38 protein-coding genes are annotated in these 41,885 nt (G+C 64.3%); 22 read left to right on the forward strand and 16 right to left on the reverse strand.

From position 1 onward, the window contains the following. The first annotated feature begins 182 nt into the window (after window positions 1-182). The 4 genes from QJT82_RS39070 to QJT82_RS39085 all read left to right on the forward strand — a co-directional run bounded on the left by QJT82_RS39070 (window position 183) and on the right by QJT82_RS39085 (window position 5,552). Complete coding sequence (locus tag QJT82_RS39070; RefSeq protein ID WP_281446691.1) at window positions 183-635, forward strand: hypothetical protein; 453 nt, start codon at window positions 183-185, stop codon at window positions 633-635. Window positions 636-643: 8 nt separating this feature from the next. Then, window positions 644-3,214: a PglZ domain-containing protein gene (locus QJT82_RS39075; protein ID WP_028340348.1), complete on the forward strand. Its 2,571-nt coding sequence runs from the start codon at window positions 644-646 to the stop codon at window positions 3,212-3,214. 3 nt (window positions 3,215-3,217) lie between these two features. Then, window positions 3,218-5,254, forward strand: coding sequence for a protease Lon-related BREX system protein BrxL (gene brxL / locus QJT82_RS39080; RefSeq protein WP_028340349.1), 2,037 nt, complete (start codon window positions 3,218-3,220; stop codon window positions 5,252-5,254). 154 nt (window positions 5,255-5,408) lie between these two features. Continuing rightward, the gene (locus QJT82_RS39085; RefSeq protein WP_155258460.1) at window positions 5,409-5,552 is read left to right on the forward strand and encodes a hypothetical protein; all 144 of its coding nucleotides are present in this window, start codon (window positions 5,409-5,411) and stop codon (window positions 5,550-5,552) included. Window positions 5,553-5,568: 16 nt separating this feature from the next. On the opposite strand, the gene QJT82_RS39090 is transcribed toward QJT82_RS39085, so the two are convergent. Continuing rightward, the gene (locus QJT82_RS39090) at window positions 5,569-5,862 is read right to left on the reverse strand and encodes a hypothetical protein (RefSeq protein ID WP_155258461.1); all 294 of its coding nucleotides are present in this window, start codon (window positions 5,860-5,862) and stop codon (window positions 5,569-5,571) included. A 361-nt stretch (window positions 5,863-6,223) separates the two neighbouring features. Here QJT82_RS39090 and QJT82_RS39095 point away from each other — a divergent pair, with 361 nt between their 5' ends. From QJT82_RS39095 to QJT82_RS39110, 4 genes are all read left to right on the forward strand, one after another. Further along, entirely contained in the window at window positions 6,224-7,357 is a 1,134-nt protein-coding gene (locus tag QJT82_RS39095; protein ID WP_028340351.1) for a hypothetical protein, read from the forward strand. Further along, window positions 7,357-9,666: a ThiF family adenylyltransferase gene (locus QJT82_RS39100; RefSeq protein WP_028340352.1), complete on the forward strand. Its 2,310-nt coding sequence runs from the start codon at window positions 7,357-7,359 to the stop codon at window positions 9,664-9,666. The genes QJT82_RS39095 and QJT82_RS39100 overlap by 1 nt, the downstream gene beginning before the upstream one ends. Next, window positions 9,653-10,840 carry a patatin-like phospholipase family protein gene (locus tag QJT82_RS39105; protein ID WP_051447839.1) on the forward strand — a complete coding sequence of 396 codons (1,188 nt, stop codon included), beginning with the start codon at window positions 9,653-9,655 and terminating at the stop codon, window positions 10,838-10,840. Before QJT82_RS39100 ends, QJT82_RS39105 begins: the two co-directional genes overlap by 14 nt. Window positions 10,841-10,938: 98 nt before the next feature. Continuing rightward, window positions 10,939-11,787 (forward strand): hypothetical protein, encoded by an 849-nt coding sequence (locus tag QJT82_RS39110; RefSeq protein ID WP_210199783.1) that lies wholly within the window; start codon window positions 10,939-10,941, stop codon window positions 11,785-11,787. A 25-nt stretch (window positions 11,788-11,812) separates the two neighbouring features. Here QJT82_RS39110 and QJT82_RS39115 read toward each other — a convergent pair whose 3' ends face one another. Together QJT82_RS39115 and QJT82_RS39120 are read right to left on the reverse strand one after the other, a co-directional pair. Further along, window positions 11,813-12,481 (reverse strand): phosphoribosylanthranilate isomerase, encoded by a 669-nt coding sequence (locus QJT82_RS39115; RefSeq protein ID WP_051447840.1) that lies wholly within the window; start codon window positions 12,479-12,481, stop codon window positions 11,813-11,815. Window positions 12,482-12,650: 169 nt separating this feature from the next. Further along, a complete protein-coding gene (locus QJT82_RS39120) occupies window positions 12,651-13,208 on the reverse strand; it encodes an HNH endonuclease (RefSeq protein WP_016845270.1) in 558 nt (185 codons plus the stop codon). Between the two features lie 191 nt (window positions 13,209-13,399). Here QJT82_RS39120 and QJT82_RS39125 point away from each other — a divergent pair, with 191 nt between their 5' ends. After that, the gene (locus QJT82_RS39125) at window positions 13,400-15,160 is read left to right on the forward strand and encodes a chloride channel protein (protein ID WP_028340354.1); all 1,761 of its coding nucleotides are present in this window, start codon (window positions 13,400-13,402) and stop codon (window positions 15,158-15,160) included. Between the two features lie 163 nt (window positions 15,161-15,323). Here QJT82_RS39125 and QJT82_RS39130 read toward each other — a convergent pair whose 3' ends face one another. The 6 genes from QJT82_RS39130 to QJT82_RS39155 all read right to left on the reverse strand — a co-directional run bounded on the left by QJT82_RS39130 (window position 15,324) and on the right by QJT82_RS39155 (window position 23,218). Next, on the reverse strand, window positions 15,324-16,301 hold the full coding sequence (locus QJT82_RS39130; protein WP_028340355.1) for a peptidyl-alpha-hydroxyglycine alpha-amidating lyase family protein: 978 nt from the start codon (window positions 16,299-16,301) through the stop codon (window positions 15,324-15,326). Window positions 16,302-16,403: 102 nt separating this feature from the next. Next, window positions 16,404-18,191, reverse strand: coding sequence for an NAD(P)/FAD-dependent oxidoreductase (locus QJT82_RS39135; RefSeq protein WP_028340356.1), 1,788 nt, complete (start codon window positions 18,189-18,191; stop codon window positions 16,404-16,406). Between the two features lie 111 nt (window positions 18,192-18,302). Next, window positions 18,303-19,388, reverse strand: coding sequence for a DUF2855 family protein (locus QJT82_RS39140; RefSeq protein WP_028340357.1), 1,086 nt, complete (start codon window positions 19,386-19,388; stop codon window positions 18,303-18,305). A gap of 105 nt (window positions 19,389-19,493) precedes the next feature. Further along, the gene (locus QJT82_RS39145; RefSeq protein ID WP_028340358.1) at window positions 19,494-21,011 is read right to left on the reverse strand and encodes an acyl-CoA synthetase; all 1,518 of its coding nucleotides are present in this window, start codon (window positions 21,009-21,011) and stop codon (window positions 19,494-19,496) included. A gap of 15 nt (window positions 21,012-21,026) precedes the next feature. After that, window positions 21,027-22,217 (reverse strand): ABC transporter substrate-binding protein, encoded by a 1,191-nt coding sequence (locus tag QJT82_RS39150; protein ID WP_028340359.1) that lies wholly within the window; start codon window positions 22,215-22,217, stop codon window positions 21,027-21,029. 29 nt (window positions 22,218-22,246) lie between these two features. Beyond that, the gene (locus QJT82_RS39155; protein WP_028340360.1) at window positions 22,247-23,218 is read right to left on the reverse strand and encodes a nitronate monooxygenase family protein; all 972 of its coding nucleotides are present in this window, start codon (window positions 23,216-23,218) and stop codon (window positions 22,247-22,249) included. A 177-nt stretch (window positions 23,219-23,395) separates the two neighbouring features. Here QJT82_RS39155 and QJT82_RS39160 point away from each other — a divergent pair, with 177 nt between their 5' ends. After that, a complete protein-coding gene (locus QJT82_RS39160) occupies window positions 23,396-24,283 on the forward strand; it encodes a LysR family transcriptional regulator (RefSeq protein WP_028340361.1) in 888 nt (295 codons plus the stop codon). Between the two features lie 9 nt (window positions 24,284-24,292). On the opposite strand, the gene QJT82_RS39165 is transcribed toward QJT82_RS39160, so the two are convergent. Both QJT82_RS39165 and QJT82_RS39170 read right to left on the reverse strand, forming a co-directional pair. Beyond that, entirely contained in the window at window positions 24,293-25,855 is a 1,563-nt protein-coding gene (locus QJT82_RS39165) for a glycosyl hydrolase family 17 protein (RefSeq protein ID WP_035631443.1), read from the reverse strand. A 166-nt stretch (window positions 25,856-26,021) separates the two neighbouring features. Then, window positions 26,022-26,675 carry a DNA-3-methyladenine glycosylase gene (locus QJT82_RS39170; RefSeq protein ID WP_028333626.1) on the reverse strand — a complete coding sequence of 218 codons (654 nt, stop codon included), beginning with the start codon at window positions 26,673-26,675 and terminating at the stop codon, window positions 26,022-26,024. A 133-nt stretch (window positions 26,676-26,808) separates the two neighbouring features. Here QJT82_RS39170 and gluQRS point away from each other — a divergent pair, with 133 nt between their 5' ends. Beyond that, window positions 26,809-27,696 (forward strand): tRNA glutamyl-Q(34) synthetase GluQRS, encoded by an 888-nt coding sequence (gluQRS, locus tag QJT82_RS39175; protein WP_028340363.1) that lies wholly within the window; start codon window positions 26,809-26,811, stop codon window positions 27,694-27,696. Window positions 27,697-27,812: 116 nt separating this feature from the next. Continuing rightward, window positions 27,813-29,126 carry an ATP-binding protein gene (locus QJT82_RS39180; RefSeq protein WP_028340364.1) on the forward strand — a complete coding sequence of 438 codons (1,314 nt, stop codon included), beginning with the start codon at window positions 27,813-27,815 and terminating at the stop codon, window positions 29,124-29,126. Here the strand turns inward: QJT82_RS39180 and QJT82_RS39185 are convergent. Next, a complete protein-coding gene (locus QJT82_RS39185; RefSeq protein ID WP_028340365.1) occupies window positions 29,053-29,946 on the reverse strand; it encodes a YihY/virulence factor BrkB family protein in 894 nt (297 codons plus the stop codon). The two genes, QJT82_RS39180 and QJT82_RS39185, sit on opposite strands and share 74 nt — an antisense overlap. Before the next feature lie 133 nt (window positions 29,947-30,079). On the opposite strand from QJT82_RS39185, the gene QJT82_RS39190 reads away from it, so the two are divergent. The 5 genes from QJT82_RS39190 (at window position 30,080) to QJT82_RS39210 (ending at window position 33,872) form a co-directional block, all read left to right on the forward strand. Further along, window positions 30,080-30,274 (forward strand): twin transmembrane helix small protein, encoded by a 195-nt coding sequence (locus tag QJT82_RS39190; RefSeq protein WP_028340366.1) that lies wholly within the window; start codon window positions 30,080-30,082, stop codon window positions 30,272-30,274. Window positions 30,275-30,353: 79 nt separating this feature from the next. Continuing rightward, window positions 30,354-30,926 carry a cob(I)yrinic acid a,c-diamide adenosyltransferase gene (locus QJT82_RS39195; RefSeq protein WP_028340367.1) on the forward strand — a complete coding sequence of 191 codons (573 nt, stop codon included), beginning with the start codon at window positions 30,354-30,356 and terminating at the stop codon, window positions 30,924-30,926. Between the two features lie 117 nt (window positions 30,927-31,043). Further along, complete coding sequence (locus QJT82_RS39200; protein ID WP_016845285.1) at window positions 31,044-31,793, forward strand: electron transfer flavoprotein subunit beta/FixA family protein; 750 nt, start codon at window positions 31,044-31,046, stop codon at window positions 31,791-31,793. After that, on the forward strand, window positions 31,793-32,743 hold the full coding sequence (locus QJT82_RS39205) for an FAD-binding protein (protein ID WP_028340368.1): 951 nt from the start codon (window positions 31,793-31,795) through the stop codon (window positions 32,741-32,743). The genes QJT82_RS39200 and QJT82_RS39205 overlap by 1 nt, the downstream gene beginning before the upstream one ends. A gap of 247 nt (window positions 32,744-32,990) precedes the next feature. Beyond that, complete coding sequence (locus QJT82_RS39210; protein WP_028340369.1) at window positions 32,991-33,872, forward strand: 3-hydroxybutyryl-CoA dehydrogenase; 882 nt, start codon at window positions 32,991-32,993, stop codon at window positions 33,870-33,872. Window positions 33,873-33,884: 12 nt separating this feature from the next. Here the strand turns inward: QJT82_RS39210 and QJT82_RS39215 are convergent, their stop codons facing one another. Together QJT82_RS39215 and QJT82_RS39220 are read right to left on the reverse strand one after the other, a co-directional pair. Continuing rightward, entirely contained in the window at window positions 33,885-34,010 is a 126-nt protein-coding gene (locus QJT82_RS39215) for a hypothetical protein (protein ID WP_259245020.1), read from the reverse strand. Continuing rightward, complete coding sequence (locus QJT82_RS39220; protein WP_051447841.1) at window positions 34,007-35,251, reverse strand: pyridoxal phosphate-dependent aminotransferase; 1,245 nt, start codon at window positions 35,249-35,251, stop codon at window positions 34,007-34,009. Before QJT82_RS39220 ends, QJT82_RS39215 begins: the two co-directional genes overlap by 4 nt. A gap of 95 nt (window positions 35,252-35,346) precedes the next feature. Here QJT82_RS39220 and QJT82_RS39225 point away from each other — a divergent pair, with 95 nt between their 5' ends. Then, the gene (locus tag QJT82_RS39225) at window positions 35,347-36,204 is read left to right on the forward strand and encodes a LysR family transcriptional regulator (protein ID WP_080686726.1); all 858 of its coding nucleotides are present in this window, start codon (window positions 35,347-35,349) and stop codon (window positions 36,202-36,204) included. 121 nt (window positions 36,205-36,325) lie between these two features. Further along, the gene (locus QJT82_RS39230; RefSeq protein WP_028340372.1) at window positions 36,326-36,514 is read left to right on the forward strand and encodes a putative motility protein; all 189 of its coding nucleotides are present in this window, start codon (window positions 36,326-36,328) and stop codon (window positions 36,512-36,514) included. A 133-nt stretch (window positions 36,515-36,647) separates the two neighbouring features. On the opposite strand, the gene QJT82_RS39235 is transcribed toward QJT82_RS39230, so the two are convergent. Beyond that, complete coding sequence (locus QJT82_RS39235) at window positions 36,648-37,340, reverse strand: TlpA disulfide reductase family protein (RefSeq protein WP_051447842.1); 693 nt, start codon at window positions 37,338-37,340, stop codon at window positions 36,648-36,650. 115 nt (window positions 37,341-37,455) lie between these two features. On the opposite strand from QJT82_RS39235, the gene argH reads away from it, so the two are divergent. The 3 genes from argH to lysA all read left to right on the forward strand — a co-directional run bounded on the left by argH (window position 37,456) and on the right by lysA (window position 40,580). Further along, window positions 37,456-38,853, forward strand: coding sequence for an argininosuccinate lyase (gene argH, locus QJT82_RS39240; RefSeq protein ID WP_028340374.1), 1,398 nt, complete (start codon window positions 37,456-37,458; stop codon window positions 38,851-38,853). Between the two features lie 92 nt (window positions 38,854-38,945). After that, window positions 38,946-39,215 carry a lipoprotein gene (locus tag QJT82_RS39245; protein ID WP_028340375.1) on the forward strand — a complete coding sequence of 90 codons (270 nt, stop codon included), beginning with the start codon at window positions 38,946-38,948 and terminating at the stop codon, window positions 39,213-39,215. Between the two features lie 99 nt (window positions 39,216-39,314). Next, window positions 39,315-40,580 (forward strand): diaminopimelate decarboxylase, encoded by a 1,266-nt coding sequence (lysA, locus tag QJT82_RS39250; protein ID WP_028340376.1) that lies wholly within the window; start codon window positions 39,315-39,317, stop codon window positions 40,578-40,580. Window positions 40,581-40,758: 178 nt separating this feature from the next. On the opposite strand, the gene QJT82_RS39255 is transcribed toward lysA, so the two are convergent. Continuing rightward, on the reverse strand, window positions 40,759-41,670 hold the full coding sequence (locus QJT82_RS39255; RefSeq protein WP_028340377.1) for an NAD(P)-dependent oxidoreductase: 912 nt from the start codon (window positions 41,668-41,670) through the stop codon (window positions 40,759-40,761). Window positions 41,671-41,885 lie beyond the last annotated feature (215 nt).

The raw sequence follows: 41,885 nt of genomic DNA on the forward strand, positions 1-41,885 counted from the left end.
TCGCCCGTAATTTTTTGGCCGCTGTTCATCTCGCCGCTCTCGTCGCATATTGGCTCAATTGAGTCTGGACCCTAGGTGAGTTCGTCGAGCCGAAGCTCGAACATGAGCGGAAAAAGCTGCAAGCTCTTCGAAGCGAAGCCGACGGCGCGGTTCAAGGTCAGATTGAGGAACAAGAGCAGTTTGTGCAGGAGCTGCAGGGCTTGCGGGACGAGGTGAAACGGGTCGTCCCGCTCTGGAAACCGATGCTCGACGACGGCATCGCCATCAACTTTGCTCCGCTTTGGAGGCTGGTGCCGCAAAATCGTTCTCTCCAGAGGGAGTTGAAGACCGTTTGGGAAGCTTTGCAGCGAGGCGACCTGGACTGGTCTCACCTCGCGATGCATTTTTGGCCGGAGCGCGTTGTTCCCAAGTGTGCTGCCGATCGTAGTCTTGCCATTGCCCATGGTCTTGAAGACATTTTCTGGCTGAAAGATGGGGAAGGCAAATGGACGGCCCACGACAAGCCGACCAAGTCCATTGCCAAGCTAGTGGTGGACCGCTCATCTGCAGGCGTTAAGGCGGCGCTCAAATCCTTGATCGAGGCGCCCGACATCATCACCGTCACGAAGCGAACTCGCAAGTCAAAGGCGGCCTGAGTAGGACGATGCACCCCCTCCACGACTACATCGCCAATCATATCGGCGACCGCATCAAGGATCGTCGCGTCGTCGTGATGTACGACAAGCGCGAGGAGCTGCGCCCTTTCTTCGCAGAGATCGCAGACGGCAGGAAAGTGGGCGACGCCCCCGTGGCGGTCAGCTTCGGCCGGCGCAAAGCTAATCTCTACGTCTTTGATGGCTCCTTCCTGAAGGCGCGTTTTGCCGTCGAGAACCTGACGAACGGCGACCAGCCCGATGATGTTGTTGTCTACGTTCCGGGTCTCGACCGCGACGCTAAAGGCTCTCTGCTGATGGAATTGGAGAAGGCAGGCACCTTCTATCAGCAGCCGGCACTGAAGCAGTTCGCCAGGCTGGTTCTCCGAAAGCGCTTTACCGATGTCGCCATCGACGAGATGCTGAGGTCGGACCATCTCACCTACGTCGATTTGGCGGGCATGGCGAAAGACGACGGTGGGGGCAGTCAAGGGACGTCGCTCCTGAAGAGCGTGTTCGGCAACTCGGACACGGTCGCGATCGTCACGGATTGGTTGGGCGGCACCTCCTTCGACGCCGACATCCAGGCGAAGGGGGCCCTCGGAGAGCTTCGGGATGCCGCCCTCGCGAGGATTGGTCTCGCGTTGCCACCGGATGCGACATTGGCTCGGGCGCGCCAGATCGCCCTCCGATATGTGCTGGCCAACGACTTTCGGTCTGATTTGGCACCCAAAGCTGAACTCCAAGGCGAGGCAGCGGCAGCCATCAAAAACGTGCCCGAGCCCAAGAACAACGATCATCAGAAGGCGATCCGAGAAGTCGCCAAGCGCCTCCGGGAGCGCCATGCGACGGCCTACGTCGAAGCCGCTGACAAGATCGAGATCGAGCTCGGCTTTTCGGCCACGTCGGTAAGCGGTACGTCGCTCGGCTCGATCGACACCTTCAGGTTCGAGGAGGGCGCCGTGGTCGCGGCCTGCTTCGGCCTCGTCGCTTCGGAGAAATTCGAAGAGGCCAGCGCCCTCATGGATTCGCGTGAGAGCAGCTTCTGGGTCAACCGGGAGGTCACGCGAAAGTCGGTCTGGGCCGTCTGTAAGCTGATGGTCGACCTTGGCCTGGTCGCCGCAGCGGTAGACGCGACGATCGCGAAGGCCAACGGCAACCCTTCCACCTGGATCGACCGCTACGTGTCGGATAAGGACGGCTGGTACGCGCTCGACCAGGCGCAGCGGCGGCTGGAGGCATTTCTCTCAACCGTGGACGATGGGATCGACGAGCGGGCCGTGGTGACAATCCGGACCGTCTACGAAAACGCCGTTCGTCGCATGAGCGAAGGCTTCCTGAAGGCGCTCCAGAAGGCCGACTGGACGGTCCCGGGTGTTCTGCAGCAGACCCGAATCTGGTCGGATGTGGTGGCGAGCCGCCCGGTCCCCGTCGCCTACGTCATGGTCGACGCCATGCGGTTCGAGATGGGGCACGAACTCATCGGCCGTCTCACGCGAGCCTCGGAGGTCCAGATTCGCCCCGCGATGGCGGCCCTTCCGTCCATCACCCCGGTCGGCATGGCGGCGCTGCTTCCGGGGGCCTCGGCGACTTTCTCGGTCGTCGCAACCAAGGACAAGCTCGGAGCGTCGATCGACGGCGTCTTCTTGCCGGACCTTGCGGCTCGCCAAAAATTCCTGAAGTCGCGCGTGCCGGACCTCGTGGACCTGACGCTCGATGAGGTCATTTCGAGCAGCACGAAGGCGTTGCAGAAGAAGGTCGGCAACTCGAAGGTCATCATCATCCGATCCACGGAGATCGATGCCGCCGGCGAAAATGCCACCACCACGACGTATGCCCGCCGGGTCATGGACAACGTCGTCGAAGACCTCGCCCGGTGCCTCGGCCGTCTAGCGGCCATCGGGATCGGGGAGGCGGTCGTGACGGCGGATCACGGCCATCTCTTCTTCGCCGCCGATCGCGATCCCTCCATGCGCCTGGATACGCCTGGCGGCGATCCGATCGATCTGCATCGTCGCTGCTGGGCGGGCCGGGGCGGCTCCACGCCGCCGGGAGCAGTGCGCGTCCCGGGCGCCAAGCTCGGTTACGCCACGGACCTTGACTTCGCGTTCCCCGCCAGCACGTCCGTCTTCAAGAGCGGAGGCGATCTCGCCTACCATCACGGCGGCACTTCGCTGCAGGAAATGGTCATTCCGGTCATCGCCGTGAAGCTGAAGGTCGACGGCAGCGCCAAGGCGGAAAAGGACGCCGTAACCCTCACGCACGACTTCGACACGGTGACGAACCGCATCTTCACGGTCCAGATCGAGCTGGGTGCGGCTTCCAAGGATCTCTTCGCCGGCGCCCGCAAGGTTCGCCCGCTCGTCGTATCCGACGACCGCCCGGTCGCCCGTGCAGCCATTGCGACCGGCGTCACCCTGGCGGACGGTGTCCTGACCTTGCCGCCTGCGGTCAAGGCGAACGTCGGCTTCATGTTGACGGACGACACGGTCAAACACGTCCGCATCCAGGTTTTGGACGCAGAGACCGACGCCGTCCTGTACGTTTCCAAGAAAGACATCCCCGTTCGTTTGGGAGTTTAAGTGATGAGTAACGTTCCCGCACGCGATGCGCTCGATGAAAAGGTCAACCGCACCTTCGCCGGCAAGGTGGTCCGAAAGGACCTTGTCCGGAAGGTGAAGGTCGGCGCCAACGTGCCGGTCTTCGTCCTTGAGTTCCTCCTTGGGAAATACTGTGCATCGTCCGATGAGATGGCCATCCAGATGGGCCTGCAGGTCGTCAACGACACGCTGGCCAACAACTACATCCGCTCCGACGAGTCGATGAAGGCCCAGAGCAAGGTTAAAGAAAAGGGAAGCTGGACGTTCATCGACAAGGTCAAGGTCCGCCTGGTCGACTCCGACTATTGGGCGGAGCTGAGCAATTTCGGGAACAAGTTCGTTCATATCCAGAACCAGTACGTCAGGGACTACGAACGCCTGCTGACCGGCGGCATCTGGGCCCAGGTCGACATGCGCTTCGAATACGACGAGGAGGGCAAGGGAAAGAACCCCTTCTGGATCGAAAAGCTGACGCCGATCCAGATCGCGGCATTCGACCTCGCCGAGTACCAGCGCCTCCGGGCCGAATTCACAACGGACGAGTGGATCGACCTGATCCTCCGCAGCATGGGCTATGAGCCCGGAGAGATGACGAAGCGCCTGAAGCTTCTCTTCCTGACGCGGCTGATCCCGCTCTGCGAGCGCAACTACAACCTGGTCGAGCTGGGCCCGCGCGGCACCGGCAAGAGCTACGTCATCCAGGAGGTTTCGCCGTACGCCGCCCTCATGACCGGTCCGACCACGGTCGCCAACCTGTTCGGACACATGGGCGGCCGGGCGAAGGGTCTCGTCCAGATCTGGGACGTCGTCGGCTTCGACGAGGTGGCCGACCTGGAGAAGATGCCCAAGGAGGTCATCACCACGATGAAGACCTACTGCGAGTCGGGATCGTTCCAGCGTGGTCAGGAAGCCGCGTCCGGAGAGGCCGGCATCGCGTTGTTCGGCAACACTCAGCAGCCGATCGACGTCATGGTCCAGACTGGACACCTGTTCGAGCCGATGCCCGAGGTGATCCGGGACGACATGGCCTTCATCGATCGGCTGCACTTCTATCTCCCCGGTTGGGAGGTCCCGAAGATGCGCAACGATCTCTTCACCGACCACTACGGCTTCGTCGTGGACTACCTTGCCGAAGCGCTCCGCGAGCTGCGTCGCCACAATTTCACGGAGATCTGCGATCGCCATTTCACGATGGGGTCTCATCTGATCACGCGCGACCGCAAGGCGGTCAAGAAGACCGTTTCGGGGCTGATGAAGATCATCCATCCGAGCGGGGAGGCCACCCAAGACGAGATCGCCGAACTCCTGGAGTTCGCGATGGAGGGCCGGCGCCGGGTGAAGGAGCAGCTCAAGAAGATGGGCTCGTTCGAATACTACCACACGTCATTCAGCTACACGCTGAACGACACCGGCGAGGAACGGTTCGTCGGCGTCCCCGAGCAGGGCGGCCGCAACATGATTTCGGCCGATCCCCTCCCGCCTGGCAGTGTCTACACGGCGGCCGTCGCTCCAGACGGCACCGTCGGGATGTACCGCGTCGAAGTCTCGGTCTCGTCGGGATCCGGCAAGCTGAAGACGGCCGGCGGCGTCAACGGTCTCACAAAGGAATCGATCAACCGGGCGTTCAGCTACATGCTCGCCAAGAAAGGCGAGCTTTCCATCGCCCGCGAGCTCGACGTTTCGGACCTCCATGTGGAGGTCATCGACCTCATGAACAACCGGGTCGAGGGCGAGATCGGGTTGGGCTTCTTCATCGCGGCATTTTCCGCGCTCAAGAAGGCTCCGCCGTCCCCGGCGATGCTGGTCGTGGGAGACCTGAGCGTCCAAGGCAACATCAAGGGCCTGCGCTCGTTGGCGGAGCCGCTGCAGCTCGCCATGGACAACGGGGCCAAGCGGGCCCTGATCCCGATCGAGAACAAGCGGAGCTTCCTGGAGGTGACCGGCGACGTGGTGGAACACGTCGACCCGATCTTCTTCGGAGACCCCAAGACGGCGGCCTTCAAGGCTCTCGGGATCAATTGAGTGGTCTGTCGTCGGCGGAAACGGGGCAAGGAAGCGAATGAGTCGAAAGGGACACTTCATGGGAGGCGGCACGGCCGTAGGTCCGCGGGATCCGACGTGGTTCAGCAAGGGCTCTACGCGGAGGCCGCCAAACGACAGCGCGCCCAGACCGCCGTTGTCGACGGCAGAAGAAGCTGCCTTTCAGGCCTTCAAGGAGGAGCGTGAATCCGGCAGCAGGCTGATCCGGAAGGGCGAGGCGGAATCGTCCAAGAAGCGCTTCCGCAAGACCAAGCCCGCCAAGCAGAAATCCGGGCGCTGAACTGGCCGGTGTCGGGTTAGCGCGCGGCGATCTCCGCACACCGCTGGCGGGCGTAGTCCCAAGCCGAGAACTTGATCGGCGCGTCCCCGGCCCCGTCGGGAACGACGAAGGGATCCTCGCCGAACAACGTGTAGCTCTCGAAGAGAGCATCGGCCGTCATGCCCGGCTTGAAGGCGTCGGCTAGGTATCCGTCCACGATCGCTCGACAGGCGGCGACCGCTTCCTCTGAGGTCGCGAAGACGCCGTGCTTCACGCGCTCAGATTGGTCCTGGTAGTGGAAATTATCGTCGATCAGGACCTGATAGGCCATCCTATCCTCGCCCTCCATTCGGGGCCGTCGCCACAACCATTGTATGCGAACGCCAACTTCTACGAAAAACTCTCATCAATTTGCGGGTTTGGACCTTTCTTGTGCCTGAGCAGGATGATCCGGATCTGGTTGCTGCGACGCAACATAAAAGAAGATGGGGAGCAGTATTTCTCCGGTAGCTTGCGGTCTTGAAACCTCACAACCGCGCGTCCATATGGAACTTCGTTAAAATTTTAGCAATCTCGGGCGGGGTTCCCAACCGACAAGATCACCGACCGGCAGGCGCTTGCGTCCGCCGGAAAAGTTTTTGCGCGAACAAAACATGATCGGGTCGGCCGGGCCGGTCCCGCAGGAGGACAACTTGGCAACGCTGACGTTCCACCCTCTCAACAATGCGGATTGCACCCGCATCGATCTCAAGGACGGGCGCAAGATCCTGGTGGATTACGCCGATATGCGAAACGCGGACAACCCGAGCGACCCTTGCATCGATCTTCCGACCGCTCTGCGCCAGGACCTTCGGGTCGTCGAGCGGGACTACTTCGACATCGTGTTGTTCACCCATCTCGACAAGGATCACACGAACCGCGCCGGCGATTTCTTCCATTTCGAGCGATTTTCGACTCGCCAAGGTGCCGGCCGTATCAAAATGCGCGAGCTCTGGGTGCCGGCGGCCGCGCTCACGGAAGAGGGTTTGGACGGCGATGCCCAGATCATTCGCCAGGAGGCTCGCCACCGTTTCATCGAGGGCAAAGGCATCCGCGTGTTCTCGCGGCCTGGTCGCCTCAAGGACTTCTGCGAAAAGAACGGGATCCGCCTTGAGGATCGCCTTCATCTGGTCACCGACGCCGGAAAGTTGGTGCCTGGCTTCGACAACCTGAACGCCCCGGGCGGCATCGAGATCTTCGTCCACAACCCGATGGCCTGGCGGCTCAACGACCGCGAAGTTGAGGAGCGGAACGACGACGCCGTGGTTTTCCAAGCCACGTTCCGGGAAGGGGCAACCGATACCAGAGTGCTCTTCGCATCCGACGTGGACGACATCTCGCTCGGGCACATCGTCCAGACTTCGAAGGCGCACGGCAATCAGGATCGGCTGCGCTGGCACGTATTCAAGATTCCGCATCACTGTAGCTACAAGTCGCTGAATTCGGCCGACAAAGGCGTCGATAAGACCGTGCCGATCGAAGACGTTCGCTGGCTCTGCGAAGAAGGCGCCGAGCCCCATGGCATCATGATTTCCACCAGCGAGATCATTCCCGGCAAGGGGACGCCACGCGATAAGGACGTGCAGCCCCCGCATCGGCAGGCGGCCGCGTACTATCAGGATGTCGTGAACGCGATCGACGGGCAGTTCGAGGTCACCATGGAGAACTCCCCGCTGCGCAATCCGAAGCCGAGCCAGGTCAGCATCACCACCGCCGGCGCCGCCTTCGTCGCGATGGCCTCCATCCCCGGCGACTACGCCGCCGCCAGGACGATGCGAGCTGGCTGATGCCGTTGCGCCCGCTTTCGGAGCAATTCGGCGAGACCGTCGAGTGGGAAGCTTTGCGAAACGCGAAGTCCCACTCGGTCGCTCGCTTGATCTGCGATTTTGGGACGCAAGGATACCGCTTCGTCGAGGCTCGGCGTTCCGGGTCCGGCGACGAGACTATCATCGTCAATGTGCACGTGAACCGGCCACAGCTTTACGTGCATCCGCTAAAGGCCGTCGAGCTCCTTGCTCTTCACTTCCCTGCAGACGACCGTCAGCCCACGATTCTCGCTCTTCGGGACGATTTTCCCGACGTCCCGCACACGAATCCCGGGCACAGGGACGATCCTCGTAGCCTCTGCATCGACGACCGACCCTGGACTGAAGCCAAGCTAAACTGGACCCCCTCAGACTTCCTGGTTCGGATCCACATCTGGCTCGGCAAGACGGCACGTGGCGAGCTTCATGGTGACGTGCGCGCACCAGAGCCGCTTTTCGTCGCGGCAGGTCCAGTCGTCATCGTCGACCGCACTCTTATCGACGCGGCCGGGACGGGACCTACGGAGTTGGCAGTTCACCGCGCCGATGCGGAGATCAACAGAGAGATTCTAATCGCGACTTTGCCATCGACGCCCCTTCCGTTCCCACGGCTTGGCATCGCCCTAATCGCGATAGTCGCAGAGCGGCGGGAGATGGGAGCTCTACGCTTCCCGCCTCGCACTCTTGGCGAATTGGCAGATGAACTCGGCGACATTGGCCTCAAAGCGCTCATTCGGGCCAGGATCCTCGAATGGACCAGCCACGCTTGGAACAAAGGGACGCAGCCGCAGCGAGACCCCGACCAGTTGGGATGGCGGCTCGGGATCCTCGTTGCGTTTCCCGTCGCGACCGAGAGCGGCGACAAGGTCGGGATCCTGGATGTGAAGGCCTTTATGACCTTCGAGACCGTGGCCCAGATCGGCGTGAAGATGGGATGCCTCGAAGAAGCTAATGGACTTCACGCCCGGTCTCTAACGACGCGCGACAGTGCGGCCGCCGACGCAGTCGAGCTCGTTTGCGGCGAGGTTCACTTCGGCCACGACAGAAAACTCGCATCCCAGATTTCGGGAGCCAAAGGCGTGGACTTGCGACGCGCCGTGCTCGTTGGCGCGGGCACGGTCGGCTCCCACGCGGCAGCAAACCTCGCGAGGGAGGGTCGCTACACCTGGGACGTGATCGATGGCGACTACCTTCTTCCTCACAATGTCCCGCGCCATGTACTGCCTAGAGCCGAGGTCGGGCGCTCCAAGGCCGCCGCCCTCGCGCGCTTCCTGGACGGGATGAACAGATATCCGGAGCAGTCCGGCCATCTAACCGCGGATGTTCTCTCCAACGACCCATCGACGGAGGCCGCGGTCAAATCGAAGCTGGAGACGGCGGACATCATCATGGACGCGTCTGCCTCCATCGCCGTATCCCGCCGGCTGGCCGCATGGCCGGACACCATGACGCGGCGCCTGAGCTTCTTCTTCAACTCCGACGGCACCGACGCGGTGCTCCTCGTCGAGCCGAACGACCGCTCGACCTCTCTGCGAGAATTGGAGGCGCAACATTACGCCATGGTCGCTCAAGTTCCCGCTCTGCGGGGACATCTTCACACTTCCGAGGCGACCATCGCCTACTCGGGTGCCTGCAGGCAAGCGACCAATCGGATGCCGGAAACTCGAGCCGCGCTGCTGTCGGCTCTCATCGCCGGGGCCATCCCGGGTGCGCTGTCCACCGAACAGGGCTCGATATCGATCTGGCGCACGAAGGATGGCGCAGTGGAACGCGTCAGCGCCTCCGCCGGAAAATGGCAGCGTCTCGCGATTGACGATTGGTCCATCGTCCTCTCCGACGACGTGGCCAAGGCGATCGCAGGATTCCGAGAGCAGCACCTGCCAGCGGAAACAGGCGGCGTCCTCCTCGGCGTTTTGGACATGGAAGCGCACTCCATCCATGTCAGCGTCGCACTCGAACCTCCTTCCGACAGCAAGGGCAGCGAGAGCGAGTTCGAACGAGGCGTGTCCGGACTCCGCTCGCGGATTGCCGCGATCACCGAGCAGACAGGTGGACAGCTAGTCTACGTCGGCGAATGGCATTCTCATCCGAAAGGCTATGCGGCTATGCCCAGCCCGAAGGACCTCCTTCAACTCGCCGAATTGGCCGAACTTTTGGACATGAACGGCGTGCCCGCGCTGATGGGAATCGCAAACGACGACGGCGTACGGATCCATTCCGCTACCAAACCCGACGTCGATCTTCCCGTTTCGCTGATCATCGTCAAGGAGGCGACCGATGAGCGAGCCTGATTTCGGCGCACAGCAGCCGCTGAAACTAGGCCTCGCCCTCTCCGGTGGAGGCGTGAGGGCCGCCGCCTTTCATCTCGGTGTGTTGAAGCGCCTCGCCGACGAACACCTCATGGAGACGGTTACTGCCCTGTCGACCGTCTCGGGCGGCAGCCTCATCACCGCGGCCATCGTATCCCATGCCGGCATGAGATGGCCGACCTCGGCCGAATTCAAGCAGACCATCTTCCCGGAACTTCGACAGATCCTATCCGCCACCGATCTCTTCAGTCTGAGCGCGATCGGCTGGAGCGGAGTCTTGGAATTCAATCTGCGACTGCTTCGCCATCGTGCCTCCGTGTTGGCGACACTGCTAGAACGGCGGTGGGGTGTCCGTGGCAAACTGACTGAACTTCCCGACGAACCGACTTGGCTGATCAACACCACCTGCTTTGAAACGGGAAAGAACTGGCGCTTTGCCAAGCGAGAGATGGGTGACTGGAAATTCGGAAGGCACTACGACCCCGACGTGCCGTTGTCGTCGGCAGTCGCCGCATCCGCAGCGGTCCCGTACGCCATCGGAGCTCTGCGAATCGCGCTGCCGAAGGACGGATGGTGGGACACCGACCCGGCGACGAGAAAGCCGACCCGCAAGAAAGCCCCACCCTTTGAAGTGGTGCGCCTTTGGGACGGTGGTGCCTACGAAAATCTCGGCCTCGAGTTCTTCCACAAGCCTGGAAAGGGCTTGGCGAGATCCGACTTCCTCATTTGCAGCGATGCTTCGGGCCCCCTTGGCCCGCCGACTCGGTCCAAACTTGCCGCACTGGCAAGCGGCCGCCTGGCTTCACCTCGACTCTTCGACATCGCAAGTGATCAGATTCGTTCGCTTCGAAGCCGAATGCTGGTTGCGGATCTCACGACAGGGGCCGTGCCTGGCGTGCTGGTCCGCATGGGAAATTCTGTTCGAGAGGTGGACATAAAGGCCTCGGCGGACCGGCCCTTAGGCTTTTACGACGCAGTTCAGCCTGATCAAGAAGCGGCTGCTGCCGCGGGCCATCCAACCGACTTGAAGGCTCTTGGCGAACAGGGTTTCGACCGTCTCGCTCGACATGGACACGAAGCCGCCGACATCACCCTCACTACGTACGCCACCAAACACTTTGGCCGTTCGCTTTCTTGGGAGCCGATCGCATGTTGAAAGGTGTAGTAACGCGCTTTCGCGCCTTCCAGCTCGGTTGCCCTGGCTCGTCCTTCTCCTACTTTGCGGGTGGGCACTTCACCGTGATCGAGGGTCGATTGACCGACGTGAATCGGCGGACGCTCATGCACGAAATGGAGATCTGCGGTGTCGAGTACGCAGACTCTCTCGACATAACCAGTTGGGACTCTGACCACTGCAACAAGCACGAACTGCAGGAACTGCTCGATCTCATCCGTCCAGCCGAAATCGAGTGCCCCGGATACAATCCCTACAGCGATCATGGGGAAGGCTGTCTCGAGATCATCGCCGACTATCAGAGCCGTCGAGCGCCGCGCAATCGAATACCAGAGATCGAGCACATCACGCCGAAGTACATAGAGGCTCTCGATAAGGCCTCGGCGGCCGCGTACCGAAACACCTTCTACAATCCCAAGCACATTGATCAGGAGTGCGCGAACAACAATTCCACAGTCAAACACTTCAGGAAGGGTAGCTTCAACGTGCTCAGCCTTGGCGACGTTGAATGCTCCATGATCTCCTCCAGACTGCGCCGCGCTCCGATTCTCAGATCAGAGACGGACGTCATGATTCTCGCTCATCATGGCGCTGATAACGGATTTACGACGAAGCCCTTCCTTTCACATCTTGAGCCTAGCCTCGCAATTTGCTCGTCGAACTACGACAACCAGTACGATCATCCTCGCGACGAGATAAAGGAGCTCCTCTGGAAGCAAGGCATCGCTCTCATGACGACCAAGACCGGCGATGTTGTCGTCAGATCCATTGGAGACCATACGGGGGAGTTCCTCGCCGTAAACCTCAAATCGGATTCTGAAGAGGTTTCGTCCACCAAGCGCTACGTATCGAAGAAGAGGCGGTTGCTTAACATGAACAATGACACGTTGCGGCAACGCTACAACGGCCGGCGCTCATTTCCCCGTTGATCGCTGGGGATGTTCGCACCGCGTCCTACGTCGCCACAATCGCCTCGCGCGCGGCTTCGTAGAACCGCCTCACGCGTTCAAGATCTTTTGCGTGAGAGCCTTCCCTGTCGGTCTTCGTCTTTGAATCCACGCCGGCCGGCCGGACCACGCCGATTGCCTGCGCGACGTTGTCGGGACCCAGTCCTCCGGCGAGGATTACGGAGGTGCCGACCGCTTCGACGATGCGCCTGCTGATGCTCCAATCGTGCGGCACGCCCAGCGCTCCGATCTGCTTATCGGATGGACGGTGGCTGTCTAGGAGCAGGTAGTTCGCAATGCCTTCGTAGGTTCGAGCTATGTCGATGCTCTCCTCGCCATAGACCGGTACGCTCCTCATGATCAAGCTATCCGGCAGCGCCGCTTTGATAGTGGCGATCTGATCCGGAGCGAGCAGCTCGGGCGCTGCGCCAAGGTGGATGATGGCCGGCTTGAGCGCCCGCGCCCATTCGATGATCAAGGCAACACGCGCGGTGAGAAACAGCGCCGAAAATCTCGCCGGCTCCACTATCGCCGCCGCAATTTCCGCCGCCCGGGGGAGCGGCTGTTCGCGCGGAAACTCGCCGTCGCCCACCAGAACCCCAACGTGGTCGATACCGATCTCCGAAACGCCGCGCGCCTCATCCGCGCTTGAGATCTCATAGATCTGGGTCAGCATGGAGCAATCCCTCCCGCCGACCGCGCCGCAAATGCCGGATTCTCGCGGTTTGCAGGCCTCGAAACGTATCTGAGGTTGCAATTTTGAGGCCTCGGCACGCCGAAAAACGTGACACTCTTATGTGTCCTTTGACACTCTTATGAGTCCCACGACAACGGACCAGCGCGCTCTACGGATCGAGCTCTGTATCCCAGTAGAGATAATCGAGCCAGCTCTCGTGCAGATAGTTCGGCGGAAACAGCCGGCCGTTGCGATGCAGCTGATGCACGGTCGGGGCGTAGGGCGTCTGCTTCGGAAACATCTTGGCCTGCTGCGGCGTGAGATTGCCCTTGCGCAAATTGCAGGGCGAGCAGGCGGCGACGACGTTCTCCCAGGTGGTCTGGCCACCCTTGCTGCGCGGAATGATGTGATCGAAGGTGAGATCGTCGCCCGACAGGCAATACTGGCAGCTGAATCGGTCGCGCAGGAAAACGTTGAACCGGGTGAAGGCGGGGTGGGTGGTCGGCTTGACGAAGGACTTGAGGGATACGACGCTCGGCAGCTGGATTTCGAAGGAAGGACTTCGTACCGCCCGGTCGTAATATTCGACGATGTTGACACGATCGAGGAACACCGCCTTGATCGCGTCCTGCCAGGACCAGAGCGACAGCGGGTAATAACTCAGCGGCCGGAAGTCCGCATTCAAGACCAGCACCGGCCAACCGCCTTGCGAGACATGTGCGTTCAAATAACGCTCCTGACTCCCATTAGCTGCGAAGCAGCATGCACTCACATACTACAGGCAGCGTGACGGGATTGTGAAGAGCAATGAGCGGCTTATCCGCCGCGCCCTGCCATGTTCCTGCCCCGATTGCCTCCCGCCCGCGAGGCCCGTAAAGGGAGCCGCAAGGCCCTGTCGGCCAGTGACGGACCCTGCCGATGACCACGACCTCAAGCTATCTCGAGGCGCCGCGCCGGTTGCGCGCGTTCGTGCGCGCGCACGAGACGAGCCTTGTGGTGCTGGCGGTGCTGATCGGCGCCATTGGCGGCCTCGTGGTGGCGGTCATGAGCGGCCTCGTCACGGTGCTGCATTCGGTGCTGTTCAATCTGCCGCTCGGCGACCGGTTGTCGAGCCAGCCCAGCATCGATCCCGTGCGCGCGCTCGTGGTTCCCACGATCGGCGGCCTGCTATTGGGATTTGCGTTCCTTCTGTTGCTCCGGGTCCGGCCGGCCCGCGAAATCGACCCGATCGAGGCCAACGCGCTTTACGGCGGGCGGATGTCGTTCCGCGGCAGCGTGATCGTGGCGCTGCAGACGATCTGGTCGAGCGGCGTCGGCGGTTCGGTCGGGCTCGAGGCCGGCTATACCCAGCTCTCCAGCGGCCTCGCCGCCTCGCTCGGCCGCGGCTTTCACCTTCGCCGCAACGACCAGCGAATCATGGTGGGCTGCGGCGCGGCGGCGGCGATCGCCGGCGCCTTCAGCGCGCCGCTTGCGGGCGCGTTCTACGCCTTCGAACTTGTGATCGGCGGCTATACGCCGGCCAGCCTGACCCCGGTCGGCGTGGCGGCGGTGACCGGCTACTTCGTCGCCCATGCCTTCGAGCCGCTGCCGCTCGGCGTCGGCGTCGGAACCGTCGGCGATGTGCTCGGACGGGATCTTGCGATTGCCGCGCTGCTCGGCATGGTCGCGGCCCTGACCGGGATCGCGATCATGCGCGGGGTGACGCTGTGCGAGGCGCTGCTGACCAAGAGCCGGCTCTGGCCGCCGCTGCGGCCGGCGCTCGGCGGGCTTGCGGTCGGCGCGATGGCGCTCTTGACGCCGCAGGTGATGTCGTCGGGCCACGGCGCGCTGCGCTTCGCGGGCATCGTGGCGATGCCGCTTGCCTTCATCGCCGGCGTGTTCGCGCTGAAGGCGGTGGCCTCGATCATCTCGCTCGGCTCGGGCTTCCGTGGCGGATTGTTCTTCGCCACGCTGTTCATGGGCGCGCTCGGCGGCCGGCTGTTCGCGGCCGGCGTCGACATCGTGTGGCCGGGGCTGAACCTCGACCCCAATGCCTATGCGGTGATCGGCATGAGCGCGCTGTCGGCCTCGGTGATCGGCGGCCCGCTCACGATGTCGTTCATCGCGCTGGAGTCCACCGGCAACCTCTGGCTCACCACCGCGGTGCTGGTCGCGGTCATCATCTCGACCACGATCACGCGCGAGCTGTTCGGCTATTCGTTCGCGACCTGGCGTTTGCATCTGCGCGGCGAGACCATCCGCAGCGCCGCCGATATCGGCTGGATCCGCGATCTCACGGTCGGCAAGATGATGCGGCAGGACATGACGACAGTGAACGCCGCGATGCCGATCGAGGCGTTCCGCGAGGAATTCCCGCCGGGCTCGAAGACCCAGGTCGTCGCGGTCGACGGCGAGGGGCATTACGCCGGGCTCGCGCTGGTCGCCGAAGCGCACGCGCCGGATCTCGAGGCCGACAAGGGGCTTGCCGCCATTCTGCGCTACGCCGACGTGGTGCTGCATCCCGGCATGAACGTCCAGGAGGCGATCGCGGTGTTCGACGCTGCCGAAGCGGAATCGCTCGCCGTGGTCGAAGGCGACGGCGACCGGCGGCCGATCGGCCTGCTCACCGAAGCGCACGCCATGCGGCGCTATGCGGAAGAATCCGAGCTGCGCCGCCGCGAGGTGATCGGCGAGATTTGATTGCGCGGGAGCGCTTTTCGACCCGTCATCCTGAGGAGTCGCGAAGCGGCGTCTCGAAGGATGCGCGGCCCCGCTGGTGGCCGTCGACCCTTCGAGACGCGCGCGATGCGCGCTCCTCAGGGTGACGGTGATATAGTAGGCGCTCTGCTTCAATACAGCGCGGCTACCCCGTCACCAGCTCCAGCTTCTGCAGGCATCGCGTCACGCGCACCGCGGCGGGCATCTCGATGTCCGGAAAGCTGGTTTTCCAGTCGGTGACGCCGACCTCGCCGACATAGATGTCGCCGCGTGAATCCAGCGCGATGCCGTGCGGCGCCAGGAATTTTCCGGTCTCGACGCCGGGGCCTTGCTCGCCGCCGAGCCGCGCGATGCGCTTGCCGGTGTGATCCACGATCGACAGCCGCGGACCGAGATTGGGCACCTTGCGATTGACGGCCATGCCGGGGCCGAGCTCGCCGATCACGAAGTTCGGCTGCTTGCCGCCGCCGCAGCAGCACAATGCACAGGGCCGGTGCAGGTTGTTCCACTGCGTCTCGTATTTGCCGTTGCCGTCGAACACCTGGACGCGGTGGTTCTCGCGGTCGGCGACGTAGACCCAGCCATCGGCGTCGGTCGCGATGTTGTGCACGATGTTGAACTGGCCGGGATCGGTGCCGGGCTCGCCCCAGGTCTTGATCAGCTTTCCATCCGGCGTGTATTTGTGGACGCAGGCATTGCCGTAGCCATCGGAGACATAGATCTCGCCCTTCGGCGACAGCGCGGTGTGGGTGCAGCGATGGAACGGCTCGCCGCTCATGAATGGCGCCGGCTTGTTCGGGATGCCGATCGTCAGCAGCACCTTGCCGTCGGTCGAGCATTTGCGCACGGTGTGGTCGCCGTCATCGGTGCAATAGAGATTGTCGTCGGCATCGATGTGCAGGCCGTGGGCGCGCGAGAACACGCCTTCGCCCCAGCTGTTGATGAAATTCCCCTCGCGGTCGAGCACCACCATCGGATGGTCGCCGCGGTTGAAGACATAGACGCGGTCCTTGCTGTCGACGGCGACGGAGGCGACATCGGTCAGGCTCCAGCCGTCGGGCAGCTTTGCGAAGTTCTCCACCACGCGATAGCGGTGTTCGCCGGTGCCGAGGATGGTTGGCATAAGATGTCTCCCCAAGATCGTCATTCCGGGGCGATGCGCAGCATCGAACCCGGAATCTCGAGGTTCCGGGTTCGCTTCGCGCCCCGGAACGACGGCAGGTTTCTACGAAAGATCCGCCCGTGGCCCGACGTCGCGCGGCAACAGGCCTTCCTCGATCGCCTTGATCTGCAGTGCGAGATAGCGCGAGTTGATGCGGCATTGCGCGAGGCTGCCGGCGATGAACCACAGGCCGGGCTGCGGCGTGCGGGTGTACATGTTGCGCAGCTCCTGGCCGTCGCCAAAGCCCCAGATCGGGCCGACGCGCGCGGCCATGGCCTCGCCGAACAGTTTTTTCACCAGCTCTTCCTGCGGCCGGTAGCCGGTCGCGAGCACGATCAGGTCGGCCTCAATCGTCTCGCCGCTCTTCAGACGCGCGCCCTCGCTCACGAAGGTCTCGATGTCGGCGAACTGCCGCAGGGCGACCGCACCGCTCGCGACCAGATCGGAGCAGCCGACGTTGAAGTAATAGCCGCCGCCGCGGGTCAGGTACTTGAACTGCCAGCCGGTGCCGCCATCGCCGAAATCGAGCTTGAAGCCCGTGCGCGCGAGGCCGTCGAGCAGCGGCTTGTCGAGCTCTTTCGACTGCTCGGTCATCAGCACATGGCTGCGCTTGGCGAGCACGAGCGGCATCGAGGTCGCGATCAGATCATTGTCCTCGAGCGTACCTTCATTGTAGGCGGCATAGGCGAGCTGCGCCGACGGCTCGATATTGGTGATCAGCGTCGAGGAGCGCTGCACCAGCGTGACCTCGGCGCCCGAGGAGTGCAGGTCCTGCGCGATGTCGTGGCCGCTGTTGCCGGTGCCGATCACGAGCGCCCGCTTGCCGGTCCAGCTCTCGCCGTCCTCGTAGCGGCTGGAATGCATGACCTTGCCGGAAAAATTCTTCAGGCCGGGGATATCGGGCAGATTGGGGATGCCGCTGACGCCGGTTGCCATCACGACATGGCGCGGCTGCATCTTGCGGGTCGTGCCGTCGGCGCGGCGCAGCTCGACGGTCCAACGCCCCGTTGCGTCGTCATAGCTGCCGCCGACAAATTCCGTGCCGGTCCAGAAGTTCAGCTCCATGGCATCGACATAGGTTTCGAACCAGTTGGCGAGCTTGTCCTTCGGGATGTAGGTCGGCCAGTTCGGCGGGAACGGCATGTAGGGCAAATGATTGACCTGCACCTGGTTGTGCAGGGTCAGCGCGTGATAACGCTTGCGCCAATTGTCGCCGACGCGTGCTTCGCGGTCGACGATCAGCGCGTCGATCTTGAGCTGTTGCAGCCGCGCGGCGATCGCAAGCCCGGCCTGTCCGCCGCCGACCACCAGCACATCAGGGTCGCGGTCGGCATATTCGGCGGATGCCTTGCGCAGGTCGAGCCAGTTGGGGCCGCGGAAGTCGCGCGAATAGGCCTGTCCGCGCGGCCTGGTGTGGCCCTGCTGTTCCTCAAAACCCTTCAGCTCCTCGAGCGCGGTCAGCAAGGTCCAGGCCTTCAGGCGATCGTCGTCGGCGGCATCAGGGATCAGCCGCACGATGCCGTGGCCGCGGCCAACCGCCGTCTCGAATTTGAAGATCGCCTCGATCGCATGGGTACCGGCGCGTGTCACCCGTCGGGGCGGGGCGCGATCGGCATCGATGCGGAAGTCATGCGGCGCGCTGTGACGCGCATGCGCCGGCAGCTCCTCGATGATCGCGAAGGCCCGGTTGACGGTCTGGATGTTCCAGCTCAGCGCCAGCACGTCGCGCCAGTAGCTGTCGGGATGGAATAGCGGCTTCAGCAGCACATCGTCGGGGCTGGCCAGCGCATCTTCGAACTGCACGAGCCAATTGTCGGCGGCGACCGAAATATCGTCCGTCTTGTCGAGCATTGAGCGTTTCTCGTCATCGGCCGCCTTGCTGACGTTTTCTTGGCGGCGTTCCCTTTCCGCAAAGCCTATACCTATTCGAAGGCACGCAGAAAGGGCGCGACGGGATAGCGCCTATTCGGCCAGCGACAGGATCAGGCCTTGATCCGGCGGAACGCGGCCCTGCAGGGTATCGAGATAGGCCTCGCGCACCGCGGCCGGGCCGCGCCGCTCGACCACATCAAGCCATTTCGGCAGATGCGACACGAGCTCGGCCCATGCGGCGCCAAAACGCTGGTCGATGCCGCCGGGACCCCATTCCTTGGCGCGCTTGCGGATCTGGTCCGGGGCGAAGAACCAGACCGGCTTGGCGCCGGGCAGCGTGGGCTCCTCCGCCTCGCTGGCGCGATGCGTCAGCCCGACCCGGCCGGAATAGACCATCTGCGCGCCGAAGTGCCGGTGCAGGGCCTCGCGGAGCGCACTGTTGCCGGCCATGTCGACATAGGCTGTAGGTTCGGCCGACGGGATCGCGGTGACCTGGTCATAAGTGACGACCTCGTCGTAGCAGCCGAGCGAGCTGACGAAATCGACATTGCCCCTGGAGGTTAACCCGATCACCGGGATACCCCGTTTGTGCACGAGATGGGCGAGCCCGAACGCGGTCTTGCTCGATGCCGACGACAGGATGATACGGCGTGCGCCGTAGAACGCATTCTCGGCCAGGAAGTCGTCAACCAGGAAGGACAGCATGAACAGCGGCAGCAGCAGCGCGCGGAAATCGCCCTGCCGGCCGGCATAGGTCGGATCGCCGGAGACGCGGGCATAGGCATTATAGACCGGCGAGACCTCCTGCCGGTGCGCGGCGCCGTCGCGCAGGCCGCGCTTGCTGACGTCGGCCGCCTCGATCACCAGATGGGTCGCCATCGGGAAATAGCCGAACAGCGTTTCGCCGGCTGCGATCATGGGATGTTTCGATGCCAGCACCTCGCCAAAGCCCCACACCGGGATGATGCCGTAGCCGTCAGGCGCCGGGAACAGGTGCCAATATTTCAGCTGCTCGCCGATTACAGCATAGGTGATGTTGTTGGCGGTGAAGGCGAAGCGGGTCACCTTCACCAGCAGCGCATCGGCCGGCAGCGCCGCGGCGTCGGGCAACTGCGCCTCGATCACCTTGCATTGCTGCAGATCGTTGCGGATGACGATGAAGTCGGTCGAGTTCATGGCGGATGATCCGGGCCCTTGGTGCACCGGCATCGTTGCGTCGATCGCCGGCCTTTTGCAACAGCAACTAAGTTTCAAACGCCGTTCGCTTCGCCGTCACATCGCTCAGCCGAGCTGTCCTTCGCGGTAGAGGTCGCGCAGCTTGCGCTTGAATATCTTGCCGGTAGCCTCGCGCGGCAACGCGTCCATGAAGCGGATATCCTTCGGCACCTTGAAATTGGCGAGCTTGTCGCGCAGGAAATCCTGGATCGCCGCAACCGAAAGCGTGCTGCCTGCTTCCGGCTCGACGCAGGCGAACAGCCGCTCGCCGTACTCGTCGTCGGGGACGCCGAACACCGCGCAGTCGCGGACGCCTGCCATGCCGATCAGGGCGTTCTCGATCTCGGCGGGATAGATGTTGACGCCGCCCGAGATCACCATGTCGCGCTTGCGGTCGCACAGGAAAAGATAGCCGTCCGCGTCGAGATAGCCGACATCGCCGACGCTGATCAGGCCGTCGTGATCGGCCTCGGCGCGCGCCTTGGCGTTGCCGTGATAGTCGAAGTCCGAGATCAATGTCTGACGCATGAAGATCTCGCCGGGCTCGCCGACGTCGCATTGCGTCCCGTCGGGCCGGAAGATCTTGACGATGCCACCTTCGATCGCGCGGCCGACGGTGCCGGGCTTGGCCAGCGCTTCGGCTGACGAATGCCAGACCGGGATGCCGGTCTCGGTCGAGCCGAGATATTCGTTGATGACCGGTCCCCACCACTCGATCATCGCGCGCTTGACGTCAACAGGGCAGGGCGCCGCGCCGTGGACGATGAAGCGCAGCGACGACATGTCGTAGCGGCGCCGCATCTCCTCGGGCAGGCGCAGCAGCCGCACGAACATCGTCGGCACCATATGCATGTGGGTGACACGGTGGCGCTCGATCAGTTGCAGCAGATCCTCCGGATCGAACCGCGGCTCGAGCACGATCATGCAGCCGTTGCGGAACGCGAGCATCCCGTAGGAGTGCGGCGCCGAATGGTACATCGGGCCGTTCATCAGGATCACCTGGTCCTCGTTCGGCTTGACGCCGTAGGTGATGGCACCGACGCGCCCGGCCGCCGCCTGCTGCTCTGATGGCATCGGCTTGCGCTTGACGCCCTTCGGCAGTCCTGTTGTGCCCGAGGTGTAGAACATCGGCGCCGCGCCGATCGGCGCGTCGGTCAGTGGTTGGTGCGTCTCGCGCCAGACGTCCCAGTCGGTCATGCCGTCGGGCACGCGGGTGAGCTCCGGCGCGACGCCATAGGCCGCGGCGATCTCCGGTGGCGTCGTCACCACCAGCAGCTTGATTGCCGGCGGCAGGCCGTCGCGGATCTGCGGCAACAGATCGGCGTGGCAGACCAGCGTGTCGGCGCCGCTGTCGGACAGGATGTAGGCGACCTCGTCGGCCTTCAGATGCCAGTTGATCGGCACCGCCGGGCTGCCGAGCGCGGCCGAAGCCGCGACCACCTCGAACAGCGCGAAATCGTTGCGCAGCATCATGCCGACCGGCTTGCCGCCCTGCACGCCAAGCGCCCGGAAGCCGCTTGCCGCCCGCGCGATGCGGGCGTGAATGTCGCCGTAGCTGATCTGTCTGTCGCCGCTGATGATCATGTCGCGCCTCGTCTCCTAGCGATCGTCCAGGATCTCGCCGAAGCTGATCCAGCTCTTGCCGTTGAACCGGCGCAGCCGCAACTGCTGGAACGGCAGGTAGTCGTCCGGCCCGGTCGATACCGTCATGCCCGGCAACAATAGCGGCAGCGGAACGTCGTGCAATGACGCCGCCTGGCGCATGATGTTCTCGCGGCTGAAATCGTTGTTGCACGCCTTCAGTACGGCCATCAGCAGCGTCGCATAGTGATAGCCCGCCGAGTAGTTCGAGTTGCTGAGATCCGCATTGGGCAGGTATTGCTTCATGAAGGCAAGATAGTCCTTCACGGCGGGATCGTCGGCCCATTGCGCGTCCATCGTGTCCTTCTGGTTGCTGGACGAGATCAGGCCGACCGCGTTCTCGAGCCCGGCGGGCTCCAGGAACGAGATCGACGACGCGGAGGTCGGCACCAAGAACAGATCCGGCTTCCAGCCGATCTCGGCCACGCCCTTGATCATCTGCGGCGTGAACTTGCCGAGCACGACACCGAACAGCACATCGGCGCCGGACGCCTTCAGGGTTGCGAGCTGCGAGCTGATGGTGGGCGCCGAAGTCTCGTAGCTCGCTTCCGCGACGATCATGCTCGCGGCCTTGCCGCCGAGCGCACGCTTGAAGCCGGCGACATAGTCGCGGCCGAAATCGTCGTTCTGCGCGAGGATCGCGATCTTCGCGTCAGGCTTGGCCTGCAGCACATATTTGGCATAGACCACGCCCTCGGATTCGTACGATGCCATGCCCGGCATGGTCCACGGATAGGTCTTCGGGTCGGCCCATTTGGTCGCGCCGCTCAGCACGAACAATTGCGGGATCTTCTTGGTGTTGAGATAGCGGTGCACGGCGTTGTTGGTGGCGGTTCCGAGCGAGCCGAACATCACCAGCACCTCCTCCTGCTCCACCAGCTTGCGGGTCTGCTCGACGGTCTTCGGCGGCGAATAGGCGTCGTCCAGCGTGATGAATTTCACCTGCCGGCCGTTGATGCCGCCCTCTGCGTTGACCTTCGCGAAAAACGCCTCCTGGGCGCGGCCGATGGTGCCGAAGCCGGAGACCGGTCCGCTATAGGGCAGCGTCTGGCCGATCCGGATCGCCTCGTTGCCGTTGTCGGCGGCGGCCGTGCTGGTGATCGCGCAGACCGCAAGCGCGGCTGCCAGCGCATGTTGCGCTCGTTTCATGGTTCACTCCCGGACTTTGTGAAACAGCGTCAGGCGCTGGCGCGCAGGAAATCGCTGCGCGCCGCGGCGAACTCGGACTTGAGCCGCGTTACCAGTTCGCCGACCGGCGGGGCATCGGAGATCTGGCCGATGCCCTGGCCCGAGCCCCAGATGTCGCGCCAGGCCTTGGCCTTCATGTTGCCGCCGGAGCCGAAGTTCATCCTGGATTTGTCGGCGACCGGCAGGTTGCCCGGATCGAGGCCTGCCGCCGCGATCGACGGTCCGAGATAGTTGCCGTGCACGCCGGTGAACAGGTTCGAATAGACGATATCGTGCGCGGCGTATTCGGTCAGCGCCTGCTTATACCGGATATCGGCGTTGGCTTCCTCGGTCGCGATGAAGCGGGTGCCGATATAGGCGAGGTCGGCGCCGAGCGCGAGCGCGGATGCGATGCTCCAGCCGTCGGAGATCGCGCCCGACAGCAGGATCGTGCCGTTGAACCATTGCTTGACCTCGCGCACCAGCGCGAATGGCGACAGCGTGCCGGCGTGGCCGCCGGCACCGGCGCAGACCAGGATCAGGCCGTCGACGCCCTGCTCGGCGGCCTTGCGCGCATGCTTCACGTTGATGACGTCGTGGAACACCACGCCGCCATAGGAGTGCGCGGCCTCGACGATTTCGGACGGCGGGCGCAGCGAGGTGATGATCACGGGCACCTTGTGCTTCACGCAGGTTTCCATGTCGCGCATCAGGCGGTCGTTGGACGCGTGGCAGATCTGGTTGACGGCGTAGGGCGCGACCTTCTTCTCCGGATGCAGCGCCTGGTACTCGCCGAGCTCGTTCTCGATCTGGGTCAACCATTCGTCGAGCTTCTCGACCGGACGGGCGTTCAGCGCCGGGAACGAGCCGACGATGCCGGCCTTGCACTGCGCGATCACGAGCTCGGGCCCCGAGACGATGAACAGCGGGGAGCCGACGACCGGCAGTTCAAGCCTGTTGGCGAGCGAAGCGGGCAGCGTCATTTTCGGATCCTCCATGCGCCGCCCGGCCGGCGGCCGGGACGGATCGCGATTTGTTATGATGGCTGGAGCAGCGGCTCTCTTGGCGCGGCAATATAAGGCTGGACGGCTGCGCCATGGCGTTCAATATTGAACATCGGATCGACCAGAAATGAACGATGTCGCAGGAAGGGGAGCGGCATGGACTGGGAGCTTTGCAAAACATTCGTGGCGGTGGCGGAGACGCGCAGCCTTGCCGGGGCGGCACGGCGGCTGCGCATCAGCCACCCCACCGTCGGTCGCAATGTCGCGGCGCTCGAGCGGCAACTCGGGACCCGCCTGTTCGCGCGTTCCAATGACGGCCTGTCGCTGACGTCGCATGGCCGTAAATTCCGCGAGCACGCCGAAGCGATGGCCGCGGCGGCCCTCCGCGCGGAGGCGGCCGCGTCGGCCACCGGCGAGCAGGCGCGCGGCATCGTGAAGCTGTCGATCGGCGCGACGCTGGCCGCGCACTGGCTGATGCCGCGCCTCGGCCCGTTCCTGCGCGATCACGCCAACATCCAGCTCGAGATCATCACCCATCCGTTCCCGGCCAGCGTGCGCCGCCGCGAGGCCGACGTGGTGCTAAGGCCGGTCGATGCGGGCGAGGAGAACCTGATCGGGCGCAAGATCGGGCGGCTCGGCACCGGCTTCTACGCTTCGCGCGACTATGCGGCAGGGCGCAAGCTGCCGGAGCGGCGGGACGAGTGGCGGGGCCACCATGTGATCGGCTTTGCCGACCAGGCCTCGAACGCGCATCTGGCGCGCTGGAGCGATGTCATCACCCGGCAGGGCACGCTGGTGATGCGCTGTTCCTCGCAGGGCGACATGCTGGCAGCGGCGCGGGCCGGGCTCGGAATTTGCGCGCTCTCCTGCCTGGTCGGGGCCGACTACCCCGATCTGGTGCGGGTCGCGCCGCAAAAGCTCTCGAGCCTCTCCGATCTCTGGCTGCTCGCCCATCCCGATCTGGTCGAGCTTCCCGCGGTGCGCGCCGTCATCGGCTTCGTCACCGATTGCGCGCGCGAGGACCGCGTCAGGCTGCGTGGCTAGAGCATGTTGTCAGGCACGCGCCCGCAACAGCGTCACCGCGAGCAAGACAAAGGCAGCGCAGGTCCACAGCGACTGCCAGTTCTCCGGCCCTTCGTTGAATCCTGTGTAGATCGCCGTTGCAACGAAAATGCCGGCAAAGATCGACTCTGCCAGTGGGCGGATTCCCTTGGTGGGAGGATTGAGCAGCGTCACGGCGGCAAAAGGCACCGCCGCCATGGTCAGAGGCGCAAAGGGAAAGTCAATGAAGCGCGGGTCGAACACGAGGCCGATTGCGGTCGCCGTGCCGATCACGACGGTGATCATCAAGGCCAGTCCGTGCATGGTCACCAGCACCGATTCAGTGTGGTGGCCCTTCGGACCCAACACTTCGAAAAAACTGGGCGGTGCGCGGCCCGACATCAGGGCGTTGGCGCCCAACACCGGCGAAGCCGTGGCCGCCACCAGCAGCGAGCCCCACACAAGCCAGCCTCCCGTTCCGTAGCTTTCATAGACCAATCTTTGCTCGGCGACGCCAAACAGGATGCCAGCCGTGGTCGCCGATAGCGCGACTGCAAGCCATGACACGAATGCGGGCTTTCTCGGCTTGCGGCGCAAGGTCAGCCAAGCCGCGCCGAAGACCAGGATCGCCAGGCCCATTCCGCTGACCATTTGCAGCTTCCAGAGCGGAAAATTGCTGACCGGCTGGCCCGGCGGGTATTTCGGCATGCGCTGCTCGGAATCGAACAGCCCCCAGGAGCCGCCGACCGTGCCCTCGATCTCCCGCTTCCATCCTTCATCATAGGCCTCGAACAGGTTGACGCGAAAATGCTCGCGCCGGGCAAGGTCGAGAACCTCCGAAACCACTCGCGCCTGATTGATGCGGGACGGCAGCGCGGACTCGCGCATGCGCCCCTCGCTGGGCCAACCGATCTCTCCGATAAAGATTTCCTTGCCTGGAAAAGCCGCGGCGATCTGCCGGCGCATCTCGTCAGCATGAGCGGCGGCATCTTCCGCCCGGATCGGAACATTCTCCCAATATGGCAGGATATGAACCGTGACGAAGTCGACGGCGTCGGAAAGTTCGCGATTGCTCAGCCAGAATTCCCAGACGTCGGCGTAGGTGACCGGGACGGAGACCTGCGCCTTGATCGAGCGGATGATGGCGGCAAGGTCGGAAGCCGACATTTCCTTGCGCAGCAAGACCTCGTTGCCGACCACGAGTGCAATGATCGTGTCCGGATATTCCTTGGCGAGGCGGATCGCGGTTGCGACCTGCGTTGCATTCTTCTTCCGATCCCGATCGAGGAAGATGCCCTGAATGACCTTCAGCCCCGCCCTCGCCGCGAGTGCGGGAATCTGATCGAGACCAAGATCGGTCGCGTAGGTGCGGATACAGTCGGAAATCTTCGCAAGTTGGGCAAGGTCCTCTGCGATCTGTTCCGGCGAGACCTGTGTCGCCGGCGAAAGTGATGTCTGATTGTTGCGGAACGGCGCGTACGAGATGCACTGGACCTTGTCGTTCGGATCGATCGGCGCGCGCGGCAGGTTGACCGGGATGCCGAGCCACCACCACACCGCGGCGATCGCGCCCAAGGATACCGAGAGAAGCGTCAGCGGGATACGGAGAGAAATCAGGTCCGTCTCCTTGCAATAAGGACGTGCTGCGCGTGCTAAATGGGCGAGGCCGGCAAATTGAAAAAGTATCTGTCCGCTGATTCTATATCACGCGATCACGCAGTTGGTGTGTTTTTCTCGACGACTACTTTGCGCCGGCGATCACGCCCTCGCGATTTCTGAGCACGCGATAATACGCCCACCACAGATGCGCTGCGGCGCCGCGCAGCGGACGCCACGGCTCCGCAAGCGGCGCCATCTGCTTCGGCGTCGGCCGCTCCTTCAAGCCGAGCCCGACCTTGACCGCTTCCTGCACGGCGAGGTCGCCCGCCGGCCAGGCATCGCCATGGCCGAGGCAGAACAGCAGATAGACATCGGCGGTCCACGGGCCGATCCCGGGCAGCGCGGTCAGCGTGTTGTGCGCCGCATCGGCCTCCTCATTGGCAAGGACGTCGAGGTTCAGCCGCTCCTCGGCGAGCTCGCGTGCGATGTGCTTCAGCGTCTTGATCTTGGCCGCGGACAGCCCGAGCCGGCCGAGCCGGTCGGCCCGCGCCTTGCGGATCGCGTCATGGTGGAACGGGTCGAACGCCGTGCTGACGCGCCCCCAGATCGCCGCCGCACTCGCGGTCGAGAGCTGCTGGCCGCAGATGATCGCGGCAAGCCCGGCAAATCCGGGCTCGCGCTGCCGGATCGCCGGCATGCCGGTCAGTTCCAGGATCGGGCGCAGGCGGCGGTCCTGGTCGACCAGTTTGTGGATCGCGTCGTCGAGGTCGGCCTGGGTTTCGAGATGAATCAGCATTTGCGGGGTCTGCATCGGCTTGTCAGGCGCGGGCTTGACCCGCGCATCGATCTCCTATCGTAACAGAGTCTTGTCCATGCGCATGAACCAGAGTCGCCGGGGCAAGCCCGGCAATGACGCGTGATCGATGACCATGCCACCCGTTTTCCGCTTCGCGCCGAGTCCGAACGGCTACCTGCATCTCGGCCACGCCTATTCGGCGCTGCTCAACCACGACCTCGCGCGGCAGTCGGGCGGACGCCTGCTGCTGCGGATCGAGGACATCGACGCGACGCGCTGCCGGCCGGAATTCGAGCAGGCGATTTACGAGGATCTGGCCTGGCTCGGCATCGCCTGGGAGACCCCGGTGCGGCGGCAGTCCGAACATTTTGCCGCCTACGGCGCGGCGATCGACCGCCTGTCGGCCCAGCGGCTGGTCTACCCGAGCTTCGAAAGCCGGACCGAGATCGCGCGGCTGGTCGCGGAGCGCGAGGCCGGGGGCGCGAGGCCGCGCGATCCGGACGGTGCGCCGCTTTATCCGGGGCTGGCCAAATCGCTGTCGGCCGAGGCGCGCGACCGGCTGATCGGGCAGGGCGTGCCGTTCGCGTTGCGGCTCGACATGGCGTCAGCCCGCGCGCGCGCCGGCGAGCTGCGCTGGCAGGACGCGGGTGAGGGGCCAGCTGGCGGGAGCGGAGACGTCGTGGCCCGGCCTGAGGCCTGGGGCGACGTGATCCTGGCGCGCAAGGAGACTCCGACCAGCTACCATCTCTCGGTCGTGATCGATGACGCCCTGCAGGGCGTTACCGACGTGGTCAGGGGCGTTGACCTGTTCTGGTCGACCAGCGTGCATCGGCTGTTGCAGGAACTGCTCGGGCTGCCCGTGCCGAACTACCGGCACCACCGGCTGATCCGAGATGCGGCCGGCCAAAAGCTGTCGAAATCGACCCGGGCGACCGGACTGCGCGAATTACGGGCGGCTGGGGCGAGCCCGGCCGATATCCGCCGCCTGGTCGGTTTGCCCTGGGATTTTGGCCAGGTTTGATCGCAAAGGAGTGCGGTTACCATCATGGCGCTTTGCGCGGGCGCGCCGTAAACGCCGCCGTGACTCCGGCACGCCTGGATGCCATGTTGTTGACCGGGGCGGGGATCACGGAGACCATGGCGTCAAAATCGCGCGCACGGCGCAGCAAGCGGCCATCCAAAAGGAAGCCGCCGAAGACGCGCGCCACCAAACCGCGTGCTGCCAAAACGCGTGTTGCCAAGACCAGCGCCAAGGTGGCGGCCAGGCCGCGCCGCAAGCGGCCCTTACCAGAGCCGGCCCCGAAGGCCGGTCCCGGCATGGTCGATACCGCGCTTGCCGCCTTTGCCCATGAGGTACGGACGCCGCTGACCGGAATCCTTGCGATCAGCAATCTGCTCGCGACATCCGATCTCGGCGAGCGCGAGCGGCGCTGGGTCGATACCATCAAGGCCGGCGCCGAGCATCTGGCGAGCCTTGCGACCCTGTTCGTCGACGCCGCCCGAAGCGAGGGGCCGGGGCTCGAGATCCGGCAGGATTTCTTCGACCTGCGCACGCTGGCGCGCCACGCCGCGGATTCGCTGGCCGGCCGCGCGGCAGCCAAGGGGCTGCAGGCTTCCGTCGAGGTCTCCGACCAGCTGCCTGCCTTCGCGGTCGGCGATCCCGTCCGTCTGCGCGCGGCGCTGGAAAATCTGATCGACAACGCGGTGAAGTTCACCGAGCAGGGCAGCATCGAGCTGCGTATCGCGCCGGTGGGCGCGGCCAAGGGAAGGTCGAGCGACAAGATCGGCGTCGCGTTCGCGATCTCCGACAGCGGCATCGGCCTGACGCTATCGGAGGTCAAGCGCCTGTTCCGGCCGTTCTCGCAGGCCAACGTCTCGATCGCCGCGCGGTTCGGCGGCGCCGGGCTCGGCCTGTCCTCCGTCAGGCAGCTCGCGCGCGCCATGGGCGGCGACATCGTCGCGGACCGGCGCGCCGGCGGGGGCACCACCTTCACGCTCAAGGTGGAGCTGGCGCCTGCCGAAGGGTCGGACGGCACCGCCTCCGGCGCGAGCGCGGCGGCGCTGATGTCGCAAGGGCTGCGGCTGCTCAGTGTCGAGGACAATCCGTTCGGCCGCGTCGTGCTCAACACGATCCTGACCGAGCTCGGTCACCACGCCGAATTTGTCGGTCAGGGCGAGGCCGCGCCCGACCGGCTCGTGCAGGGCGCCTTCGATGCCGTGCTCATGGACATGGTGCTGCCCGGCATCGGCGGCATCGAGGCGATCAAGCGCATCCGCGCGCTGCCGCCGCCGCACGGCCGTATCGTGATTGTCGGGATTTCCGGCCGGGCCGAGGACGAAGCCGCGGCGCGCGCTGCCGGCGCCGACGGCTTCCTGGTCAAGCCTGTGTCTCCGCGGGCGCTCGCGACTGCGCTGCATGAAGCGACACGCCGTGCGGCAGCCGCGACTTGATGATCGCCGCGTTCAACTCGCCGCCGAACACGAAGATCGCGGCGATGAAATACAGGAACACCAGTGCGATCACCACCGAGGCCAGCCCCGCATACATCGTGACATAGTTGTTGGCGAAGCGTGCCAGGTACATGCCGAAGCCGATGCCCGAGAGCAGCGAAGCCACCATGGTGAAGATGATGCCGGGCAGGATCTGCGTGAAGCTGCGACGGCCCGCCGGCAGCCAGGCATGCAGGATGAAGAGCGCGACGACCAGCGCCAGGATCGTGACGCCGTAACGGGCGGTGTTGAGCAGGCTCTCGTTCGATTCGACGAAGAACGGGATATAGCGCCGCGCCGCCTCGATGATCAGCGGTCCGAGCACGATCAGGAAAGCCATCGCGAGCGAGGTGAACGCCGCGACCAGCGTGTAGCCGATCGATTCCAGCCGCAGCCAGTACCAGCGCCGCGGCTCGATCACGGCATAGGCGCGGTTCAGCGCCACCCGCAGCGCCTCGACGCCGTTGGAGGCGAAGTAGACCGCGAGCACCGCGCCGATGGTCAGGATGTCGCCGCGGGTGTTGGTCAGCACGTCGTGGATCTGGCCGGACAGCGCTTCGGCGACCTGCTGCGGCCAGACCTGCAGCATCAGCCCGACCGCCTGGTCGGCGAGCTGCTTGGAGCCGAAGAAGCCGGCCACCGAGGTCAGTACGATCAGGAACGGAAACAGCGCCATCAGCGTCGACAGCGCGATGTGGCTCGCGATCGCCCAGCCGTCGTCGGCGAGGAACGTGTAAAAGGCATCCATCACGACGTGGGTGACGTAACGAAGCTGCTTCACATTCCACCCGGCATTGTCGAAAACCGCTCGGCCCGAGAACGGACCCAGCATCTGATATTACGCGCTGAAAAGCCAGTTGGTTGCATGGCGGGGCTGTGTGGAAGTCCGCGTCCTGCGGTGTTATGTACCGCAAATGACATCTCTCCTCAGCACGATCATTCTTCCCATCGCCGTCGGCGCCGTCGCGCTGGTGCTCCTGCTCGGCCTCATCAATATGATGAAGGGCGGCTCGCCGAACACGTCGCAGAAGCTGATGCGGCTGCGCGTGCTGCTGCAGTTCGTCGCCATCGTCATCGCAATGCTCGCGGTCTGGGCGATGGGGCGCTAGGTGAGGTAGATTTGTCGGGCTATTCTCCACCCCTCCCGATCGGAGTGGTGGACTCGAACATCGAACACCGGAGCCTGCCATGGTCGTTCTCAATCGGATCTACACGCGCACCGGCGATGACGGCACCACCGCGCTCGGCTCCGGCGAGCGGCGGCCGAAATACGATCTGCGCATTGCCGCCTATGGCACGGTCGACGAGACCAATGCCGCGATCGGCGTGGTGCGGCTGCATCTTGCCAGCAGCCCCGAGGTCGATGCGATGCTCGGCCGGATCCAGAACGATCTGTTCGATCTCGGCGCCGACCTCGCGGTGCCCGAGCGCGAGGGCAAGGCCGAACGTCTGCGGATGCTGGCAAGCCAGGTCGAGCGGCTCGAGCGCGATATCGACAGCCTGAACGACCAGCTCGCGCCGCTGACCTCGTTCGTGCTGCCCGGCGGCACGCCTGCCTCTGCCTATCTGCATCTCGCCCGGACGATATGTCGCCGCGCGGAACGGATGATGGTGGAACTCGCCGCCCAACCCGATGAGCCGGTCAATCAGGCTGGCATCCAGTATATGAACCGCCTGTCGGATTTCCTGTTCGTTGCCAGCCGCTTCCAGAATAATAAGGGAGCGGGGGACGTGTTGTGGGTGCCGGGCCAGAACCGCTAAACTGGTTCAAAACCGGGGGACGGTTTTTTGGCTTTGGCGCGTTGACCGGGAGAAACGGGACCTTTAGGTTCCGCGCCAGCCAACCGAAACCCATAAAATCAAAGCGAAAGAGGATCGATGAAGGTTCTTGTGCCGGTAAAGCGGGTCGTCGACTACAACGTCAAGGTCCGCGTCAAGAGTGACGGGACGGGCGTGGAGCTCGCCAACGTCAAGATGTCGATGAACCCGTTCGACGAAATCGCCGTCGAGGAAGCGCTGCGGCTGAAGGAAGCCGGCAAGGCGACCGAAGTGGTGGTGGTGTCGATCGGACCCGCGCAAGCTTCCGAGACCATTCGCACCGGACTTGCGATGGGTGCCGACCGCGGCATCCTGGTCAAGGCTGAAGGCAATGTCGAACCGCTCGCGGTTGCCAAGATCCTGAAGGCGGTGGTCGAGGCGGAGCAGCCCGGCCTCGTCATTCTCGGCAAGCAGGCGATCGACGACGACTCGAACCAGACCGGCCAGATGCTGGCCGCGTTGCTCGGCTGGTCGCAGGCGACCTTCGCCTCCAAGCTCGAGGTCGAAGGATCCGACTTCAAGGTCACCCGCGAAGTCGACGGCGGCCTGCAGACCATCAAGCTCAAGGGCCCGGCGATCGTCACCACCGACCTGCGCCTCAACGAGCCGCGCTATGCGTCGCTGCCCAACATCATGAAGGCGAAGAAGAAGCCGATCGACGACAAGAGCGTCGCTGACTACGGCGTCGATGTGACGCCGCGTCTGGAAGTGCTGAAGACCGCGGAACCGGCAGGCCGCAAGGCGGGCGTCAAGGTCAAGGACGTCGCCGAACTCGTGAACAAGCTCAAGACCGAAGCCGGGGTTCTCTGATGACGACGCTGTTGATTGCTGAACACGACCACGAGACGCTGAAGGACGCGACCAACAAGGCGCTGACCGCGGCGAGCCAGCTCGGCGGCGATGTCCATGTGCTGGTTGCCGGTGGCGGCCAGGGCACCAAGGCGGCGGCGGAAGCAGCCGCCAAGCTTGCTGGCGTCACCAAGGTGCTGGTGGCCGAAGGCCCCGCCTATGAGCACGACCTTGCCGAGCCGCTGGCTGCGCTGATCGTCGCGCTGGCTCCCGGCTATGACGCGTTCGTCGCGCCCGCGACCTCGCGCTTCAAGAATGTGATGCCGCGCGTTGCAGCCTTGCTCGACGTCATGCAGGTCTCCGAGATCATCAAGGTCGTCGCGCCCGACACCTATGAGCGGCCGATCTATGCCGGCAACGCGATCCAGACCGTGAAGTCGAAGGACGCCAAGAAAGTGATCACCGTGCGCACCTCGACCTTCGCCGCCGCCGGCGAAGGCGGCAGCGCGGCGATCGAGAACGCCGCATCGGCGGCCGATCCCGGCCTGTCGACGTTCGTCGGCGAGGAAGTCGCCAAGAGCGACCGTCCGGAGCTGACCTCGGCCAAGATCATCGTCTCGGGCGGCCGTGCCATGCAGAGCCGCGAGAATTTCGCCAAGTACATCGAGCCGCTCGCCGACAAGCTCGGCGCCGGCGTCGGCGCCTCGCGCGCCGCGGTCGATGCCGGCTATGCGCCGAACGACTGGCAGGTCGGCCAGACCGGCAAGGTGGTGGCTCCGGAACTTTATGTCGCGGTCGGCATCTCCGGCGCGATCCAGCATCTGGCCGGCATGAAGGACTCCAAGGTGATCGTCGCCATCAACAAGGATGAGGACGCGCCGATCTTCCAGGTCGCCGATTACGGCCTGGTCGCCGACCTCTACCAGGCGGTTCCGGAGCTCACCGAGGCGCTCGGCAAGCTCGGAAAGTAAGCGACAAGACACCGGCCGGATGGGTAAGCTCCGGCCGGTGTTATTATTTTCGAGGCAATGATCCGGAAACGTTTTTCCGAAAGGATCATGCTCGACAGGGGAAATGGGATCCGGGTGCGATTACCTGTAATCACATCATGGTCCCGGGAAACGTTTTCCGGCGGATTGGGCAACCCGGAAGGCTTCGCTTCGGGTATCGTTGGAATTGGGCAGGCGCGATGTGCGCGCCGTTCCGGTGGATGACAAGATGACGGTGGCAATCAAAAAGGTCGGCGTGATCGGTTCGGGTCAGATGGGCAATGGCATTGCCCATGTGGCGGCGCTGGCCGGCTTCGATGTGGTGCTCAACGACGTGTCCGGCGACCGGCTGAAGTCGGCGCTGGCGACCATCAACGGCAACCTGACCCGCCAGGTCGCCAAGAAGGCGATCAGCGAGAGCGACCGCAAGCAGGCGCTCGACCGCATCACCTCCGCAGAGTCGCTCGACGCGCTCGCCGATTGCGATCTCGTGATCGAGACCGCGATCGAGAAGGAAGAGACCAAGCGCAAGATCTTCCATGAGGTCTGTGCGGTGCTGAAGCCCGAGGCGATCGTCGCGACCAACTCGTCGTCGATCTCGATCACAAGGCTTGCCGCCTCGACCGATCGCCCGGAGAAGTTCATCGGCATTCATTTCATGAATCCGGTGCCCGCGATGGAACTGGTCGAGCTGATCCGCGGCATCGCCACCGACGATATGACCTTCGACACCGCCAAGGCGTTCGTCGCCAAGCTCGGCAAGCAGGTCGCGGTGTCTGAGGATTTCCCCGCCTTCATCGTCAACCGCATCCTGTTGCCGATGATCAACGAGGCGATCTACACGCTGTATGAGGGCGTCGGCAACGTCGAGGCGATCGATGCCGCGATGAAGCTCGGCGCGCACCATCCGATGGGCCCGCTCGAGCTCGCCGATTTCATCGGCCTCGACACCTGCCTGTCGATCATGCAGGTGCTGCACGAGGGACTGGCCGACTCCAAGTACCGGCCGTGTCCGCTGCTGGTGAAATATGTCGAGGCCGGCTGGCTCGGACGCAAGAGCCAGCGCGGCTTCTACGACTATCGCGGCGACAAGCCGATCCCGACGCGGTAATCCATCGCGCCTTCAGGTCAGTGCCCGCAGCAGCGCAAGCGCCGCGGGCACCAGACCGATAATCATCGTCACACCCGTTCCAAGTCCGAACAGATGCGCCGCCAGCGCGAGGCGCTGGCTCTGTGCGTGAGGCGTCATTGCAGCGCCGCGCAGGCGCGCTTCAGCCGCCTTGCGGCCTCCTCGATGGTCGATGACGGGTTGGCGAAGCTGAGGCGGATATAGGGCGACAGCCCGAGATCCTCGCCGGGAAACACCACCACATCGGCCGCCTCGAGCAGATAGGCCGAGAAATCGCGGTCGGTCCGGATCACCCTGCCGTCGGGCGCGCGCTTGCCGATCACGCCGGCGCAGGCGACCAGCAGATAGAACGTGCCTTCCGGCGGCGTGCAGGCCAGCCCGGCGCATTCGTTCAGCAGATCGGCAAAGCGGTCACGCTTGGCGCGAAGGATGGCGGCGCGCTCAAGCAGCACATCCTGCGCGCCGTCGAGCGCGGCAACCGCCGCCGCCTGGCTGATCGACGACGCGCCGGACGTGGTCTGCGACTGGATGGTGATCATCTCGCGGATCAGCGTCGATGGTCCGGCGGCATAACCGATGCGCCATCCCATCATCGCGTAGCTCTTGGCGAGGCCGCTGACGGTCAGCGTCCGCGGCTTCAGGCGCGGCTCGATTTCCGCAAGCGTCGGCGCGGGCGAGCCGCCGAACACGATGTGCTCGTAGAGCCCGTCGGCCAGCACCCAGATGTCCGGATGCCGCAGCAGGACCGCGGCGATCTCGGACAGATCCTCACGCGAATACAGCGCGCCGGATGGGTTGACCGGATTGTTGACGATGATCCAGCGGGTTCGCGCCGAAATCGCCGCCTGCAAATCCTCTGCGCGCAGCTTGAAGCCGTTGTTCTGCCCGCACGGCACGACCACCGGCGCCGCGCCGGCAAGCCGCACCTGATCGAGATAGGGCGCCCAATAGGGCGCGGGGATGGTCACCTCGTCGTCAGGCGCCAGCGTCGCCAGCAGCGCGTTGAACAGTGCCTGGGTGGAGCCGTTGGTGATGACGATCTCGTCCAGCCCGTAGTCGAGATGATGGTCGCGCAGCAGCGCGGCCCGCACCGCCCGCTTCAGCTCCGGCGTGCCGTCGACATCGGTGTAGCGGGTTTCGCCGCGCAGTGCCGCTTGATGCGCCGCCGCGATCACGTGATCCGGCGTCGGGAAATCCAGATTGCCCGACGACAGCTCGATGATGTCGCGCCCGGCCGCGCGCAGTTCGCGGGCACGGCGCCGCAGCACCGACGCAGGCGATGCCTTGATGCCGTTCATCCGCGGCGAGAGGGATGGCAAGACGGATGGCGAGACGGATGTGATGGCTGAAGCGGGCGCCATGGCGGTTCTCCTGTCGGGTTGGACCCAACCTAGGAGCTTCTTGATCATTGAAAAATCATATGGAATAGTATTTCAATGATTGTGATTTCAAATATATGGCCATGAAAGCACTCGATATCGAGGCAGTGCAGGCCTTTGTGCTGGTCGCCGATCTCAGCAGCTTCACGCGCGCGGCGCAGGCGATGGAGACCACGCAGTCCGCGGTCAGCCTGAAGATCAGGCGTCTGGAAGACGGCCTCGGCCGGCGGCTACTGGAGCGAACGCCGCGGCTGGTTCGGCTGTCAGCTGAAGGTGCCGCCTTCCTCGGCGCCGCGCGCAATCTGGTGGCCGCGCATCAATCGGCGATCGGCTCGTTTGCCGTCGAGCATCGGCGATTGGTCGTCGGCATCAGCCACCACATCGTCGGATTGGAGCTCGCCTCGCTGCTGAAGCGGATGAACACCACCGATCCCGGGCTGGTGATTCAGCTGCACGTCGATACGTCGCGTTCGGTGCTCAGCGCATTCGACGACGGCAAGCTCGATGCTGCGATCGTGCTTCGCCACGACGCCAAGCGCCGCGATGGCGACGTGCTGTTCAAGGAAGCGTTCGGCTGGATGGCCGCGCCTGATTTTCACCATCGGCCGGGCGAGCCGTTGCGCCTCGCCACGCAAGCCGCGCCGTGCAGTGTGCGGGCCATGGCAGTCGAGGTTCTCGACGCCGCCGGCATCGCCTGGACCGAGGCATTCGTCGGCGGCGGGCTGTCGACGATCGGAGCCGCGCTCTCCGCGGGCCTTGCGATCGCGGCGCTGGCGCGGCGCGTGGCGCCGGCCGATACCGTCGACCTCGGGCCACGGCTGGGCCTGCCGCCGCTGCCGTCCCGCGACGTGGTGCTTCACTCAAAACTGTCCGATGCGCGGACACGGCAGGCGCTGCGCATCCTCGGCGCCGCCTTCGCGGCGAACGCGGCCTGACACGCGGATCATCGAGCGAGCGGGACCTTCGAGGCCAATGCGTCAGCCTGACGCGGCCATCGATTACCCAAGCATTAACTTTCGCGCGTTACCTCAAACCCCAGTTTTGGGAGTGCCCCGTATGGACATGATGAGCATGGTCACCAGCATCCTGTCGATGCAGCAGGGCAATTTGCAGGGTGAGATCGCGACCCGCGTGACCAAGCAGAACCTCGACGCCGAGAAGTTCGCGGTTCAGACCCTGCTCGGCACGCCTTCCACCGCGAATTTGTCGTCCGGCATCGGCGACAACCTCAACGCCGTCGCCTGATCCCACACTCCAAGCGCGCTTGTCCTCATCCTGAGGAGCCGCGCAGCGGCGTCTCGAAGGATTGAGGCCACCGACGGGCCGGCATGGTTCGAGACGGCGCTCCGCGCCTCCTCACCATGAGGGTCTGAGATCTCTAGAACCCGGCTGCGGCCGGCTGTAGCGCGGCTTTCACCAGCTTGATCGCGTCGTCGCTCGCCCATTCGGCGGGACCGGCGATATTGGCGATCTCGCAGCCGTTGCCGTCGACCAGCACCGAGGTCGGCATGCCGAGCGCCTTGCCTATGTTCTTAAGGTCCTGAAAAACCTTGGCTTTCTGATCCGAAAAATAGCCGAGATTGGTCAGATTGGCCTCTTTCAGGAAGTTTTTCGGCTTGTCCGGATCGCGGGTGTCGATGTTGATCGCGACCACCTCGAAATCCTTGCCGCCGAGCTTGGTCTGCAGGCTGTCGAGCGCCGGCATTTCCTTGCGGCAGGGCACGCACCAGGTCGCCCACAAATTGACCAGCACGGTCTTGCCGCGCCAGTCCGAGAGCTTCTTCGGCTGGCCGTTGGCGTCCTCGAAGGTCAGGTCGGGCAGCCTCAGGGGGGTGGTTGCCATGGTCAGCGCCGCGACCTCGCCATGGGCGAGCGGGGCGATCTTCTTCGCCAGAGCCACCGCGCTGTTGCAGGCAATATCGCCGCCCGCGGGATGCTTGAGGCTGGAGACCCCGACATAGCCGATCACGGCCCCGGCCAGCACGGCGCCGATCACCAGCGGGATACGCCACTTGGCGGTCGGCCTGGCGGTCGGGTTGGGTGGGGTCGTCTCGGGCATATCGTTTGTCATCCTGGGTCAGATGTGGCTAAGCAGTGCCGGGAATACGACCGGAACTGCGGTGCTGTTTCGCCGCCTCCGGCCATGAAACCGCAAGGCTGAAATACGAATTCGTGAGCGAGATGTCATGAGCAACAAGATGTGGGGCGGCCGATTCTCGGAACGTCCCGACGCGATCATGGAGGAAATCAACGTCTCCATCGACGTCGACCGTCACCTTTATGCCCAGGACATTGCCGCGTCCAAGGCCCACGCCGCGATGCTCGCCGCGCAGGGCATCATCACGTCAGCTGATGCGAAAAATATCGGCAAAGGTCTAGACACGATTTTGTCAGAGATCGGCAAGGGCGATTTCGATTTCAAGCGCGCGCTCGAGGACATTCATATGAATGTCGAGTCGCGGTTGTCCGAATTGATCGGGCCCGCGGCGGGCCGGCTGCATACCGCGCGCTCGCGCAACGACCAGGTCGCGACCGATTTCCGGCTTTATGTCCGCGACACCATCGATGAGACCAATGCGGCGCTGGCCGCGTTCCAGCAGGCGCTGGTCGCCCGCGCGCTGGAGCATGCCGGCACGGTGATGCCGGGCTTCACCCATCTGCAGACCGCTCAGCCCGTGACCTTCGGCCATCATCTCCTGGCCTATGTCGAGATGGCCGGCCGCGACCGCGGCCGCTTCGCCGACGCACGCAAGCGGCTGAACGAATCGCCGCTGGGAGCGGCCGCGCTCGCCGGCACCTCGTTTCCGATCGACCGCGCCGCGACCGCCAAGGCGCTCGGCTTCGACCGTCCGATGGCCAATTCGCTCGACGCGGTGTCCGACCGCGATTTCGTGCTGGAGACGCTGTCCGCGGCCGCGATCTGCGCCGTGCACATGTCGCGCTTTGCCGAGGAAATCGTGATCTGGACCTCGCCCTTGGTCGGCCTCGTCAAGCTCAGCGACAAGTTCACCACCGGCTCGTCGATCATGCCGCAGAAGCGCAATCCGGACGCGGCCGAGCTGGTGCGTGCCAAGACCGGCCGCGTGATCGGTGCGCTCACTGCGCTCCTGATCGTGATGAAGGGCCTGCCGCTCGCCTATCAAAAGGACATGCAGGAGGACAAGCAGGGCGCGATGGAGGCCTTCGAGGCGCTGTCGCTGGCGATCCGCGCCATGACCGGCATGGTCGAGGACCTGGTGCCGGACGAGGCGAAGATGAAGGTCGCCGCCGGCGAGGGCTACGCTACCGCGACCGACCTCGCCGACTGGCTGGTGCGCACCCTGAAAATGCCGTTCCGCGACGCCCACCACGTCACCGGGCGCATCGTCGGCCTGGCCTCGAAGCAGGGCGTGGCGCTGCACGAGCTGCCGCTCAGGGCCATGCAGGAGGTCGAGCCGAAGATCACGGCGGACGCGCTGAAGGTGCTCAGCGTCGAGTCCTCGGTGCAGAGCCGGACCTCGTTCGGCGGCACGGCGCCGAAGAATGTGATGGCGCAGGCCAAGGCCTGGGCCAAGCGGCTGGAAAAAGAGCGAAAATTGGGCTGAACCGGAAAATTTGGCCGTGATTTCATGGCGCTCCGCCTCTCGCCAGAGCACGCCAATGTTTGTATGGTGCCGCCCGAATTGGGGAATTCGTCGTGATTAGCAAGAACCGCCTGACCCCGTCGGGATGGGCCATCATTGTGCTGGGCGTATCAGCGCTGGCGCTCGGCGGCTGCGGCCGCAAGGGACCGCTCGACCTGCCGCCGACCGCGAACGTCGCGCCGGGCGCGGCACCGAGCGACACCGAGAGCGAACGGGCGGCACAGCCCAGCGTGTTCAATCCGACCTACGGCTCGGATGCCGCGCCGGCCGCGCCGCGAGGCAATAAACGGCCCTTCATCCTCGATCCGCTGCTCGGCAATTAGTATCTGGAGCATGATCCGGAAAAGTGGAAACCGGCTTTCCCTCGCGACAAACGCGGAAGGCGTTTGCGCGGAGATCATGCTCAAACAATCTAGCGTGTCATGAACCATTTCGACTATCGCGACGGCGTGCTGCACGCCGAGGCGGTCAATCTCATTGAGCTGGCGGAGGCCGTCGGCACGCCGTTCTATTGCTATTCGACCGCGACGCTGGAGCGCCACTACCGCGTCTTCACCGAAGCCTTCGCCGGCGAGAAGGCGCTGGTCTGCTACGCCATGAAGGCGAACTCCAATCAGTCGGTGCTGCGCACCCTGGCCAAGCTCGGCGCCGGCGCCGACGTGGTGTCCGGCGGCGAGTTGAAGCGGGCGCTGGCGGCCGGGATTCCGCCCTCGAAGATCGTGTTCTCCGGCGTCGGCAAGACCGAGAGCGAGCTGCGCGCCGCGCTCGCCACCGACATCCTCTGCATCAATATCGAGTCCGAGCCGGAGCTCGAGATGCTGTCGCGTCTCGCGGTCGAGATGAAGAAGACGGCCCGCATCTCGGTGCGGGTCAATCCCGATGTCGACGCCGGCACCCATGCCAAGATTTCGACCGGCAAGTCCGAGAACAAGTTCGGCATTCCGATCGCGCGCGCCCGCGAGGTCTATGCCCGCGCGGCAAAGCTGCCGGGCATCAAGGTCACCGGCACCGATGTGCATATCGGCAGCCAGATCACCGATCTCGGGCCGCTGGAGGTCGCTTTCCGGCTGCTCGCCGAATTCGTGCAGGCGCTGCGCGCCGACGGCCACGACATCTCGCATATCGATTTCGGCGGCGGCCTCGGGATTCCATACTACATGGATCGCGCCGCGCCGCCGGCGCCGGACGCCTATGCCGCGATGGTCAAGCGCGTCACGCACAATCTCGGCTGCACGCTGATGTTCGAGCCGGGCCGCATGATCGTCGGCAATGCCGGCATCCTCGTCACCCGCGTGATCCATGTGAAGCCGGGCGATGCCAAGAACTTCGTCATCATCGATGCCGCGATGAACGACCTGATCCGGCCGACGCTGTATGAGGCGCATCACGACATTCTGCCGGTGCGCCAGCCTGCACCCGGCACCCCGACCATGATCGCCGACGTGGTCGGCCCGGTCTGCGAGACCGGCGATTACCTCGCGCTCGACCGCTCGCTGCCGCAGCCGAAGGCCGGCGATCTCCTGGCGATCATGACCGCCGGCGCCTACGGCGCGGTGCAGTCCGGCACCTACAACACGCGGCCTCTGGTGCCCGAAGTGCTGGTCAAGGACGACCAGTACGCCGTGGTCCGCCCGCGCATCGACGTCGACGCCCTGATCGCGATGGACAAGCCCGCGCCGTGGTTGTGAGGCACTGGCGTGCCGCATCATGGTGTCGTCCCTGCGAAAGCAGGGACCCATAACCACCGCTCTTGATTGTTGTACCGAGCTGGGGCCCCAGCTCAGCTAAACCACGAAGTCCTGTGGTTATGGGTCCCGGGTCGCGCTTCGCTTGCCCGGGACGACAACGTTTATTTCGGCGAGAGCGCTATTTGGCTGCGTGCGCGCCGCCTTTACCACCACCGACGATCACGCCCGCAGCCTTCTCGATCGGCTTGATCGCCGCGGTGAAGTCCGAATCCGGTCCCTCGTCGCGGATGATGACTTCCCAGAGCCGGCCGACCGCTTCGGCGACTTCCATCGAAAGCCCGAGCGAGCGCATTTCCTCGACCGCAAGCCGCACGTCCTTCACCATCAAGCCGGTGGCGAAGCCGAAGTCGAAGCTGCGCGGCAACACCGAGCGCGGAAACTTGTCGCGGCTCGCAGTGTTCAGCCCGGAGCCGGCATTGATGACGTCGATCATCACGGCCGGATCGAGCCCGGACTTCACGCCCATCACAACCGCCTCCGAGGTCGCGACCATCGCGGTCGCCGACAGGAAGTTGTTGGCGAGCTTCATGGTCTGGCCGGAGCCCGGCTTGGTGCCGATGAAGAACACCTTGCCGATCACGTCGAGCGCGCCCTTCACCAGTTCGAAGTCGGCGCGCGGGCCCGACACCATCACCGCCAGCGTGCCCTTCTCGGCGCCGGAGACGCCGCCGGAGACCGGGCTGTCGATCTGCACGATGTTCTTCTTGGCCAGCAGATCGTGGATCTTCACCGCCATCTGCGAGCCGACGGTGGAGAGGTCAATGAAGCGTTTGACGCGCGTGCCCTCAATCACGCCGCCCGCGCCGGTCGCGACCTCGAGCGAAGCCTGCAGCGAGGGCAGGCTCGCCATCACGGTCTCGACGCGGTCGGCGATATCCTTGGGCGAGGTTGCGGCCACCGCGCCGAGTGCAACCAGTTTGTCGAGTGCGTCCTTGCTGGTGTCGAACACGGTGAGCTTGTGGCCGGCCTCGATCAGCCGGCGCGCCATCGGGAAGCCCATCTTCCCGAGGCCGATGAATCCGATTTCCATGAGTCGTTTCCTCTACGTCGTTATGTGGCGAGCCGTGCACCCCGTACTCGATGTCGTCCCTGCGAAAGCAGGGACCCATAACCCCAGGACTAGGTTGTTTGGTTCCGCTGGGGCCACAGCCGTCGTAGCGACAACGAGCTGTGGTTATGGGTCCCTGTGTCTTGGAAGTCTGTCAGGATGAGGGTGGGCGGGAAGCCGTTGGGTCCTTGGCGCTT

The organism is Bradyrhizobium sp. Mp19, from assembly GCF_029952935.1.
Classification (GTDB): domain Bacteria; phylum Pseudomonadota; class Alphaproteobacteria; order Rhizobiales; family Xanthobacteraceae; genus Bradyrhizobium; species Bradyrhizobium elkanii.

Coding starts and splice junctions, on each gene's coding strand:
- QJT82_RS39075 (WP_028340348.1), top strand. CDS start 644: ATGCACCCCCTCCACGACTACATCGCCAATCATATCGGCGACCGCATC.
- brxL (WP_028340349.1), top strand. CDS start 3,218: ATGAGTAACGTTCCCGCACGCGATGCGCTCGATGAAAAGGTCAACCGC.
- QJT82_RS39090 (WP_155258461.1), bottom strand. CDS start 5,862: ATGGCCTATCAGGTCCTGATCGACGATAATTTCCACTACCAGGACCAA.
- QJT82_RS39100 (WP_028340352.1), top strand. CDS start 7,357: ATGCCGTTGCGCCCGCTTTCGGAGCAATTCGGCGAGACCGTCGAGTGG.
- QJT82_RS39105 (WP_051447839.1), top strand. CDS start 9,653: ATGAGCGAGCCTGATTTCGGCGCACAGCAGCCGCTGAAACTAGGCCTC.
- QJT82_RS39115 (WP_051447840.1), bottom strand. CDS start 12,481: ATGCTGACCCAGATCTATGAGATCTCAAGCGCGGATGAGGCGCGCGGC.
- QJT82_RS39125 (WP_028340354.1), top strand. CDS start 13,400: ATGACCACGACCTCAAGCTATCTCGAGGCGCCGCGCCGGTTGCGCGCG.
- QJT82_RS39130 (WP_028340355.1), bottom strand. CDS start 16,301: ATGCCAACCATCCTCGGCACCGGCGAACACCGCTATCGCGTGGTGGAG.
- QJT82_RS39135 (WP_028340356.1), bottom strand. CDS start 18,191: ATGCTCGACAAGACGGACGATATTTCGGTCGCCGCCGACAATTGGCTC.
- QJT82_RS39140 (WP_028340357.1), bottom strand. CDS start 19,388: ATGAACTCGACCGACTTCATCGTCATCCGCAACGATCTGCAGCAATGC.
- QJT82_RS39145 (WP_028340358.1), bottom strand. CDS start 21,011: ATGATCATCAGCGGCGACAGACAGATCAGCTACGGCGACATTCACGCC.
- QJT82_RS39150 (WP_028340359.1), bottom strand. CDS start 22,217: ATGAAACGAGCGCAACATGCGCTGGCAGCCGCGCTTGCGGTCTGCGCG.
- QJT82_RS39155 (WP_028340360.1), bottom strand. CDS start 23,218: ATGACGCTGCCCGCTTCGCTCGCCAACAGGCTTGAACTGCCGGTCGTC.
- QJT82_RS39160 (WP_028340361.1), top strand. CDS start 23,396: ATGGACTGGGAGCTTTGCAAAACATTCGTGGCGGTGGCGGAGACGCGC.
- QJT82_RS39170 (WP_028333626.1), bottom strand. CDS start 26,675: ATGCTGATTCATCTCGAAACCCAGGCCGACCTCGACGACGCGATCCAC.
- gluQRS (WP_028340363.1), top strand. CDS start 26,809: ATGCCACCCGTTTTCCGCTTCGCGCCGAGTCCGAACGGCTACCTGCAT.
- QJT82_RS39180 (WP_028340364.1), top strand. CDS start 27,813: ATGGCGTCAAAATCGCGCGCACGGCGCAGCAAGCGGCCATCCAAAAGG.
- QJT82_RS39190 (WP_028340366.1), top strand. CDS start 30,080: ATGACATCTCTCCTCAGCACGATCATTCTTCCCATCGCCGTCGGCGCC.
- QJT82_RS39195 (WP_028340367.1), top strand. CDS start 30,354: ATGGTCGTTCTCAATCGGATCTACACGCGCACCGGCGATGACGGCACC.
- QJT82_RS39200 (WP_016845285.1), top strand. CDS start 31,044: ATGAAGGTTCTTGTGCCGGTAAAGCGGGTCGTCGACTACAACGTCAAG.
- QJT82_RS39205 (WP_028340368.1), top strand. CDS start 31,793: ATGACGACGCTGTTGATTGCTGAACACGACCACGAGACGCTGAAGGAC.
- QJT82_RS39210 (WP_028340369.1), top strand. CDS start 32,991: ATGACGGTGGCAATCAAAAAGGTCGGCGTGATCGGTTCGGGTCAGATG.
- QJT82_RS39215 (WP_259245020.1), bottom strand. CDS start 34,010: ATGACGCCTCACGCACAGAGCCAGCGCCTCGCGCTGGCGGCGCATCTG.
- QJT82_RS39220 (WP_051447841.1), bottom strand. CDS start 35,251: ATGGCGCCCGCTTCAGCCATCACATCCGTCTCGCCATCCGTCTTGCCA.
- QJT82_RS39225 (WP_080686726.1), top strand. CDS start 35,347: ATGGCCATGAAAGCACTCGATATCGAGGCAGTGCAGGCCTTTGTGCTG.
- QJT82_RS39230 (WP_028340372.1), top strand. CDS start 36,326: ATGGACATGATGAGCATGGTCACCAGCATCCTGTCGATGCAGCAGGGC.
- QJT82_RS39235 (WP_051447842.1), bottom strand. CDS start 37,340: ATGACAAACGATATGCCCGAGACGACCCCACCCAACCCGACCGCCAGG.
- argH (WP_028340374.1), top strand. CDS start 37,456: ATGAGCAACAAGATGTGGGGCGGCCGATTCTCGGAACGTCCCGACGCG.
- lysA (WP_028340376.1), top strand. CDS start 39,315: ATGAACCATTTCGACTATCGCGACGGCGTGCTGCACGCCGAGGCGGTC.
- QJT82_RS39255 (WP_028340377.1), bottom strand. CDS start 41,670: ATGGAAATCGGATTCATCGGCCTCGGGAAGATGGGCTTCCCGATGGCG.